The sequence below is a fragment of the Companilactobacillus zhongbaensis genome (assembly GCF_003946515.1).
Classification (GTDB): domain Bacteria; phylum Bacillota; class Bacilli; order Lactobacillales; family Lactobacillaceae; genus Companilactobacillus; species Companilactobacillus zhongbaensis.
Genome location: NZ_RHOM01000019.1, coordinates 1 through 44601, shown reverse-complemented (window position 1 = coordinate 44601; position 44601 = coordinate 1). Strand labels below are relative to the sequence as shown.

Sequence of the window (44601 nt, the reverse complement as noted above, 5' to 3'; positions counted from 1 at the left end):
TGAAGATGGGTTGGGTTTCTTTAAACTCCAACACCAGATCCAGCTTCTCTTGGACTGTATATTTACTTCTAGACATAAAAAAATCCCTTCATGAATATCAGATGAATTTATATTATTTCATCTGACAACCATAAAGGGATTATCGCATTCGTTTTTTTCGGACCTGGGTTTTTTGTTTTTTATGTTTAGAAAATATCGGAGATTGATACTTTTCTGGTATGAAATAGTATTACCCATTTCTTGACCACTAAACTTGCTGAAATAAAATAGCACTATCCAATTTTGCTGACTTAAATTGCAGCAGATTGGATAGTGCTTTTTATGTTTATCCTCAAGGATGCTGAAACGAGCTCCGCGAGGTAGCGGCCTCCGGTTAACACATATAGTCGAGGCACGGCTGCGCCGCACCTTGTTCGACTATACGCGTTAATCCTCAGCAGCTGACCAACCTCGCTGCGCTCTCTGTGTTTCTATTTCGTAGAATAGTTAGGAGCTTCCTTAGTAATAGTAACATCATGTGGATGTGATTCTCTTAATCCGGCATTTGAGATTTGGATGAATTGGGCATCTTGTAGTTCTTTCAAGTTCGCTGCTCCAACGTAACCCATTCCTGAACGTAGTCCCCCTAATAGTTGATAAATTACGTCGCCTACTGCGCCTTTGGCAGCGACACGTCCTTCAATACCTTCGGGAACTAGTTTGTTGGCTTCGTTGACTCCACTTTGGAAGTAACGATCTGATGAACCGTGTGACATGGCAGCTAAACTTCCCATTCCACGGTATGTCTTGAAACGGCGTCCTTGATAAATTTCAAATTCACCTGGGGCTTCATCGGTACCAGCTAGCATTGAACCTAGCATAACGGCATTTCCACCGCCTGCAAGAGCTTTTACGATGTCACCTGAGTATTTGATACCACCATCGGCAATGATCGTCTTGTGGTATTCATGAGCCACACAGGCTGCATCATATACGGCTGTCAATTGTGGAACACCGACACCAGCAACGATTCTAGTTGTACAAATTGAACCAGGTCCGATACCAACTTTGACTACGTCAACACCAGCATCGTAAAGTGCTTTAGTTCCTTCAGATGTAGCAACGTTTCCGGCAATCAAAGTTGCGTCTGGGAATTCGTCACGGATCTGTGAGATCTTACGGAGCACACCAGCTGAATGACCGTGGGCTGTATCGATCACGATAGCATCGGCACCGGCATCAAGCAAGGCTGTAGCTCTTTCAAAAGTATCGCTAGTAACACCGACCGCAGCGGCTACTAACAAACGACCATATTGGTCTTTAGCGGCATTAGGAAATTCTTGGACTTTTTCAATATCTTTGATTGTTACTAAACCTCCGAGACGACCTTGGCCATCAACTAGTGGAAGTTTTTCGATCTTGTGTTCTTGGAGAATCCTTTCAGCTTCTTCAAGCGAAGTACCAACTGGAGCTGTGATCAAGTTTTCGCGAGTCATCACGGAATCGATCTTAACTGAGTAATCAGTGATGAAACGAAGATCACGGTTAGTAATGATACCGACTAGCTTAAGTTCATCAGTATTAGAAACGATCGGAACGCCACTAATACGATAAGTACGCATCAAATCTTCAGCAGCGCTGACTGGTGCATCAACTGTTAAGTAAATTGGGTCAATGATAACGCCATTTTCTGAACGTTTAACTTTTAATACTTCGTCTGCTTGTTGTTCAACACTCATGTTCTTGTGGATAACGCCTAGCCCACCTTGACGTGCCATGGCAATTGCCATTGGTGCTTCAGTAACTGTATCCATACTTGCACTCAAAATAGGTGTGTTTAATTTAATGTTCTTTGCCAATTGAACCGAAAGGTCCACATCATTAGGAAGTACACTACTTGCTGCAGGTACCAATAAAACATCATCAAACGTAAAGCCTTTTTTATCAAATTTTGTATCCCATGCCGACATGAAAAGAAATCCTCCTTGAATTTTTATAATTACGAATATACTCACAAATTTCCGCAAATATATCCGTTTCTTTCTATAAAATACTCTTTTTGAGTATAAAATTTATAGTTATGTTAGCTGATTTCCCGAAGGTAGTCAATTGATTATCAAAAAGAAAGCGCTAAACACCCGAATTTATTTTTTAGTAAGAAAATATTGTATTTTTTTGGGTCGATTCAATTCGATTGCCGAGTGAAAAAAAATCAAGTAAAATATAATGTAGACTATAGCAACGTTTGAGACGATCGATTCGTCTTTGAAACATGTGACAGAACTCAAATTCTCCGCATAACGCCAAGAAGTCAGGTGGTCCAAAATGGGCCCCTGGCTTTTCAGTTATGTCAGAAACTATTAGAGTCTTGTCTTCGACTATATTTCGAGGTGATTGTATGAGAAGAAGTTGGCTTGAAATTTTATTGGGAGCTCTATTAGAAGTGGTTTGGGTTTCAGCGATGAAACACGTACACTCAGTCATTGGCACATTGATCGTCGTGGCGATCATCATTTTAAGTTTCTACTTAATGATCGACGCCAGCAAAAACATCCCTGCCGGAACGACCTACGCCGTTTATGTTGGATTAGGCTCGTTATTTGTCGTTCTCGCCGGTGTATTACTTTTCCACGAAGCCTTCAGTTGGACCAAGTTAATATTCGTCATCTTACTGACCATCGGTGTGATCGGTCTGAAGATGGTAACTGATTACGAAGAAAAGAGGGCCCACTAATGGATTGGATGTTTTTAATTTTAGCCGGATTAGGCGAAATGGGTGGCGTGACCTTCCTAGGTTTTTACACCGATAAAAAGAATAAAATGGCTGTCGTCGCCATGGTCCTATCGTTTGCCATCAGCTTGGTATTTTTGTCCTTAGCCTTGCAGACAATCCCGATGTCGATCGGTTATTCTATCTGGACGGGGATCGGTGCCGCCGGTGGCGCGATCATGAACATGTGGCTCTTCGACGAACCAAGAAGTTGGATCAGAGGATTCTTCATCTTTTTGATAATCTTTGCGGTAGTTGGATTAAAATTTGCTAAATAAATAATATAAAGAATTATTTTATTAAAAAATAAATACCGGCGGTAATTTAGCAAAAAGCCATCATTTGTAATTGATTATGAATAATTATCTGAAATGTTTTATTTTTGAACTTCAAATTATTTATATATGAATACTAAATATTTTGGGTGATTAGATCTCAAAAACTAATATAGCAATATCTAATAGTGTTAGGTTTCTAACACTATTTTTTTATATCCTAAATAATCCGTCTAAGAATTTTTAACTAATAAACATTTTATAAACGTCTTATAATCACTGATTTAATACCGTTTTACCTAAGTTAGTTATTATAAATAAAATCGATTGAAATGCTTATTTTTTTGGCTTAAATTGCAACTATGTCATATTACGCATTGGCAAAATTTGGGGTTTAGGGGAATCTTTATGAAGAAAACACATCTAGTCTTACTTACAGCGATTTTATTTTCTAGTGCAACACTAGGAAACGTCGTCACTACCACTTCTGCGGCAACTACACAAACTGCCAGCAACAAGATCGTCGTCAACACTATCAACTACGTCAACGGCACTGCCAGTGTGGGAACCGAACGGGTCACGGGTCCTGTCGGCTATTTGCAAGCTGTCAATGTGCCGAAGGGTTATAAGATCGTCGACCCTTCGCAAAATTTCATTCGTTTAGCTGATGGCTACGCTCGGGTCAACGTGAAGGTCACTAAGCTACTGATCTCAGACCCAGTCTACACGACCATCAATTACGTCAACGTAAAGACTAATCAAAAAGTCGGCAAGCAAGAACTCAGTGGGGTCGAAGATGAAACTTTCGAACTAGACATCCCTGATTTGTACCAAGTAGTCAATCCTTACGATTCGCACTTCACTTTGATCAAAAACGTAACTACACGAACGGTTTACGTCAAACCAAACAAATTAGCCAAAGACGAGATCACCAACACGGTCCAATATCGTCTTCAACGTTCCGGAATCTACATTTCCACAAAAACAGTCAAAGGTAAAATCGGTGATCGAAAATCTTATCAAGTACCAGCCGGGTATCGCCTAGCTTTCCATCAAAGTTCAGTCTACTTCATCAGCGCTACGGATCGTGTCCATGTAGTCGAGATCATCAAAGACAAAAGTGCTGTCACAACTAAGATGAACTTCATCGAAAAAGGTACTAACAAGACCATTGACCAAGGTTCGATCTCAGGATTGCTCGGACAAACTTTGCCTGTCGACTTTCCTGACGGTTACAAACCCGTCAACGATTACGATCAAACCATCACAATGCGTCCCAATCAACCGCAAAAAGCTATCCTTGTGGAAAAAGAACCAATGAGTGAGAAAACATATAGTTTACTAGTAAAAACAACCAAGCCTGCTCCACTCTATGATGCCAAGGGAAAACGGATCAACAATCGTAATCTAGGATCCAATAGTGAATGGTCTTCGGATCGATCAAAAACTATCCATGATGAAACTTACTTTAGAGTCTCAACTTCGGAGTGGGTCAAAGCTTCAGACGTGTTAACTTATCAAGCTTATTCTGGCACGGTCAAAACTAGTAACGGCGGTAACAAAACGCTGTATTCAGTAGCCGGAAAATCTTCGACTAGATCACTTGCTCCTAATTCTTCTTGGTACAGCGATAAGACAGCAACGATCAATGGTGTCAAAATGTATCGAGTTTCCACTAACGAATGGATCGCAGCAACTGATCTCGCTTAATTATCCAGCCGTTAATTAATCCAATCCAACAAAAAAATGCGATCAGAGCAAACTCTGAATCGCATTTTTATTTTTTAACAATATTTACTTCTCAGTCTTTGAGAAGCTTCAACCATAGCGTTCATCTTCTGGTCGATCACGTCATAATCATTTAGTGAACGACTTGAGAATGTGGCGAATCCACAGTCAGGATTTAGCCATACTCTTTCAGGAGGCAAGAACTTCAAGGCTTCTTCGGCTGATTTAACGATCGTATCGGGATTTTCAACTTCGTCACTTCTTGGGTTGATAACACCTAATCCTAAAGTGATCTTGTCGGCTAGATCATTGTTTTCAAACAACGATGAAATTTCGCCAGCTCTAGGAGTTGAGAATTCTAGCGTCAACATTTCAACGTCGATCCCATCAAAGAATTTACCTAATTTATCATATGAACCGGAAAGCAATGTTTCTTCTTTCTTAGTCCAGTTTCCACGACATACGTGGATCGAACCAATAGAATCACTAGCTTTGATCTGCTTAAAGAGTGGTTCCAATAGTTTGTGTGCAAAATTCAATTCTCGGTCAATCTTGACCTTCTCGGATAAAGCACCTCAGTAAAATGAGTTTTTCGAATTTTTGTTGTTAAAAACAACATCTGACAAAATTGGATCATCGATTTGAATAACATCGACACCAATATCGATCAAACGTTGGATCTCATTAGAAAGCAATTTAACAACGTCTTCACCTAATTCAGTTCTGTCTTCATAGATCTCACCAGTGACTTCCTTGAGCCACATCGATCTAGTTAACAAATAAGGACTAGGAATAGTTGCCTTGATCGGATGGTCTGTCAAAGTCTTCATACGTTTGATTTCTTCATAATCAAGCATACTTTCAGTGTTGATCCGATCAACCGCGATAGGATTATTGATATACCCATCGTCAGCGTCCATTTGCTTAACACTTTCCTCAAATTTTTCCTCATTATCAGCTTTTTCAGCGATTTCCTTAAGCGACATCAACTTAAGACCATCAACCTTTTCAGCCACAAATGACATGTAGTTATCACGGGATAATTCCCCACTAACAACAACATCAATACCAGCATCTTCCTGGCGTTTCAAAACATCTTTAGTATCTCTTAACAAAACTTCGTCAAATTCATCCTGATCACCACGACTACGAGCATCAAGCAATTCAGGACTTCTCGGCATACTACCCATCAACGAAGTCGAGAACGGTTTAAAATCCATATTAGAACCTCCTTCAAAATAGAGCGCGGAGGGAGACGATCAGCTGCTGAGGATTTAGGGACTGTCAGCACTAGAGTGCTGCGAAGCAGTGCTCGCTGATAGTTTCTAAACCGGAGGCCGCTGTCTCCCGGAGCGCGTTTCCACTATAAATATAGAAGCGACCAGCCAAGCAAAAAACACAACCCAACCTAGCCATCTCCAAAAAACTAAAAATTTTCCCAAATCAAAAGCAATCAAGGATAAATCCAAACACCCCGCGATGCAAAAAACATCCTCAACCACCCTATATACAAGCAAAACACCATAAAGTCAGACTTTATGGTGTCATTGTGGACATTGTTCCAAAAAATATTTTATGGATAAACAACATTATCACTAGATGATAAGATATCAACAACTTCACCCATAGTTGTGTTTCCACCTACAGCTAGTTTTTCTGTTAATTCGTAGTAGTCTACGCAAATTCCACATGAAAGGATGTTAACTCCTGCTTTTTCCAAAGCTTTAATATCATCAAGAGCTTCTGATCCTTTAGCTGTCAACTTAACACCTTCAGCATAAAAAATAATGTTCTTAGGTTTGTTGTCAGCTTCTGTAAGAGAATGGATAAATGCATTCATTAAGTTTTGTGTTAATGCTTCATCCCCCGTACCCATCTCTGTAGTTTTGATTACAACATCGTAAGCCATAAAAATAAATCCCCCTTTATTTATTTAACAAATTAATTGTATCACAATGATTATCAATTTAAACCATTTATCAAAAATCCATTTTTGAAAAACACCTACTGTGCCAATGATTGTAAACGGTTGCTCGCAAAACGTGAACATGCTCAATTGTTCAAGAAAAGGTTTCCATTTTTTGCAAACTTTGACCGTCATTGACACATCAAAAGCAAATATTAAATCTATTTTTAAACAAATAAGGCTAATTTTTTTATAATTTATTAATTAAAGTTAAATTTAAGTCATAAAATAATAATTTCTTTTGTATCCAAAATTTAATATTGGTGTCATGGTTAAGTAACCGACAAAATATTATTATAGAAGGGAAATGTCGATATAACGTTTGGGGTTATATTGGATTTAAGAGGAGGAATTACTATTATGAAGAAAACAAAGAGATTTGTTTTAACTACCGCACTCGTAGCCAGCTTGTCTCTGGGAGCTGCTACAACTGCTGTTTCAGCACAAACATCACAAGCTGCTGGACTTACTGATATTGTAAGCATGTTGACAGGTTTAACATCTGGCGACACTACTGGAAGTTCACTATCTGGTCTACTTTCAGGTACTACAAACTCGCTTGATGGATCAACAACTACTGGTGTTAACGTTTCTAACTTAGGAGACACCATCACTCTAGTTGGTGGTACTGACCCAACCGAAGAAAACATTAAAGCTGCTATCGGTGGAAATCCTACTTTCTTAGGCTTTGTTCCTGCTAAAATGGACATTAAAGACGATACAGTAACATTTACACCTGACCTAAGTGACTTAGGTGGTTTTGGAAATATTATTAGTAGCCTAATTGGTCAATCTAAAACTGTTAAAATTGTTTACTCATCAGCCATCACATTCCAAGGTGGACAAACATCTACTAACGTAAAAAAAGGTGATACTGGCTTTAAACTAGACTCAGTTGATACATATAAAACAACTCCAAAAGCTGACGATGTTGATGTTATAGATAACGGTCAATTCAACTATGCCTACCCTGGTTCTTATACAGTAGTAGTTCAACCTAAGTACTCAGACGACACAAAGAGTGAAAAAACATCTCTAACTGTAAACGTCTTGGATGCTCAATGGTCAAACACTGATCAAACAATCCTTAAAGGTCAACAAGTAAACACAAGTGCTATCAGTGCAACTGATACTATCGGTAATACACTTGATATTACTGCTGACACTTCAAACGTTAATACTTCTAAAGTCGGCGACTACAAAGTTACATACACAGGTACTGACCAAGCATTAGGTTGGAATGGAGAACCTATGACTTGGACTAAGACTGGTACTGTTCATGTTGTAAATTCTGACAGTACACACACAATCAGTTTCCAAGATGCTAACTCAGGTGAAGTTGTTGATACAACAACACTTACAGGTGCAGACGGACAAAGTAAGACAGTAACAGCACCAGCTGGTTACGAATTAGTCAACGATGCTGACAGTTCAATCACATTGCAAAAAGGAGCTCACTCTTCAACTGTTCAAGTAGTTAAAGAAGGCTCTTCAGTAGCAACACCATTTACAGGAACAATCGCAACATACGCAAATGGCGGAATCGTTCCACTTTACAGTAGTGACGGAACACAAACAACACGTTCCCTATCACCAAATTCAGATTGGGCAACAGACCAAACAAAGACAATCAATGGTGAAAAATACTACCGTGTATCAACAAGCGAATGGGTAAAAGCCTCACAAGTTTACGGATACAACGGAACAAGTGCAACAATCACAACAAACGCAGGCTCAATCAAAGCCTTGTACACAACAGACGGAAGCAAATCATCCCGTTCATTAGCAGCAAACACATCATGGTACACAGACAGAACAGCCACAATCAACGGCGCATCAATGTACCGAGTATCAACAAACGAATGGATCAACTCAACAGACGTGCATTAAAACACAGAGAGTGGAGGCACACGGGTAGCTGCTGAGGATTAACGCAGGTGGTCGAACAAGGTGCGACGCAGTCGTGCCTCGACCACCTGCGTTAACCGGAGGCCGCTGTGTGCCGGAACTCGTTTTCACATCCTTGAGAATTAAAATAAAGAGCACTATCCAATCCGCTGCAATTCAAACCAGTAAAATTGGATAGTGCTATTTTATTTCAGATAAGTTTAGCAAAAAAGAATGGAACGCACTATTTTGTCCAAAGCCGTGCCTGCTGACAGTTGCTAAACCGGAGGCCGCTACCTCGCGGAGCTCGTTTCAACATCCTTGAGGATAAAACATAAAAAGCACTATCCACTTTGCTGCAATTTCAGCTGGCAAAGTTGGATAGTGCTATTTTGTTTCAGCAAGTTTTGCAAAAAAGGAATGGAATGCACTATTTTATCCGAAGTCGTGCCTGCCACGGTTTCTAAACCAGAGGCCACTGCCTCCCGTAACGCATTTCCACAATAAATCGAGCAACGCTTGGCAACAAAGAAGCCAAAATTTGATAACACACAAATAAAGTTTGGAGCCAAAACATTCAATATTTGATACAAAACAACCCCAAACAACCCAATCCCCCAAAAACCAAAAGAGCACCTCCAAACCAAAGACCACCCTTTTTAATCAACGATCCAAAAATTGTCCAATCCCCAACCATATGATAATATTGGTATCAACCAATTTAGGGGGGATTTGCTTTGGAAAAATTAGTACGCAACAAAATTCCAGACATCGTTGGCGACAAAGCCAAATTCAAAACTTTATCCAATGCTCAATATCGCATCGCTCTACGTCACAAGTTAATCGAAGAAGCTCAAGAAGTTGAAAAAGCCGACACGAGAGCAAGTTTGGTGGAAGAATTAGGGGATCTAGAAGAGCTCATTCATGCGATTTTAGAAGATTCATCCATCACATATGAAGAAATGGATAGCATCCGTCACGCAAAGTCTATGCAAAAAGGCGATTTTTCCGAAATGTTCGCGATGGTGACCGCCGAATAATTTTTTTGTGATAGATCCAAATTGTGTTATTTAAACGACAAGTTTATCATTGAAGTACACATCAAAAGGAGGCATCACGAATGGAAATTTTTACATTGATCATCGTTGCTTTGCTCGGGATCGAGCACATTGGTATCGGACTTTTCGAGATTTTCGGAACTCCAGACAAACAAGCTGGGGCTTTCGATATGCCCTTGGAATTCGTCAAAAATAAAAATGCCAAAGTCGCCATGGCCAACCAAGGAATTTACAATGCCATGCTGGGAGTCTTGATCTTATTGATGATCCTGCTCTTCACCGGCGCAACATTAAAATACATTTTGATCTTATTAACATCATTCATCTTCATCGTTGCCGCTTTTGGTGCCTTGACAGCAACTAAAAAGATTATTTTTCTACAAGGATTACCAGCACTCATCAGCTTATTATTAGTAATCTTTTTCTACGCTTAAAAAAATAACCACACGGTTTAATTTCTTCAATTATAATGAAATACATATTTATTTAGAATGGATACAATTTTATGAAAAAAGATTCACTACTAAAAAGCTCTGTTTGGATCTCACTAAGTGGGATCGTCTCAAGAGTCCTAGGCGTCGTTTACATCATCCCTTGGAACATTTGGATCGGTGTAGCTGCCGTGGGTGTGGCTAATGCACTTTATGCCCGTGTTTATAACATTTACAACTTATTCTTGATCATCGCAACTGCTGGTATCCCTTCAGCTATCTCTAAAGAAGTTGCAGCCTCAAACTCACTGGGACATTATGATCAAAGTGAGAAAATCCTGAAAAAATACAGTCTTTACATGACTTTGATTGGTGTCGTGTTAGCTGCCATCATGTTCTTCGGTGCTAAATACGTAGCCATTATTTTTGCGGCGGGAGACATGCGTGTCGTTACTCCGATAAAATACCTAAGTATCGCGATGCTAGTCATCCCTGCCCTCGGTATTTTAAGAGGATACATCCAAGGATATGCCTTCATTTCCTTATCGGCTTTTTCACAGGTGATCGAGCAAATCGCTCGTGTAGCCTACATGCTTTACGCAACTTACATGATCATGATTGTTCAAAACGGAAACTACATGCAAGCCGTTAACCAATCGACCTTAGCATCTTTCATTGGTGCCACTTTGGCATATGCGTACTTGCTGTGGATGAGACACCGTGTTAGAAAAACGATCGACCCAGCCGATGAGATCAAGACTACTGACAAAGATCAACTAGCAAAAATCAGCTTTGGTGCCATGTTAAAATCTGCCATTCCATTTTTACTAGTAGATACGATCATGGTAGTCTTACAATTATTCGACCAAACGACTTTTTCATGGATCTACCAAGAGATCATTCACGCCAGCACCAAAACCATCGACAATTTGTATGCCATGTTTGGATTCCAAGCTAACAAATTGATCATGGTTTTAGTATCGCTAGCAATTTCTGTTTCAGCATCAGTCATCCCTGCCCTATCAGCCTTGATCAGCCGTAAAGCAGAGAAAGCAAGCATCCAGAAATTGATGAGAAACATCGTAGAATTCACCATCTTCTTGATCTTACCAGCAACAGTAGGAATGATTGCCATCGGTTCACCACTATGGACCTTATTCTACGGTCAAAACACCCAAGGATCCTTCGTCCTAGCAGTATCATGCATCGAAGCCATCTTCTACTGCGTCTTCATGATCCTAGAAAACATCCTACAAGTAACGCACCACGTAAAAACATCAATGTGGTTCTTACTATTAGCCTACATAATAAAAGTAGCCCTACAGCTACCAGCAACCTTATACCTAGGAGTATACGGCCCACTACTATCATCAACATTAGCCTTCGCAATAATGGGCCACTTCGCCTTCAGACTAATCAATAAAGAATTCGGAATAGTAGACAAAGACCTAGCAAAACGCCTACTAAAAATCACCGTAAACAGCATAGTAATGTTAGCCCTAGTAGGAGCAGCAGTATACCTATTATCCCTAGCAATAGACGTCCGCTACAAAGTAGGAGCAACCATAGTACTATCAATCGGAGCAGTAATAGGAATAGCAATTTACGGCTTCCTAGGATACAGAGATGGATCATTGAACATCTTAAGAAGAATCAAAAACACCGAAATTTATTAAAAAAGAAAATGAAAAGAACCCAAAGTTTCCAGATTTTTCAAATAAAAAATGAAAATAACCTCATCAGTAACCTTGAATCAACACAGTTCAAGATAAAAGATGGGGTTATTTTTTTGTTCGCCTTATTTTTTTGTTATCAAAAATACACGCAGTATAAAAATAAAGAGACCAAAAACACTAACAAAAATAGATTAGAGCAATCCAAGAACAGAACTGTGTGGTTTAGAGTTTAGAATTTAGATTTTGAGTACCTATTTAAAATAAGCTCCACAAAACCAACAAAAAAAACAGCACTCCAAATAGTTTAAATCAATCTACCACTATAAAAATAAGCACCGTAATCCCACCAGAAGGAAAGTGTTCCACTACCCTAGGTTCTGCGGGAGGGTGGAGGGAATTCGCCGTCAGCCGCGAAATTTTCGTTTGCACGGCATGGGCCGTGCTTACGAAAAGACCCAGCTTTGAGATGTCCAAGGGCGGGTTTACCCTTGGATAGCTCAAAGTGGGTCCGCAGCGTTCCACGGCGCAATTCCCGGAACCCTCCCGCAGAACCGGCAGTGAACCACCTCCCAAAATATTTTCAGAAAATTTGACGATAACATCATCACAATGATAATATTCTAATATCATTTCACAAATATCAGGAGGCAACAAAGTGCTAGTAGGAAGTATAGAAGCCGGCGGAACAAAATTCGTTTGCGCAGTAGGAAACGAAGACTATAGCATCAAAGACAGTGTGCATTTCCCCACAACAACACCCGAGGAAACACTACGCAAAACCATCGACTACTTCAAACAATTCGAAGTAGAAGCAATCGGTATAGCATCATTCGGACCAATCGAACAAAGAAAAAATCATCCTAAATATGGATACATCACCAAAACACCCAAGAAACACTGGGCAAACGTTGATTTCGTAGGAACATTGAAAAAGGAATTAGACGTACCAATGTTTTGGACAACTGACGTAAATGGTTCAGCCTATGGTGAATACATCATGTCAACATTATCCAATGAAAAAATTGACTCACTAGTCTACTACACGATCGGAACTGGTGTTGGTGGTGGAGCTATTGAAAATGGTAACTTCATCGGAAACATCGGACATCCTGAAATGGGACACACTTTCGTCAAGCGTCACCCTGAAGACTTAAACTTCAAAGGAATTTGTCCCTTCCACGGCGACTGTCTCGAAGGATTAGTGGCCGGACCAACTTTTGACGCACGTTTGAACAAACCTGGAAAAGACGTGCCATTAACTGACCACACATGGGATATCATGGCTTACTACGTAGCACAAGCAGCCATTCAAGTAACATTGATCCTACGCCCAGACAAAATCGTCTTCGGTGGTGGCGTAGTCAGCGAAGCCTTGTTAGACAAGGTACGCGCTCAATTCTCAGAACTACTCAACGGATACGTTGACGTTCCAGACTTAGACAAATACATCATGATGCCACTAGTTAAAAACAACGATTCCGCAACTGTTGGTGACTTTGCTTTGGCCATCCGTGAATTACAAGAATAATACCGAAAAAGCTAGCAAACAAATTGCTAGCTTTTTTTATGTACTTATTTAAATGCCCTTCAACAAATTAGCTAAAGCCGGATTATCATTATCCTCACGATACATCATGACGATCTCATGCCACTGAATGGGACTGACAAACTGACAGAAGCCAAGTACGACCATCTTTGATTAAATAGTTGCTTACTCGACAATTCTTCCTTATTTGGCACCCAAAGCTAAATAAACGATACTGAAAAAAATTAGGTGCACACCAAATAAGGTAACAAAGTGATCATCCTTGTTACCTTTTTTCTTACTCTTGAGAAGACTGGTTACTTTCTTGATTACGATGTTGGAACTTATTAATGATCAACGAACCGATGACAATCACAATCACACCGGAATAAATGGCATTTCGACCCTGACCGATCGAAAGCAAAATAAACGGCACGATGGTGCTACTCAAAAATCCATACTTGCCTAATTTATCGGTCATTTTCAGACCAAACTTGGTAAACCAAATGAACAAAAGCCAAATTATCATCAAAGAAAGACTGATCAGATCCTTATACATCACGATTCCACCTTTGTTGGTCACATTTTGTACTTCAAGTAATTGACTGACAACATCATTAATAAAATTACGATAGTTAACGGTAATAGCAATGGAGTATCTTGATAAACTAGATAGATTGAAAATATTGAAAGTGGCACGGATAATGCAAATCTCCACAAACCGACAAAATTACGCAAATTCTTGCCAAATTTGCCGTTTAATCTAATGATCGAAAAACATATTAGTAAAGTCAATAAATGACCTATACTCATCCAATTCCCCCAACTAACTAAATTTAAAAATTAAAAATAATGTTATATACAAAATATCCAAAAACGGTGAACAATATTATCATCGAAAAAAGGCTGATCCGGATGTGATGCTTATTTTTGAGCTCTACCGCCCGCACCAAAACGGCCAAAGCAAGCGCAAATAAGACCACCAAATCGATCACCGCTGACATAGCAATAAATGCGACGACCATCAGTGCAAAAAATAGTAATCCAATAGTTAAACGGTCACGATAATATTTCTTATTGAATAAGTAAAATAACCCCAGTTGCAAAAACATGACAATAGAATGTGGTGCCGATAATAACCCCTCATATAACGATGACAATATTGATCCCTCCACCAATAAATGTACCAATCCAATGTAAAGTTACTGTAAATTCTATGAAAAAAATCAAATGAATACGTTATCTTAATTTTATTTATGATGAATCCAGAATCTAATTATTTAGTCTTATTCGCAAATGAACTATAATAAGTCACAATAACTATCATATTTGAAAGGAGGCAATCAGATGGTTGGCTCAAAGTACTTCAAATTAGAAAAATACGACCCAAGAGACATCAACCGAATGCCTTTTTTCACAGCCCTAGGTTTTGGTCTGACCCATGCCGTCATCTTGCGTAAAGACGATTACGCAAAAATGCACAATTATATCAATAACGATGCTAGCCACGTCTTCGATGGCATCCTAGAACCAGATGAGATCACACCTGAATTGATCGACATGGGACGACAACTGACTGGACAAATCAGAACAGTTCCCTTCACTGCCATCTCAGACGACCTACCAGCAGAATCCCGTGACTTCGTAGTAAGTTTCAACAGTGATGCTTCATTTTTTAACTTCACAACGGCGTTACAAACTCACATCAAGGAGCAACAACACTGCCCCCACTACGGAATAAACACAAATTGGCTACTGGAACAAGCCCAAGGAATCCCTCATCAATACAGCGGTCCCGCCAAAGCCACGATCTTCGACATCAACACCAACTCCAGCTTAGGCTGCTACAAATTCAACGGCATCGGCACCAACAGCTTTTACATGGAAGATCCCAAGGTTGCGCTCAAAGTAATTGATGACCTCTATGAAATCCAATGCAGAGAATTCCGTGAACGTGCTGTGGTTTTGAACATTGACCCCGAAAAGCTATTGAAATTCACACCTACTATCCAAAAAATCAAGGTAACTACTAGCCCCGTTCAATCAGAAATCATTTTTGAAAATGAGAGCTATTTATTACGCCCACAAACTATTCATGCAGACGAACCCGTTTCATCGTTTTTTATTTAGCAGAGTTGTTTATTATCCATTGATATTCCAGTTCTAATGCTGATATCAATGGTTTTTTTATGGGTTGAGATGGTGGTGGTAGTTTGGTATGTAGTTCACTGCCGACTCTGGGATCCGGGGAAACAGTGCAACAATCCCTCTTTTTTTGGATTGGGACCGAGTTATTTTGATCAAATTGGCACTTTTTGCGCATCCTAAATTTTTCGATCTATCTCATTTTTTTCTTTTCTGGTAAATTCAAGATCAAATGCATTGAGTGTTTTCTTTGATAAACGAAAATTCTCCAGTAATAGTTCAAATTTTTCTTTGGAATAGTATACTGAAAATATAAATATATTTATATTTTTGGGAGGAAACAAAATGGCTACTTCAAAATACTTCAATGCAGTGAGAGGGATTCCTGATGATGCTTCATTCTTGTCACCTTATTTAGGGTTGAAATTAGGATTATCGGACCTTGTTTTTATGCCGGAAGACATATTCAACGAGGAATCTGCTTTACTTAACAAGATGCAAAACCCACTTTATAATCACGTGGTGGAAAATCAATATAATCGCAAATTGTCCAGTGTTATCAACAACTTACCTGTTAACATGCAAGATTTTATTGTTTCCGTACGAAGTGAATCCGAATATGAAGCTTTTTTGCTCAATTTGTCCAATAACCTCAAAAATTCGCCCCTGCACGGAATGAATAAAATTCTCGCTTCTATTGATGTATTAAAAAATCCATCTGATTTTGAAACTCTAGAGTTTTATTACTATTTAGAAAATAGCGAAGATGATGTTGTTGAATTCTTCAAATATGAGGCAATCGGAGCAACCCAAAGTTATGCTACTACCCTAGAAAAAGCAGTTGGGGCACTTGATAATATTTACGAAAAACAATGTCATGAGTTTAAACGCAGTGGCGCTGCTTACGGCGTTGATCCAAGACAGATAACTAATTTCAACGCTATAATCGAAAGAGTTGTTGCTAATCAAAAGACAGGCGAACGTACTGTCGACAAAGAAAATACCTTTACACTTAAACCCAATCAATTCATCGATGATGAATTGTAAAAATTAACCATTAGACTAACAATCCAGTTAGCCCAATGGTTTTTTCATTTTCACAAAGATTATCTAACCAACTCCGGTAAAATTTTTTAAATAAAGAATCTATACTACGAAAACAAACACACTAATACCGGCAAGGAGTGATAATCATGCTTAAAACAAAAATTTTTAAAACGACCAGAGGAATCGATGAAAATGCCATTTTCATGTCCCCATACTTAGGTCTAAAACTAGGACTATGTGACTCCGTCTGCCTTTCCGCCGGTGAATTCCAAATGGAAGAAAGCTACTTAAAAGAACAAACTGCCCCAATTTATCAAAACTTAGTCGAAGAACTAGAAAACACCGACCTAGCAAAGCTTCTAAAAGATTTACCGATCAGCATGGTAAATCACATCGTATCCGTCAGAAACCCTGAAGAAGAAAAAATCTTCGAGCAAAACTTAGACCGACTACTACAAGACTTACCCTTCCACCTAATAAACAACATTCGCCTAGCACTAGACGTCTTATCAGGTCAAGATAAGGAAATAGCCACAAACTTCTACGCCTACATAGAAACAACAACAGAACCGATAGCAGAATTCTACAGATACACCAGCATAGGCCGAACCTCCTACTACGCCCTAAACCTACAAGACGCAGTAAAAGACATCAAAAAAACCTACCAAAGCCAATGCAGAAAAATAAAACAGACCAGCAATCAAAACAACTTCCCCCCACAAGAACTAACCAACTTCAGCATCCTAATAGAAAAAATCCTAGTAAACACCAGAACCCAAACCTCAAAAGTAGACGAAAAGCATTCCTACACAATAACCCCAACAATTCTCTTGTAACAGAAGAGCAGAAAAGAGAACAAAACAAAAAGCCCGAGAAATCAACGTTGATTTCTCAGGCTTTTTTACCGTTATAACGGTCATTATTATTCAAATAATTATCTAGGACAACATCGAATAGCAACCGATGATGTCCAAAAAATAGGTCAACAAGATAGATAAGCAAGTCAAAATCCTAGGAATGAATAAGGGAAAATACCAACCAATCAGTCAAAAGATTCTTAACCAACAAAAATAAGTACCGTACCCCCACCCAAAAATGAGTGGAGGGAATTCGCCGTCAGCCGCGAAATTTTCGTTTGCACGGCATGGGCCGTGCTTACGAAAAGGTCAAGCTTTGAGATGTCCAAGGCGGTCTTCCTTGGATAGCTCAAAGTTGGCCCGCAGCGTTCCACGGCGCAATTCCCGGAACCTCCCGCAGAACCGGCAGTGAACCTCCACCCAAACTACTTATCCTCAGCTAAACTATTCCTCTTAGAAGCCTTATCCAGCTTATCCGTCTTCCGAAAGATAATAAACTTACTAAACACATAATTAAGCACCACAACCACAACATTGGCAACAATCTTAACCCAAAACTTACTCTGCCCAAGCAAAGTAACACCAATAGTCATAGTACCCTGGTCGATCACCCAGGAAGCAGCTCTAAACAAGAAAAACGAACCCATCTCGAGCCAGAAATCCTTCCAAGTGTTGGTATGGGAATTAAAAACCCATAATTTATTAGTAACGTATGCAAATGCAACAGATAAGAAATATGCCACCACATTAGCAATTTGGTAATTCCAATGTAGCGGGTATGCAAACCAAGTAAAGCAAGCGATATTTACTATCGTCGTTAAGACACCAAAAAACAAATAAGGAATGGTGTCCTTATATTTATTCCATAACTCTTTCATTTATCCGTTTGATTCTCCCTAGTGGCTCAATTTCCAGTTTTTGTAGGATAGACCGATGAAGTAGGCAATTACTTCAAAGGCTGAAATAAAGAATGTTACTGGCCAATTTGTTACGAATGCTAAGTACAATCCGAGCCAAACTCCGGCCAATGACAGTCCAACTGAAACCATAAGCAACTTCGGCACTGAGTGTACCAAATATCTGGCGGTTGCGCCAGGTAAAGTTAAAAGAACGAAAACTAGCAATGATCCGACGATCTGTGCACCGATACTAACACTCAAGGCTAAAGTGATCAAAAAGACCACCGATAACATGCGGGTATTCAAGCCTGAAGCTTGGGCTCCGATGTGGTCGAAAGAATCAAAAGCTAGCGGTTTATAGCAAATAAACAAAACTACAATAACAAATATTGCCAAAATCATCAATTGATGAACTTCAGTTGAACTTATCCCTACAATACTACCAAATAAGATATTTGTCGCATAAGAACTCGATTCTGAAGATAATGATAAAAACAAGATCCCTAAACCAATGAAAAGCGATGAGATGGCACTGATCGAAGCCTCTCGTCTTGATGATTCGGTACTCAAGCTACCAACGGCGATCGAACTGATCAAGGTAAATAAAATCATTCCCGCAAGTGGTGAAATACCGATCAAAATACCAAATGAAGCTCCGGCAAAACCAATTTCCGATAAGGTATGCGAAAGGAACGACATATTTCTTGAAACAACAAAAACGCCGACGATACCAGCGGTTATTGCGATAAAAGTACTGGCGATAAAAGCTTCGCGCATAAATTCATATCCAAACATGCTTTTCCTCCCTTATTCAAACATATCTTCCGAAATTTCGTCCACTCCGATGCTCTCAACTGAATGATCTTCAAACAAAAGAGCTCGTTTAGTGTAACGTTTAGTCAAATCAGAATCATGAGTGATGAATAAGACCGTCAAACCATGTTCTTGATTTAATTTTTGGACTAAGTCCATCAATTGCACTTTAACATCGACGTCCAAACTAGCTGTCGATTCATCGAGGATCAACACTTGGGGACGACCAACTAAAGCTTGCGCTAAGTAGGCTTTTTGCTTCTCGCCACCGGAAGCTAAACCTAATGGACGATCTTTCAGATCAAGTAAATTAGTTTGCTTCAAAATAGCTTGAACATTTTCGTTATTTTTCCGTCTTTTTTGCGGATTTAAAGTAAATTTTAAGTTAAGTCGCATAAACTGTTCAATATTGAGTGGGTAATCGAGATCAATATTACGAAACTGAGGGACGTATCCGATCCGACCTTGATGGTCCATCTCGATCTCGCCACTAGTTTTCTTCTCTAATCCCATCAAGATCTTGACTAAAGTCGACTTCCCAGCACCATTGCGGCCAACGATGCTGACGAATTCGCCGTCATCGATCTTGAAATTGACGTCTTTAAAAACTACTTGCTTACCAAATTTTTTAGTAAGATTCTTTGCCTCGATCACAAGCTTACTCCTTAACTACCTTTTCGATTTGGTCCAAATTATCTGACATCCAGTCATAATATCCAACATCGCTCGGTAATGTTTCGGTGAAATAAACGATCGGAATATTGTATTTCTTGGCAGTATTCATCATTTTAGTAATAATACTGCTGGAAACTTGCTTGTTGACGACGATGAAATCAACTTGGTGATTCTTCATCCCTTGTTCCATGTCGTTAACATCTTTGATCGATGGATCGGTGTCTTCTTCGATGGCTTTAGCAAAATGATTGTCAGCAACCTTAACACCAATATCTTTCAACAAGTAATCAGGCAACGGTTCCGTCACGTAGGCGACTTTACCATTGGCTAGTTTCTTAATGGATTTTTCACGGTCTGATAAATGGTCCAGTTTGTGTGCATATTTTTTATAATTACCATAATAGTAATTTTTACTATTTGAGTCAACCCTCGACATTTGTTGGTAAACCGCTTTCGAGAGCTTTTTCATGTTGTTGACCCCGAACCAAAGGTGCTCGTTGTCACCATTTTTCTTCCCCAGAATGTTACCAAAATCGATGAAATTATTTTGTTGGCTATTGGCCGTGACCATCTTATTGACCCAGTCGTCATAGCCGAGTCCATTGGCAACGATCAGCTTAGAATCAGCGATTTGCTTAGAATTATTTGTTGAGGGCGAGAAACTGTGAGGGTCAACATTGACCGACTTAATGATCGGATCGACCTGATATTTATCGCCGACAATACTTTTGACTGGTTCGTAATAAGTATTGACCGTCGTTGTGATGACATTTTTTTGAGAATTATTTTTCGTACAGCCGGTCACTACTAAAATCATTAGTAAAATTACGGCAAAAAAATATTTTTTACGTTTCATCAACGATCTCCATGTTTTATTTCAAAATTTAAGAGGTCAAGACTGATGTCTCGACCTCTTAATAATTGTCTTTAACTTATTTTACCAAATTTGGAAATATTGACCATTAGCTGGTACTAAATAACTTCCAACTGGTGAATTTGAATTCTTAGTATAAACGTTTACTTGGTAACCCTCAACGTTATTCCAAGTAATTTTACCGTTTGAAACATATTGTGTTGTAGCTTTGTCATATGTCTTTGCCAACTTGTCCCCTAAGAAAGTTGTGGCATCACTAGCTGAGTTGATGACATCTGCATTAGCTTCAGTTGAGTTTGCTTGAGTTGATGACTTGTTGCTGTCACTAGTCTTTGAGCTAGTACTGTTGCTATCTGACGTAGTTGAACTAGCTTGTGAGCCGGTTGTCTTCGAAGCAGTTGCTGTTGAATTACTTTCGTCGTCTGCTGTGCCTTCGGTGTTAGTGCTAGCTTTAGTATCATCACTCGATTTAGTATCTGAAGCACTCGATTTGGTACTCTTCGTTTGTTCAGTATTATCGTTTGATTGTGTTGAGCTTGATGTCTGTGTGTTCGAGCATCCTGCCAACACTAAGCCCGCCAAAACAGCCGTGGTTATTGATAATTTTTTTAACATAGTAATAAGTACCTCCTGTTAACTTAAATATAAAGGGGGTTACGATTTTATTCAATATAATGTTCGATAACATTAATAAATCTTAGAAAAATCGATTTCCTCGCCTCTGCGAACTTTCATTCCTAATTCGATCGATTTGTCAGCAATGATGCTTTGAGCATCGATAACGTTAAAATCATGATCTGACGCCTTTTCTTGGGCTAAGGATAATTCCGTACAGCCTAAGACGATGACGTCGCAGTCAAATTTGTCGTGCATAGTTTGTAGAATATGATGGTATTTTTCTTTATTGACCGAACCAGCTACCTTGATGTCGTCGTAGATCAAGCTTTCAACTTCATCTTGGACTGCTTGGTCACCTAAAGAAACGTTAAATCCAGCATCCTTGATCTCATCTTCGTAAATATGATCATAAAGCGTACCTTTGGTAGCAATCAAACCGACTTTTTTAGCATTAGGATATTGCTTCTTCATCGTGGAAATTGCCAAATGTGGCATGTGAATGATCGGAATATCAGTTGCCGCTTGGATCTCATCATATAAATAATGAGCCGTATTGCAGATCATGATCATAAATGCTGGCTTTAACAAACTTTGTTGCTCAACATCTTCCTTTAGAGCTGGTAAAAAACTAGGCTGACTGTGGTCAACGATGTACGCCGTCCGATCAGGAACTGTCGCGTGGTTGACGACGATGTAATCTAAGTAATCTTGATCTTTGTTAGTCTTAGTCTTTGCATCTAGTATTCTAACGAAACTTTCAGTAGCTAAAGTCCCCATTCCTCCAAGGACTGTAAAGAAGTTTTTCATAGCTATTCTCCTTCGATATCCCTCAAGACCGATTTGGCAACGACTGGATCCGTTGGATATGGAACGTCGATCCCTTTAGTTTTTTGGTAAGGATCATCACCTTTGGCTGCCAACACGATAATGTCGCCCGGTTGTCCATTAGTGATCATCTCTTTAATGGCCTCTTGACGGTCAAGAACGATCTTCGTCGATACTTTATCATGATCGATCTTTTCATCGATCTGACGGCAAATATCGGCTGGATCTTCAAAACCAGGATCATCAGTAGTTAAGATAGCGGAATCAGCCAATTCCGTCAACACCTGTGAAAATCCGGCACGTCTGGAAATACCTTTATCGCCAGGACTACCTACCACTACTTTGATCTTAGATTCAGGATATTCTTTCCGCAAAAAGCCGAGTAGAGCTTTCATACTAGCATAGTTATGAGCATAGTCAATGAAGATAGTCCCGTGATCTTTGGAAACGATGTGTTCCATCCGACCAGGAACGTGAGCTCCTTTTAGCCCGTCATAAATATTTTTGACTGGCATCTTGATCAAACCAGTTGCCAAAACGGCCGCTGTTGCGTTGACCTCATTGAAATCACCAACTAGACCAAGTTTGTAATCACCAGCAACCTTGAGCTGTTCGGCTTTTTCAGACACAGCACTGATCGTAAATAAACTGTCCTTTAAAGTAGCTTCTTTAGAAGTCAATAAAAAGTCGAGATGGTCTTTACTTTGATCACGGCCAAATAAATAAATATCGTCAGCTGAACTAGTTTGCAAAGCTGCGTCATAAACTGTTTCAAAGTCGTTAGTATCGCGATTTATGATATTAACTTTGGAGTTTACTAACAATTGCTTCTTGCAGTACAAATAATCGGCATAAGTTGGATGTTCATTTTTACCGATATGATCAGGTGTGATGTTCAAAAAGCCGCCAATATCAAAGGTCAAGTTGTAGACACGATTTTTCTTGTAAGCTTGTGACGAGACTTCCATCACCAAGTGCGTCATCCCATTATCGACTGAACGGCGCATGTCCCGGAACAAGTCGAGTGATTCAGGCGTCGTCAAGTCAGACTTGAATTCATCTGCTGGTTTAGGTCCAACGATCCGATCGATAGTTGAAAACAAGGCGACTTTTTTAGGATAAACTTCTTTTAAAATGTCATAAATAAAGTAGGCAGTCGTAGTCTTTCCTTTTGTACCGGTGAAAGCAATGATGAACAAGTCTTTTTCAGGATGATCAAAGTACTCAGCACTCAAAACTGCCAAGGCTTTTGATGCATCGGTAACAATCAAATGATCGGCTTGGTCGTCAAACTGTTGTTCTGCCACATAAATAGCCGCACCGGAAGTTAAGGCTTGCTTTAAATAATCAGGTTTAAAATTGATCCCTTTGCAAAAAAAGATCCCATTAGTTTGATCTTCTTGAGAGTTATAACTAATATTAGTTAACACTTTATCAGGATCTGTTACCTTACTGGAAACTAGCAAATCATGTTGTTTTAGGATCTTTATGGCTTGATTGATTTTTAAACTCATGATTTCCTCCTAAAAGAGATTTTTGAAGAAGTTGGCGATATTGTCCCAAACTGAAGTCTGAGTTTTTTTCGGAGTGGTTTTTTTGATCGGTCGTTTGACGTTTGGATAGTTGATATATCCATATGGAACGTTTTTAATGATCAAATTAGCTTGTTTTTTACCGTCAGCTACATTGAATCCTAATTCATTGGCGGATTTTTTGTAAATAAAAGCGTCTGGATTGGTACCACTAAATACCCAAGCTTTGACATCACGATAAGTCTTGTATTTTTGCTTCTTGCTGACGAGGATGTCGTGGTTTTTCTTGACGACCGTCTGATATTTGTAAGAATCATTGATCAAGTGTGCCAAATTTTGAGTGACTCGGAAACGTTTGTCCTGATCATCAGTTGCACCGTGTGCATCCATGACGATCGTGACGATGCGCGTACCATTGATCGGATAAGTTCCGACAAATGAGTCCCCGGCTTGCTTCGTTGTTCCGGTCTTTAGGCCATCGAATTCGTAGCCTTCTTGATAATCGCGATTGCCCTTGAGCAACAAGTTGAGTGAGTTATAAACTTCATCACCTTGGCTAGTTGGGAAAGTCAAACTAGGTTGAGAGGTGACTTTTAAAACTTCGGGATATTCGTCCAAAATGTGTTTGACGATAATGGCAATATCGTTGGCCGATAGCTTGTTTTCACCATCTGACTTACCTAGATACATCCCTTTTTCGAGGTCGGAGTTGTTCAATCCAGAAACATTATAAATTTCTGCATCCTTAATGCCCCAGTCTTTAATCGTCTTGCGCATTAACTTGATGAAGTCAGTTTCTTTACCACTGACCTTTTGAGCTAGCATCATCGCCGCTGAATTGGAAGAAACGATCCAAGCAGCATCGTACAATTGCTTAACCGTATACTCGCGATTAGTTTCTAAAGTAACATTGGCCAACTCATCGATATTCGTCATATCTGCTTGTTCTTGGGTAGGTTTAATAGTATCAGTAAATTTCAAATCGTTTTGGTGGATGGCTTTAGTTACTAAATAAAGTGTCAAGATCTTCGTGATCGACCCGATGGCAACTTTCTTGTCAGCATTTTCGGCATACAAGATCTGTCCGGAGTTTTCATCAAAGGCTAATGACGCAGCCGAATCGACATTAGTAACGAACGATTCAGCCTTAGCTGTCTGCAGATCAAACACTGGTAGCATTAATAAAATAGCCAGTGCAATTACGACTTTTTTAAAAAAATTCTTCATTAGTTAGTCCTCATTGTTGTTTGACTTGGTCATTGGGAAATGAATAATAAATGACGTACGGTCAGCATTAGATTGGACGTCGATCTGACCACCATGCATTTTGACCATGCTTTGGGCGATCGCTAAACCGAGACCAGTTCCACCAGTTTCTTTCGAGCGTGAATCTTCCACTCGATAAAAACGGTCGAATAGTGAGTCTAGTGACTCTTTAGGGATCGGTTTACCATTGTTAGAAACCGTCACAACGATCTCTTGTGGAGTTTGCTTAGCATCCAACCACAAGTGGGTTGCTCCCTTACCATATTTGAAGGCATTCATGATCAAATTGTTGAAGACACGGCCTAATTTATCGGTATCTCCCGACATCAAGATCTTCTCAGGATCTGCCGTGACCACAATTTCCATGCCTCGCTTGTTTGCTTCAAGCTCAAAATCTGCAGAAAGCTGATCCAGCATTTGAGCCATATCGAATTTCGTCATCGATAAGGTACTGTTGGTATGCTCAACATTAGCATACTCGAATAAATCTTTGACTAAAGTCTGCATTTCAAGCGACTTTTTGTAAGCAACGTGGGTATATTTCAAAATTTGATCTAAGTCTTGATAATTCTTGCTTTCGATCAAGCCTAAATAACCAATGATCGAAGTCAAGGGTGTTCGAATATCATGGCTGACATTAGTTATCAGCTCATCCTTACTTTGCTCAGAACGACGCTGCTCCAAAATGTGCTCATTCGTATTAGCGACCAAAGAATTAATATTGTCGACCAATCCTTGTAAACGACTATTAACTTGCAAATTGATCCGTTGATTCAAGTCACCTTTAGCAATCTTGCCAAGTTCTTTTTCGATATATTCCATTTGGAACTGGCGATATGACTTCATCACGACGTGAACCGAAATGAAAACTTCCAAAATAATCACTAATGCCAGCAACAGCAGCACCCGGAAAAAACTATCGTGTGACATATCCATGCGGATCAATTCCGCGAAACTCTTACGATCAGTACTTCTAAAAAATAAATTAGATGCCATGACCAAAATGACATTTATGACCTGAAATAAAAGAAAGGTGCCTATTCCTTCAATTAGGAGGACACCCTTTTCCTTATCATTCAGTTTAATTCGCTTTTTCAAAAACTAAACCTCCACTTTATAACCTACGCCCCAAACAGTTTCGATGACCTTCTCGCCATCAGTAGCTTCTTCAAGTTTGTCACGTAAATGTGAAACATGGACCATAACTGTCTTAGCAGAAACCACACTCTCTTGTTTCCAGACACGCTCAAAAATCTCATCAGCTGAGAACACACGATTAGGGTGACTAGCCAATAAGTAAAGCACACCAAATTCAAGTGCCGTTAACTGGACTTTATTGCCAGAATCGGTTACAACTTCATGTGAATCCTTATAAATAGTAATAGGTCCAACTTCAAGCTTATCAGGAACATTCTTGGAAGTTTGTTGTGCACTACGACGAAGCAAAGATCTGATCCGAGCCATGACCTCCAACGGATTGAATGGCTTAGTAACATAGTCATCAGCTCCAGTGATCAAGCCCTGAATCTTATCCATATCGGTAGTCTTTGCGGAAACAATGATGATAGGAATTTGCGAATCCTTACGAACACGCTTAGTAACCTCAATACCATCCATATTGGGCATCATAATATCCAAAACCATCAAAGCAATATCGCTATGTTGAGCAAGAGCATCTAATGCCTCTTGTCCCGAGTTGGCAGTAATTGGCTCATAGCCTTCATTCTTAATATAAATGCTGAGCAATTCCACAATTTCTTTGTCGTCATCAACCACTAAAATCTTCATAGAAAACCCACCTAAACAACATTTTTAATACTTATGATACTATTATACAATAACAAGCAGTTTAATTCCTAACTCACAAAAAGAAAGCGAAAACCAATGAATTTCCTAAAAAAAAGACTAAGATTCATAATCATAATAATCTTCTCCCTATCAGTCCTAGCCTTCGTCCAATACAAATTCCAAACCGACCCAAAATTAACCAGCGGCCGAATCCAACTTTACGGGCAATTACTAAAAATTGCTTGTGGAGGATTTGGGCTTTACGGGTTAGTCATGTGCTTTAGAGTCAAATAGAGAGAGAGCGGAAGGCGACGGTCAGCTGCTGAGGATTAAAACACAGAGAGCGCAGGCACACGGGTAGCTGCTGAGGATTAACGCGGGTGGTCGAACAAGGTGCGGCGAAGCCGTGCCTCGACCACCTGTGTTAACCGGAGGCCGCTGTCGCCTGGAGCTCGTTTCCACTATAAAACGGGCAACGTTTGGCAAGAAAAATAGAAACGTTTGGTAACCAACCAACAGAAATTTGGCAACAAAACAATCAAAACTAGGATCTCATCAACCAAACACAAAACCAAAAAAAGACAGTAACAAAAGTAGAATCAATACAATATAAAAATGGACGAAAACCGATTTTGGTTTTCGTCTTTTATTTTTCCAACAATCAAAAACCGAAAAGATAGATCACGAAACAAGAATCGTAGGAACGAACCAAAGCTAAGTCCAACAATCCAAATCAAAACAGTACAAGCAAGAAAAAATAAGTACCGTACCCCCACAAAAAAATTGAGTTTACTTCCAACTTAGGTCCTGTGGGGGTGGAGGGAATTCGCCGTCAGCCGCGAAATTTTCGTTTGCACGGCATGGGCCGTGCTTACGAAAAGGTCAAGCTTTGAGATGTCCAAGGCGGTCTACCTTGGATAGCTCAAAGTTGGCCCGCAGCGTTCCACGGCGCAATTCCCGGAACCCCCACAGGGCCGGGAATCAACCTCAAGCAAAGCTACCAGCACCAAATAAAGTTCAAAATCTAAACAAATAAAAAAGCAAACACATAACCCGTGTTTGCTTTTCTCTACTCTTTATTACCCTTCTCAACCATCTTCCGATGGTCTTCAATGCTACAACCCTCAGGACCACAAACACCACTGTCATCAGTCCCACCAAGTTGTTCAAACACAGGCAAATCTTTTTTCTTCTCGTCGTCAGTCATAATTAAGCCTCCTCAGCTAAAACTTTCTTCAATGCACCAATCATAACATCATAAGGTTGTGCTCCAGAAATACCATACTTATTATCAAGCACAAAGAACGGTGCACCCTTAATACCAAGTTGTTGCGCTTCAACTTCGTCACTAACAACATCATTCTCAAATTCCTTACCATTCAAAACTTCTTCAACGCGGTCTTTATCAAGTCCAGCACCAGTAGCGGCCTTCAACAAAACATCGTGATCAGCAATAGATTCACCATCACTAAAGTACACCTTGTAAAAAGCATCAATAATACGTTCCATCAAAGCGTGATCATTCAACGAATCAGCCAACTTGATCAAGCGATGGGCATCCATCGTATTAGTAGGAACAGCATTCATCAAGTCGATCTTCAAGCCATCTGACTCACCCATCTGAGAAATTTGTGACATCTGTTGCTTAGCTTGCTCTTCAGACATACCATGTCCACCAGCAAAATTATCGAGCATAGATCTATCCGTAGTCTTAGGCAAAGTTGGGTCTAGTTGAAAAGACTTAAATTCCAAAGGAGTCTCATCATAAATTTGTAATTCCTTCAAAGCTTTCTTCATTCGAGTTGACCCAATATAACAAAATGGGCAGGCAATATCCGACCAGTATTTAATTTCCATGACAAACCTCCAGGTTTAAAAAATCTATTCAACTAAATGATTGAATAGTTAAATAATATCATCAAATTAATAAAAAGCAAACAAATCAGCTTTTTAAATCCCTTGTCCAACAAACTGACGCCAATCAAAATAACTCTCATTCAAGCTATAAGCATTATGACCACGCTCATTCAACAACTTAGTAGCCTGATTAGTCAAAGCACACAAATGACCACGGCAATAAACAATAACATCCTTATCAGCATCCAAAGAATCAACCTCATCAACCAACGAATCCATCGGAATATTGACAGCTCCAGGAATATGCCCAGCAGAAAACTCCTCAACCGGCCGAACATCCAAAAGCACAACATCATCCCGCTCGATCAACTTAGAAGCAGTAGAAAGATCCAAAGATCGAACAGCCTCCGAAGAATCCAGATCACGCTGAATCACCCGCATATTCGACAACTGTTGCTCACCAACATCACGAAGCAAATAAAACAAACGCTCAACCTCATCAGAAGCCAAAGAATAAACCACAAAATTTCCATCCTTAGAACAAGAAACCAAATGAGCCTCCCGCAAAACCTTCAAATGCCGAGAAGTATTAGCCACACTCATCCCAGACTCACGAGCCAAAACATCCACCGACTTAGAACACTGAGCCAACAAATCCAAAATCTCCAGCCGCTTATCAGAAGAAACCCCCTTACCAATCTTAGAAAGTTCCAAATAAAGACTATTCTTATAATCACGAGCAACATCATTAGAAGACATAAAATCACCTCAAGGGAAAAGTAAGTGCAAAAAGGATTAAATAGAAATGGGAAACAGAAATAAACTATTCAATCAAGTAATTAAATTGTACTAAATATAAAAAAAATAGCAACAAAACAGAATTATCAAAAAGAAGAAGTTCACCGCGACTTCAAGAGCGACAAAGGAGCGAGTGAAGAGCAAGGAAAAAACAAGAAGCGGAAACAGCCTAAAATACCAACCGATGAAGACAAAAACCAAGATAAAACAGATAAGGAGCAAAAACCAAAATTCTAGAAACGAAAAAAAGCAAGGGAACACAACCCAAACCAAAACAGTCTAAGCAAAAAAGAATAAGTACCGTCCCCAAACAAAAAAAAGTTTGATTGGAATTCGCCGTCAGCCGCGAAATTTTCGTTTGCACGGCATGGGCCGTGCTTACGAAAAGGTCAAGCTTTGAGATGTCCAAGGGCGGGTTTCCCTTGGATAGCTCAAAGTTGGCCCGCAGCGTTCCACGGCGCAATTCCCGGAACCCTCCACAGGACCGGCAGTGAACCACCACCCAAAATCCTACCTCCACAAAAAACAGCACAAAAAAAATCGGCAGCAAAAGCTACCGATCAAATCAAAATCAAAACCAAAATCAAACCCTAAACAAAACTACGTGTCTTAATCCCCATATATCGACGATAAAAGAATCGGCCACCATAAGCAACAACAGCCAAAATCAAGTACACAACCCCGTCCAACGGAGGATTAATCGTAGTAGGAACAAACTGCATCAAACCAAGGAACACAAACATAATAACCAAACCGGCACCCATGTACCCGATCGTAATCAAAAGACCAGGACGTTCAGACTTAGGCTTTCTCATTTGTAAGTTGAACCATGTCAATAGCACGCCCCACATAGCAGCAAGTAAAATCAAAGTAATGATACCTGTTTGATTTTGTGCCGTCTTATCTTTGCTAGTCAAACCAACGATACCGTACAACACGCCGAACAAGGCGAAGAATAGTAATGAAGTGTCGATAGCTAAAGCCCAAAATGGTGTCTTCTTCTTAGGCTTAACTGGATGAGCAATATCGCCAGCTTTTTTAGAAACTGGGCCGTACAATTGGTTAGCAGGAATACCTTTGATCTGGTTTTCGATGATCTCAGGCAACATCGCATCGATCGACTCTTTGGCTTCTGCTTCAGTAAAGTCGTCTTCAGTCAAAAACTTATTAAGTTTAAAAACGTATTCTTCGTTTTTATTACTTAATTGTTTTCTCAACTCATCAGCATCAGCACTGTTGATCTTCTCAGCAATTTGTTCTTGCCTTTCTTTCTTGGCAGAATTGCGCTTTTGCTTTTCTGCCGCCTTCTTATTTCTCTCTCTTAAATCGTCAGCCATTAATATCCTCCAGGTTAAACGTTAAATCTAAATTCGATGATGTCGCCATCTTGAACTTCGTAGTCTTTTCCTTCAAGTCCAAGTTTTCCGGCCTCTTTAACAGCTTGCTCGCTACCATATTTGTCTAAGTTATCAAATGACATAACTTCGGCACGAATAAATCCACGTTCAAAGTCAGAGTGAATAATTCCGGCAACTTGTGGTGCCTTCATACCTTCGTGGAAAGTCCAAGCACGAGTTTCTTTGCCACCGGCAGTGAAAAATGTTCTCAAGCCTAATAGCTTGTAACTAGCTTTGATCAACTTATCAAGACCAGATTCCGTAACACCTTCAGCTTCTAAAAATTCGGCTCTTTCGTCGTCATCTAATTCGGCAATTTCTTCTTCAGTTTTGGCAGAAACACCGATCACTTGAGCGTTTTCTTTTTTCGCATAGTCTTCAACAATCTTGTAGTACTTCGATGCTTCTGGGTCACCCATGTCATCTTCAGCAATGTTTGCGACGTACAAAACTGGTTTAGAAGTCAATAAGAACAAGCCTTTAACGATCTTTTGTTCATCTTCATTGAATTCGATCGAACGAACAGCGCCACCTTCTTCAAGAACTGGCTTGATCTTTTTCAAAACGGCAAGTTCAGCGATGGCTTCTTTATCTTTTGCAGAAGTAGCTTGCTTTTCAACTTTTGAATAACGTTTGTTAATACTATCAAGGTCAGCGATACCTAATTCTAAATTGATAGTTTCAATGTCATCTAGTGGATCAACTTTACCTGTAACACTAGTAATGTTGTCATCATCAAAAGCACGAACAACGTGAACGATAGCGTCAACTTGGCGAATATTTTCCAAGAATTTATTTCCTAATCCTTCACCCTTGCTGGCACCTTTAACGATTCCGGCAATATCGGTAAATTCAAAAGTCGTATGAATGATCTTCTTTGCAGGGATCAATTCGTCGATCCGTGCCAATCTCTTGTCTGGGACTTCAACCATCCCCACGTTAGGGTCAATGGTAGCGAATGGGTAGTTAGCCATCTCCGCACCAGCTTTAGTAATAGCGTTAAATAGTGTTGATTTACCAACGTTTGGTAAACCTACGATTCCGGCAGTAAGGGCCATTATAAATCCTCCTCATTATTGATAGTGTTGGGTTTCATGATCTGATTTTGCTTGAGGTAAAATTTCTCATTTGAAAAATCTACATCTGCAGCTTGTGTTGCTACTTTTTTGAATTTCTTCTTAAATTCGGCACGGGGGATCATCACAATATGTCCGCAGCCCATGCATTTTATTTTAATGTCTGCGCCGAGACGAATGATCTCCCAGCGATTGACCCCACAAGCGTGAGGCTTTTTCATCGTAATAAGATCTCCTAAATTAAACATAATATCCTCTAATCTATTTTGATTCCTAATATGTCTAAAATACGATTTAAGTCATCCGTATTGGTAAAATCGATTTCCAATTTACCGTGACCGTTACGACCTGTCTTAACAGCGACTTGTGTATCGAATTTTTCGACTAGTCGGTCTTCAGTTGCTTTAACAAAAGGCGATTTAGTCTTTGGTGCTTTTTTCTTTTTATTATCTTTCTTGCTATCAGTAGCTAATTGTTCCAATTGACGAACCGTTAAGTCTTCATCGACTGCTTTTTGCGCCAATTTTTCGATTTGATCTTGGTCCTTTAAGCTCAACAATGTTCTGGCTTGTCCCATCGACAAGGTACCACTTTGAACTAATTGCTTAGTTGAATCTGGCAAGTTCAATAGACGCAAGTAGTTAGCAATGTATGGACGACTCTTGCCTAGTCGTTGAGAAACTTGTTCTTGAGTCAAATTTAGTTTTGAGATCAACGTTTGATAAGCATCAGCTTCTTCAAGTGGCGTTAAGTCTTCACGTTGCAAGTTTTCAAGGACGGCGATTTCCATCATCCCTGATTCGCTAAGTGGACGAACGATTGCAGGGATCGTAGTCTTCTTGGCTATTTTGCTAGCACGGAATCTTCTTTCACCAGCGATGATCTCGTAACCATTGACGCTTTCACGAACAATGATCGGTTGGAAAACGCCGTTTTGATCGATCGATTTTGCTAGCTCATTTAAAGCATGTTCATCGAAGGTCTTTCTAGGTTGATAAGGGTTGGGACGGATTTGGTCTAAATCAAGGTCAACAACAGTTTCACTGTTTTCGTCGATCGCTTCGAATTCGGAAAAAATCGCATCGATCCCTTTGCCTAATCCTTTTTTATTTTTGCTTGATGCCATTACGCTTTAGTACCTCCTTGGCTAATGAAGTATAAGCCTCCGCACCACGTGAACGGTCGTCAAAATCGACGATCGGTAGTCCATAACTAGGAGCTTCTGCCAATGTTGTATTTCTAGGCACGATCGATTTGTATACACGATCGCCAAAGTATGATTTGACCTCATCAACAACTTGTTTTCCGAGGTTAGTTCTTGAATCTAGCATAGTTAATAAAACGCCTTCGATTTCTAAGTCAGAATTGAAGTGTTTTTGTACTAGTCTAATTGTATTTAATAGTTGGCTTAAACCTTCCAAAGCATAGTATTCACTTTGAACAGGAATAAGGATGGAATCACTTGCTGTGAAAGCATTCGTTGAAAGCTGACCTAATGAAGGTGGACAATCGATCAAGATGAAGTCATATTGATCGTCCACGCGATCGATCCCAGCTTTAAGGCGCGTTTCACGTGCCATCATTGAAGTTAATTCCATTTCAGCACCAGCTAATTGGATGGTAGCTGGAACGATATCGAGATTATCGTGTTTTGAGTGAATGATCGTTTGTTCTAATGGATGCTCATTGACCAAAACGTCATAGACATCTTTGACTACGTTAGCTTTTTTGATGCCTAGTCCACTAGTGGCGTTACCTTGTGGGTCAACGTCGACAATCAAGACTCTTTGGCCCATGTTAGTTAAGCATGCGCCCAAATTAATGGTCGTTGTGGTCTTACCAACGCCACCTTTTTGATTTGCAATGGATATTTTCCGTGCCATCTTATTCCCCTTAATCTTCAAGGTCGTCATCATGGATCCTGATGTCAATCTCGTAAAATCCTTTTTTCTTATCTTCAACGAAACTTACGGAAGTTCCGTTTTTCTTCATCTTAGCAATGCTTGCTTTGACGTCTTCAATGGAAGTATTGATGTTGTATTCATTGCTAGACTTCTTAGGTTGAGCCTTTTCAGCTGATTCGCCTGACTCTGTGGCCGTTTCTGCTTTATTTTCGGCTTTTTTAGCTTCGTCTTTTGCGGTGAATTTATCAACTAAAGCCTTAGTATCCTTTACGTTCATGCCTTTATCGAGGATCTTGCTCAAGACTTTGTTTTGTTGATCTTGATCTAGACGCAACAATTCCCGTCCGTGACGAGTACTGATCTTTTCGTTAGCTAAAGCTTCCAAAACGTCATCACTCAATGAAAGTAGACGCAACTTATTAGCGACATATGATTGACTCTTGCTTAAACGGTTAGCTAATTCAACTTGAGTAATATTCTCTGAATCTAGAACCTTGCGGTAGGCACGAGCTTCTTCAACTGGATTCAAGTTTTCCCGTTGAACGTTTTCGATCAACGCCATTGAAGCTGTTTCTTCGTCGTCCAGTTCCTTAACGATGACTGGGACCTTGTGCCAGTTTAATTTCTTTAGAGCACGGAATCTTCTTTCACCAGCGATGATCTCATATTGACCATCTCCATATGAACGTACGACCATTGGTTGCAATAAACCGTGTTCGCTGATGGTTTGTGATAGTTCAGTAATACTCTTTTCGTCGAAATCAGTACGTGGTTGATAGCGATTTGGAATGATCTTATCCAAACTAACTCTAATTACACGACCTCTAGTAGCATCCCCATTACTTGTTGTCTTTGGATTATCTTCTGATTTTAATGCCACGATCTTTCCTCCCTGCTATTTGATTAATGGTTTTCTAGAAGGCGTCCCGGGCTTTCTAGGATATTTCTTCGGTGTGTCTTTCGTTTTGCTTACAAAAATTAAATTACGCAAACCTGCGGAATTTGGCAGCTCGAATTCTTCTTGTTTATCGATCTTTCCACCTAAAGTGGCAATAGCGAATTTAGCTTCCATCAATTCTTCGTTAGCCTTGTCAGCCTTCATAGCGATGAATTGACCACCTTTTTTAACGAACGGCAGACACAACTCCGTCAACACAGTCATTGATGCCACAGCACGCGCTGTAACTAAATCAAAACTTTCACGGTATTGTTTGTTTTGTCCTAATTCTTCAGCCCGACCATGGACTAAGTTTACATCCTCAAGGCCTAACTTATTGACCAATTGGCTTAAAAAATTGATTCGCTTATTGAGTGAATCAATGATAGTAACTTTTAAATTAGGATTAACGATCTTGAGCGGGATCGAAGGGAAACCTGCACCGGATCCAACGTCGCAGATCGAAAGGTCATCTTTGATCAAAGCATCATCAAAAAAGTCTAAGATCAGCGAATCATAAAAATGCTTCAAATAAACTTGTTCTTTCTCATTAATCGACGTCAAATTCATGACTTTGTTAGTTTCCACTAGTTCATGAAAATACGTTTCAAACTGCGACTTTTGCGTATCGTTTAATTCGATACCTTTTTGAGCTAATGCTTCAAAAAATTGTTCAGGTGTCATTCAATTCCTCCAGCCGTGAAACACTATGTTTCACACCTATTTATCGTATATTAAATAAAACGTTAATTCAATGGTATGTTAAATTTCTATCTCTTTCATTATATAGAAGAAATTGGAAAAAATTACGGTTTTGCGAAAAAATCCTTAACTAAATAATGGTAATATTTTTCGTTCGTTTATTCAAACGACTCAGGTAACATTCTTGGAGATATAAATTTTTATGTAGTAATAATAATATCTTCAATATGCATTTTTTGAACTAGTTTCAATTATTGGCATTATAGTGGAGTTGATGTTTGAGAATTATATTTCTCGATCAATATATATATGAACAAGGACTGGCATTATGAAAATGAAAGAATTGGAAATCACTCATAATAATAAAGTAACCTTGATCAGCAAAGTTGTCTTGGCTGGGATCATCGCCTCATCGATCGGACTAGCTAGTGTTCACGCTGATACCGTTAATGCTGATACCACGCAAACTTCCACTACTTCGATTCAAGCAGCACCAACTGGCAATATCCCATCAGACTATGATTACTCATACGTTGGCATCCCTTCTTGGCAAGAAATAGATGAAGAAGGCGCAGTTGCTCAACAATACAACGATGCCCTCGCTGCTGAAAATGCCCACTTAGCTGAAGTTGAAGCTGGCGAAGCTCCAACTCATTACTCACCTATCACTTTAAGCGAGCCAACTACTCCTACACCTGAAACCACTAATGGTAACACCTTACAACCTGGTGATGAGATGGAAGTAATCGATGGAGTTTCATACATAATTACCGCATCTGGTCAAAAATACAAACAAGCAAGTTCACTACCAACTTGGGGATATTTTGATTATTACAAGGATGAGATTCAAGCAGATCAAGCAGCCATAGCAAATGATAAGGCTGAAGAGGCTGCATATGAACAAGGCAGTACCGCCCCAACTAACGTTTCTTACAGTGGCGCCAACCAACAAGCCAATTATTCACCCACTAGCCAAGCTACAGCTCCTAGTTCATCTGCAAGTCCAACAAGCGCAGCAAGTTCAACAAGTCCAGTAGCAAATGGAGCTAGCAACACCTTTGGAACTGCAGCAACTAGTCCTAAACAATCAAGTGCTTTACCTGATTCATCATCTAGCGCTTCTCCAATGACCAGATTTCCACAAACTGGCAATAAAACAAACTACGGTCTAACTATTATAGGTGTAATTTTAGCTGCAGTAGCTTCAGGATTAACTTATGTCAAAGTAACCGGCAAAAAACTTTTTAACAATATATTTGGAAATCTTCACAATTTATTCACATTTTCCAAATAATTTATTCACGTCTGACCGTTACTATATTACTTGTAGATAAGAGTTACGAATTCTTATCTCTCCCCCCTATAACATAATATTTAATCCCTAAATATAAATATTTACTTAAATAACACTCCTCCCCAGAGTGTTATTTTTTTGCCCTAATTTACGGCAAATTAAAAGTGCCCTGTTCTGTATTCTGAATAGGGCACTTTTTTCTGTATCCGTTATAACGGTCAATATTTTTATGTAACTTTCTAGCAATTGCTTCATCTGCTAATTTAATTTCTGAACTACAAATGAAACAATCACTACTAGGATCACTGCTCCAATCAAAGAAGGGATTATAGCCATCCCTGCAAGCTGTGGGCCCCAAGAACCAAGTAGTGCTTCACCTAAAGCTGAACCTACGATACCAGCAATAATATTGCTGACGCACCCCATGGCTTCACCTTTCTTAGTAATTGATCCCGCAAGAGCACCAATAATTGCTCCGACAATGATAACCCATATCCAATGCATACGATCACTTCCTTCTTATTTGATGTATCAATTATATCTTATGTATAATTTTTCAGCAAGAAGAAGTATAAATATTTTTGTTTTATGGCAACTATTTTCCAAAATAAAAGCCGCCCACCTATTTTGAAATGAGCGGCTTGCTTTTTAAAATTTACCGGATATTTGATCGATGCCAAAGAACTTGGCGACCCACATATTCATCCATGCTCCACTGTTAGTGTCGAGCAAAAGCGTCCCTTTAAAGGCATTGTAGTCGCTCTTAGGTGTCAATACCATAGGCACGGTGACGGATTTCTTGTGTTCGTCTTTAGCCTTTTCTATGACTTGATATTGTCTTTCAGCTTGGATGTAAGTCGTATTGATATCAATGTAAGCCGTTCGATAGCTGACCATGAACATGACCAAGATCACTAATGATATGGCAGCTTCGGCGAAGAAATTCAAATTTCCTAGTAGCGAATACACTAGGATGAAAAAGGTAATAGCGAGGAAAACTGTGGCACCAAATAAAGTTCTTAGCGGATATTCTGGCGACATCACCAAAACAACGATTGACAAGATGTGGCCGACTAAGAAAACCACGGCTGACAGCAAAAGATCCTTGTTCAGCTTTTTCATTAATAGGCCAGCAACTAACAAGATCAAAATGATCAAGTAGAACCACTTATATTGATGGACAACTAATTGCTTCAAACCAATCATTGCTTGGTAGTAGCTATGTGGCTTGTCACCTCTAGCTTGTGAACCGGGTGAAAAATACATTACTAAAAAGCCGATCAGTCCAAAAATTGAAGTTATTAGTGAATACCAGTCGATTTTTTTCGATTGGATGTATTTAACTACCGCAAACAAGAAAATGATCACGATAGCCGCCGGTCCAGAGTTTTCGTTCGTAGCTCCGGTCAAAAATCCGAGTATAACTGCAACAATCCCCAGCCAAATCGTTTCTTTTTGATGCTTCAAGGCTATCAAGATCGTTCCTAAATAAATCAAACTTGTCCACAAATAATTGCCTGATCCTGAGACCCACAAGACCGTTTGGCCAAATGAAGGAATCGCAAACCATAAGTAAACAAAAATTGCGACTAGTAACCACCAATTAGTTTTCACCTTCGTCAAAGTAGAGGAAGTTTTCGCAATCAAGAACATCAAAGCGATGAAAGCTAAACTGTTACAAATGTTGAAGACCACTTTCGTATCGAATTGCATGAAAAATTGCACGATCGAGTGGGCCACAAAACGACCATTCCACAGCATGTAATGATTGTACATCGAATGTGGAATACTCAAAGTACTAATGACCGGACCAGCGTCAGGTGCATAAGTACTTTGGTAAAAAAAGCGATAAACATAGTCGTCCGCCACGTATAGCGTCTTCGAGTTCAACAATAACATTGCTGAAAAAACTGCAATCAAAAATATTCCTGATAACAGCCAATTGAACCAACGACTATTAATAGTATTTGAAATCCTTTTATTCATAATTACCCCACTACTACCTATAACAATATTTACTATCCAATTTAACCATAAAAAAGCTTAGTCTCCAAACTGGACTAAGCCTACTTAATTCATTATTGCGACGACTCTTTTATCGAACGCCTGCCAAAATTTATTTTTTGACGAAAAATTTTTGTTTTGGAGCTGTTCAAAGATCTTTGACCATTCAGAATACTCCACGACGGCCACAGAACGGCTGCGATCCTTAACGTAATACGTCGTTAAATTCCCATCGATATCCGGTTCGGCCCAGATCCGTTTCTTATCGGCATACTGTAAGAAATATTGGACGGTTCTTGGTTGGGTGTTTTGATACTTAAAATAAGCAACCTGCATTTGATAAGTATCGCCGTATCCCTTAGCGACAGTATCCATCTTCCAACCAGCTGCTAAAAAGACTAGCAGCAAAACTGGAACAACGAACTTGTTGGCTTTGACAAGCCAAGGATCGACCGTAACCGTAATGATAGTTGCTGCAAAAACATAAGAAGCAAAAAGACAGCGAGCACCAAACGGAGAAACCACCACAAACGGCAAGATCACGGCGAAACCTGAAATCAACAGTGCCAGATCAACAATCTTTCGTCTTTTATCTTGAGTTTTCCAGCTGTAGAAGATTACTGCGATCGTAAAAATTGCGACTATGATCAACAAAGTGGTCAATTTAGGTCCCGTCACATGTTTGGCAAAGTATGTAAATAAGGTCGACTTATTTTCACCACCGCTGATCGAGCGGTAACCATCTTTTCCGAAAAGAACGTTCAAATATGCTCCATTGACGAACATCAAAATAGCTCCTAAAAAATTCCCGATCATTCCGGTATAAAACATTTTTTTGAAACTGTCACCGAATTGCTTGCGTAAGAAGAAATAGATCAACACATCATTAAAGATATTTAAGATCGTAATATGTTCGGCAAAAAATTGACTAGCCAATGCGAAGATAAAAAACAAGACCATCGTCGACTTTTTATACACAATTTCAGGTGTTTGATAATTTTTTACCACTAAATATAAGAGAGTCAGTGGAAAGATCAAGGATGGCGCATAATTGGCAAATCCTGCATGCCACCCGAGGATCTGCTGGAACAAAATAGTCGGCATTAATAATAGGAAAATTCCCATCAGACTGGCGGCAAACAAATCATCTTTTTTGCCATTTTTCAACTGGGTCGAGATTTTTTGCACTAAATACATGATCAAAGTCATCACGAGCCCATAAGCGATGAATGCGACGATTGGATATCTAGTTATGATGATCACCAAAACGTCACCAAGGTAGCGTCCGTCATAATACGTGAAGAGATTAGTAGAAAAATAGCTGACTCCAAAATAATTGCCCCAATTAATATCGTCACCTAGCAAAGGCATGGAATAACCAATGAATCCAAATAAAAGAAATGATATCAAATAAAAAATGGTTTTAACCGTCTTTGACATGAAAACTCTCCCGTTTTTTGTTGTTTACAATGATACACCATGGCAAAACTCTTTATAACTACTTTAATCGTTAACTATAAGAATATAATTGGAGTTTGCGCTAAATTTAACATTACAAAAAAACATTATACCGTTATATTTGATGCATTTCAGCCAATGTAAATTATTCATTCATTTTCATTTACGCATTCATTATATAACGTTACAATTGACATGAGATCTAGTGGTCTCTTTTTCATTCAAATCTTACAGACAGGTCGTGATCACATGTTACGAAGATTGCACGATTTCATCAAAGAAAAGTATGAGAACGGAGAATACCAACAGGCCGCTGACAGTTATTACAGCTGGAAAAGCAGCATCAAGGCTGACATTACTGACGATTATCAATTAGGATACGATCAAGCGAGATCCGATTTTGAAAATCATCGAAGCTTTCATCACTACCCCGACAAAATCGTCAGCCTCACTAACAACGCTTTTGATCATAAGTCAGAAGAAGTTATCCAATTCATCCGCGGATATAATGCAGGTGTCGAATCCACTAAGATTAAATAAATTAAGCCATATTCACTAGTCAAATTGTGAATATGGCTTTTTAATTTTCTTAAATTTTAAATGTGCATGAAAAAAATTACAATATTGTTTTTTTCATATATCTCCATCTTTTAAGAAATAGTTAATTACCAAATACTATTTGCTTATGTATAAAACCACACAATCACATTTTCTGTACATAACATTTAAATATAAATACGCATTACAGTTATCATTTTTAGTTATTGGGATTACGATAAGTAGTGGATATATAGATTATGAAATAGACCAATATAGGATTTATTTACAAAGAAGGTCTATTTATGAGAGCAAACAAACTTAGCAAATTCAACAAAATCAAATACAAGGACCTTGCTATCGCCGTAGCGCTTAGCGGAGCTTCATTGCTACTTGTCCCGACAACTGCTCAAGCTGATGCTACTAATACACCTTCGAGTGATCAAGAGTCTTCTGTTACTCAAACGCAAAAGAAAGTTAGCGCCCCTAACATGTCTAACACAACCATCGGGTCGATAACTCCGAATTTATCTGATAATTTAACTAAAACAGCCTCAATTAGCACTGATGAAACAGAAACAACAAATACATCCCTTGAAAAATCAAATACTACGCCATCAACTGCCGAAACGACTCCAGTGTACAACGAGCCACAAAACACTGCGACGGCAACTGCGACAGCCACACAAACGAAAAATACTGCACCCATATCTGAAAGCAACGACACGAGTAGCCAACCTGCAAACGAGACTAGCACGTTGACTGAACCTACGCCAACCGTCGAATCAACCACGCTGACTAGTTCAGCTACTGATTTAAAACCAGCTTCCTACGCAGTAGTAAACGGTCAAACTCAGGCACCTTATTCGATTCCTGCAAATGGTGTTTCCGTTGCTAACATTCCTAATTCAAGTCCTGTCAACGGAAAATGCAACATTTACATCCAAGCGGTTGATTTATCGGGCAAGCCCTACGGAACAAAACAGCTCGCTAGTTCCGTTCCAACAAATGTTTCTACTGCAATATTTTGGAACTGGAGATCTGAGGAATATTTAAGTAACTCATTTAAAAATGTTCATTATTCTTTAAATCCATGGTCACCTACTTATAACTCAGCTCCTTTTAATTTTGACATCACTGACAAGGACGTTATCGTCTCGGTATACATGGTCAGACCATCAATGTCCGCTCACTTTGTTTATTACGATGAAACAGCCGAGAAAGTTATAGCTGGTGGGAGTTTTCCTTATTCATACAACGATCATCCCGAATTTCAAACTTCCGGAGTTCGGCCACCAATGGCGGTCTTGTCTGACGGCAAGTTAACGGTCGATGATTCTTCCGATTTTGACATGACTAATATCGATGCTGTTAACTACTTCGGTCCGACTGGAATGATTTTTAACAACAGTTCCTATGTTTTGGACCTAGCAAAAAGCGGCAATGTCACTCCACTCGACTATGCACAATGGCCACTGGAAGATTTCACAAAAGTCTTTTATTACAAGGAAGCTACCGCACCAGCAATTACCGTCGATGCCGTTGATCAATACGGAGATCTACTAAAAACTTTTAGTAATACACAACTAAGCTCCACAAATACAATGATCAACGCCGACGATTTATTGCCCGATAGTGACGATATTTCGATAGCTAACAATACATTTGCTGGCATCAACATTATCAAAAGTGGAAGTGTCTCAGGTCAACCTGACGAAACTGATACTTACCAAATGACTCCTACCCAATATGCCGACTTTTTAAATGGTCAGCATTCTTACGATTCTCGTTTGCTGGGTGACTATCAAAAAGTCGAAATCCAATTAGCCTACAAAGTTGACACGGTAAAGCTTTACATTCAACCAGTCGACCCAGTTGGCAATAAAGTTGGCGATCCAATTCCTGTGGGAGTAGGATCAATTGGCAAAAATGCGACAATTTTTGCGCCACCAGTTACTGGATATAGTCCACAAGTAGCTTCCGTAAGTGTAATCGTCCAACCTGACCAAGGTCCTATCAACTTTCCTTACATTTCTGCAACCGATATTGATCCTAGTCACGGTGGCACTTACTTGTACGAAGGTGGTTTCGACAAATTACCTGACAGTGGTGTAATCATCACTAACACCGGTGCGGTTTCCACTGATCCAACAGCAGAACACACGATCAGTGTCCAAGCTGTCGACACCGACGGTAACCCACTAGGAGCAGCCATTCCAGTAACTTCCGCAACCGCCAATACGACCGCAGAGTTAGACTGGTCAAATAGCCTGATCTCGTTATTGAATAAGTCGGTTCCAAACGTCAGCCAATATCAACTTTGGAACGCCGATGCACTAGTTGGGTCATTAAGTGTCCCTGTAAAAACTCAAGATGTCGTAGTTGACGTTATTTACGCTTTACCAAAAGTCACGACAACCTTCAATTTCGTTGATATGACCACTGGAAAAACATTATTAACGGAAACAAACACTTGGGATCTCAACGATCCTACTAACGGTTACACTTATAAGACTCAAGGAATTAGACCACCAATGACAGTTATTGACTCAACGACTGGTCAATTAGTAGCTGATGACCCTTCATCTGATCCAGTCACAGATCCAGCTGATTTACCATTCTTTGGACCAGCTGGAAACATCTACAACACAGGTGCTTACCAACTAAATTCCTTAATGAGTGGCTTAACGACCCCAACACGTTACATCAAATGGCCTTCAGCTAATTTAACCAAGACCTTTAACTACATGGAAAGTCCTGACCCAACGTTCACAGTTGATTCGGTCAACCAAAATGGTACTGTCATTAAGACTTTTTCTGCACCAACTGTAGTCAGCACCTTGCCAGCACCACAACTCAAAATGACTGACCTTTATCCAGCAGACGCTGACACTCAGATCAATGGATACACCTTAACTGGATTCCACGTACATGCAACAGGCAGTTACTTCAACGGCACAGATTACGACAACACCGTAGCAATGACCCCTGACCAATACGCACAATTCATCAACAGTCCAGGAGCTCAATCAACCATCGACGAACGTGCCCTAGCAGCCCATCAAAATTACCACATTCAAATGACCTACGTCGGAAACAACTTCAACTTAACTGTCCAACCAGTAGACGAAACCGGCGCAAAAATCGGCGACCCAATCACCGTAGGAACAGGCCAAGTTGGCTCAACATCAACAATAACAGCACCTCAAGTCTCCGGTTACCAAGCAGTAACACCAACATCAGAATTAGTAGTAGCCCCTTATCAGAGTTCTGTCTCAGTAACTTACAAGAAAGCTGCAACGGTAGACCCTGGCACCACAGGAACCGGAACTACAACTGGTGGCTCTGATTCTGGTAACACTGGTTCTGGAACTACTACTGGTAGCTCTGATTCTGGTAACACTGGTTCTGGAACTACTACTGGCGGATCTGACTCTGGAAGCACTGGCACAGGTTCTACTACTGGTGGTTCTGATTCTGGTAGCACTGGTTCTGGCTCTACTACCGGTGGATCTGACTCTGGTAGTACTGGCACAGGTTCTACTACAGGCGGTTCTGATTCTGGTAACACTAGTTCCGGAACTACTACTGGTGGCTCCGATTCTGGCAACACTGGTTCTGGAACTACTACTGGCGGATCTGACTCTGGAAGCACTGGCACAGGTTCTACTACTGGTGGTTCTGATTCTGGTAGCACTAGTTCCGGAACTACTACTGGTGGCTCCGATTCTGGCAACACTGGTTCTGGAACTACTACCGGTGGTTCCGATTCTGGTAACACTGGTTCCGGCACTACTTCCGGTGGCTCTGATTCTGGTAACACTGGTTCTGGCTCTACTACCGGTGGATCTGACTCTGGTAACACTGGTACAGGAACTACTACTGGTGGCTCCGATTCTGGTAGTACTGGCACTGGTTCTAATACTGGTGGCTCCGATTCTGGTAACACTAGTTCCGGAACTACTACTGGTGGCTCCGATTCTGGCAACACTGGTACTGGAAC

General features: G+C 39.8%; 44 protein-coding genes. 14 read left to right on the top strand and 30 right to left on the bottom strand.

What is annotated here, in order from left to right; all coding sequences use genetic code 11:
* Positions 1-470: 470 nt before the first annotated feature.
* On the bottom strand, positions 471-1949 hold the full coding sequence (guaB, locus tag EKM69_RS08670) for an IMP dehydrogenase (RefSeq protein WP_125710207.1): 1479 nt from the start codon (positions 1947-1949) through the stop codon (positions 471-473).
* Between the two features lie 428 nt (positions 1950-2377).
* Here guaB and EKM69_RS08665 point away from each other — a divergent pair, with 428 nt between their 5' ends.
* The 3 genes from EKM69_RS08665 (at position 2378) to EKM69_RS08655 (ending at position 4734) form a co-directional block, all read left to right on the top strand.
* Complete coding sequence (locus EKM69_RS08665; protein WP_125710205.1) at positions 2378-2713, top strand: DMT family transporter; 336 nt, start codon at positions 2378-2380, stop codon at positions 2711-2713.
* Entirely contained in the window at positions 2713-3027 is a 315-nt protein-coding gene (locus EKM69_RS08660) for a DMT family transporter (RefSeq protein ID WP_125710203.1), read from the top strand. Before EKM69_RS08665 ends, EKM69_RS08660 begins: the two co-directional genes overlap by 1 nt.
* A gap of 405 nt (positions 3028-3432) precedes the next feature.
* On the top strand, positions 3433-4734 hold the full coding sequence (locus EKM69_RS08655; RefSeq protein ID WP_125710201.1) for an SLAP domain-containing protein: 1302 nt from the start codon (positions 3433-3435) through the stop codon (positions 4732-4734).
* A gap of 74 nt (positions 4735-4808) precedes the next feature.
* Here EKM69_RS08655 and EKM69_RS12640 read toward each other — a convergent pair whose 3' ends face one another.
* A complete protein-coding gene (locus EKM69_RS12640; RefSeq protein WP_318530663.1) occupies positions 4809-5972 on the bottom strand; it encodes a cobalamin-independent methionine synthase II family protein in 1164 nt (387 codons plus the stop codon).
* A 353-nt stretch (positions 5973-6325) separates the two neighbouring features.
* Positions 6326-6661, bottom strand: a complete 336-nt coding sequence (yedF, locus tag EKM69_RS08640) for a sulfurtransferase-like selenium metabolism protein YedF (RefSeq protein ID WP_125710197.1) — start codon at positions 6659-6661, stop codon at positions 6326-6328.
* 417 nt (positions 6662-7078) lie between these two features.
* Here yedF and EKM69_RS12515 point away from each other — a divergent pair, with 417 nt between their 5' ends.
* Entirely contained in the window at positions 7079-8608 is a 1530-nt protein-coding gene (locus tag EKM69_RS12515; protein WP_125710195.1) for an SLAP domain-containing protein, read from the top strand.
* Positions 8609-8949: 341 nt separating this feature from the next.
* Here EKM69_RS12515 and EKM69_RS08630 read toward each other — a convergent pair whose 3' ends face one another.
* Positions 8950-9213, bottom strand: coding sequence for a hypothetical protein (locus EKM69_RS08630; RefSeq protein ID WP_125710193.1), 264 nt, complete (start codon positions 9211-9213; stop codon positions 8950-8952).
* A 129-nt stretch (positions 9214-9342) separates the two neighbouring features.
* On the opposite strand from EKM69_RS08630, the gene EKM69_RS08625 reads away from it, so the two are divergent.
* The 4 genes from EKM69_RS08625 to scrK all read left to right on the top strand — a co-directional run bounded on the left by EKM69_RS08625 (position 9343) and on the right by scrK (position 13298).
* Complete coding sequence (locus tag EKM69_RS08625) at positions 9343-9645, top strand: nucleoside triphosphate pyrophosphohydrolase (protein ID WP_125710191.1); 303 nt, start codon at positions 9343-9345, stop codon at positions 9643-9645.
* Positions 9646-9725: 80 nt separating this feature from the next.
* On the top strand, positions 9726-10097 hold the full coding sequence (locus EKM69_RS08620) for a DUF1304 domain-containing protein (RefSeq protein ID WP_125710189.1): 372 nt from the start codon (positions 9726-9728) through the stop codon (positions 10095-10097).
* 71 nt (positions 10098-10168) lie between these two features.
* Entirely contained in the window at positions 10169-11770 is a 1602-nt protein-coding gene (locus EKM69_RS08615; protein WP_125710187.1) for a putative polysaccharide biosynthesis protein, read from the top strand.
* A 655-nt stretch (positions 11771-12425) separates the two neighbouring features.
* Positions 12426-13298: a fructokinase ScrK gene (scrK, locus tag EKM69_RS08610; protein ID WP_125710185.1), complete on the top strand. Its 873-nt coding sequence runs from the start codon at positions 12426-12428 to the stop codon at positions 13296-13298.
* 295 nt (positions 13299-13593) lie between these two features.
* Here scrK and EKM69_RS08605 read toward each other — a convergent pair whose 3' ends face one another.
* The 3 genes from EKM69_RS08605 to EKM69_RS08595 are packed head-to-tail and all read right to left on the bottom strand — an operon-like array spanning position 13594 to position 14455.
* On the bottom strand, positions 13594-13878 hold the full coding sequence (locus tag EKM69_RS08605; protein ID WP_125710183.1) for a hypothetical protein: 285 nt from the start codon (positions 13876-13878) through the stop codon (positions 13594-13596).
* A complete protein-coding gene (locus tag EKM69_RS08600; protein WP_125710181.1) occupies positions 13875-14108 on the bottom strand; it encodes a hypothetical protein in 234 nt (77 codons plus the stop codon). The genes EKM69_RS08605 and EKM69_RS08600 overlap by 4 nt, the downstream gene beginning before the upstream one ends.
* A 23-nt stretch (positions 14109-14131) precedes the next feature.
* Positions 14132-14455, bottom strand: a complete 324-nt coding sequence (locus tag EKM69_RS08595) for a hypothetical protein (RefSeq protein ID WP_125710179.1) — start codon at positions 14453-14455, stop codon at positions 14132-14134.
* A gap of 187 nt (positions 14456-14642) precedes the next feature.
* Here EKM69_RS08595 and EKM69_RS08590 point away from each other — a divergent pair, with 187 nt between their 5' ends.
* From EKM69_RS08590 to EKM69_RS08580, 3 genes are all read left to right on the top strand, one after another.
* On the top strand, positions 14643-15425 hold the full coding sequence (locus EKM69_RS08590) for a hypothetical protein (protein WP_125710177.1): 783 nt from the start codon (positions 14643-14645) through the stop codon (positions 15423-15425).
* Between the two features lie 360 nt (positions 15426-15785).
* Positions 15786-16487 carry a hypothetical protein gene (locus tag EKM69_RS08585; RefSeq protein WP_125710175.1) on the top strand — a complete coding sequence of 234 codons (702 nt, stop codon included), beginning with the start codon at positions 15786-15788 and terminating at the stop codon, positions 16485-16487.
* Positions 16488-16633: 146 nt separating this feature from the next.
* Positions 16634-17323 (top strand): hypothetical protein, encoded by a 690-nt coding sequence (locus tag EKM69_RS08580; RefSeq protein WP_125710173.1) that lies wholly within the window; start codon positions 16634-16636, stop codon positions 17321-17323.
* A gap of 446 nt (positions 17324-17769) precedes the next feature.
* Here EKM69_RS08580 and EKM69_RS08575 read toward each other — a convergent pair whose 3' ends face one another.
* The 20 genes from EKM69_RS08575 to rsmG form a co-directional block, all read right to left on the bottom strand.
* The gene (locus EKM69_RS08575) at positions 17770-18222 is read right to left on the bottom strand and encodes a GtrA family protein (protein ID WP_125710171.1); all 453 of its coding nucleotides are present in this window, start codon (positions 18220-18222) and stop codon (positions 17770-17772) included.
* 18 nt (positions 18223-18240) lie between these two features.
* Positions 18241-19038, bottom strand: a complete 798-nt coding sequence (locus EKM69_RS08570; RefSeq protein WP_125710169.1) for a metal ABC transporter permease — start codon at positions 19036-19038, stop codon at positions 18241-18243.
* A gap of 12 nt (positions 19039-19050) precedes the next feature.
* Positions 19051-19710 (bottom strand): metal ABC transporter ATP-binding protein, encoded by a 660-nt coding sequence (locus EKM69_RS08565; protein WP_125710167.1) that lies wholly within the window; start codon positions 19708-19710, stop codon positions 19051-19053.
* A gap of 4 nt (positions 19711-19714) precedes the next feature.
* The gene (locus EKM69_RS08560; RefSeq protein WP_125710165.1) at positions 19715-20587 is read right to left on the bottom strand and encodes a metal ABC transporter solute-binding protein, Zn/Mn family; all 873 of its coding nucleotides are present in this window, start codon (positions 20585-20587) and stop codon (positions 19715-19717) included.
* An 81-nt stretch (positions 20588-20668) separates the two neighbouring features.
* On the bottom strand, positions 20669-21220 hold the full coding sequence (locus EKM69_RS08555; RefSeq protein WP_125710163.1) for a hypothetical protein: 552 nt from the start codon (positions 21218-21220) through the stop codon (positions 20669-20671).
* Positions 21221-21292: 72 nt separating this feature from the next.
* Positions 21293-22030 carry an amino acid racemase gene (locus EKM69_RS08550; protein ID WP_125710161.1) on the bottom strand — a complete coding sequence of 246 codons (738 nt, stop codon included), beginning with the start codon at positions 22028-22030 and terminating at the stop codon, positions 21293-21295.
* A gap of 2 nt (positions 22031-22032) precedes the next feature.
* Complete coding sequence (locus EKM69_RS08545; RefSeq protein ID WP_125710159.1) at positions 22033-23562, bottom strand: UDP-N-acetylmuramoyl-L-alanyl-D-glutamate--2,6-diaminopimelate ligase; 1530 nt, start codon at positions 23560-23562, stop codon at positions 22033-22035.
* A gap of 9 nt (positions 23563-23571) precedes the next feature.
* The gene (locus EKM69_RS08540; protein ID WP_125710157.1) at positions 23572-24807 is read right to left on the bottom strand and encodes a D-alanyl-D-alanine carboxypeptidase family protein; all 1236 of its coding nucleotides are present in this window, start codon (positions 24805-24807) and stop codon (positions 23572-23574) included.
* Between the two features lie 3 nt (positions 24808-24810).
* Complete coding sequence (locus EKM69_RS08535; protein WP_125710155.1) at positions 24811-25944, bottom strand: sensor histidine kinase; 1134 nt, start codon at positions 25942-25944, stop codon at positions 24811-24813.
* Positions 25945-25947: 3 nt separating this feature from the next.
* Positions 25948-26634, bottom strand: coding sequence for a response regulator transcription factor (locus EKM69_RS08530; RefSeq protein ID WP_125710153.1), 687 nt, complete (start codon positions 26632-26634; stop codon positions 25948-25950).
* Between the two features lie 1069 nt (positions 26635-27703).
* Positions 27704-27841 carry a hypothetical protein gene (locus EKM69_RS12340; RefSeq protein ID WP_164505905.1) on the bottom strand — a complete coding sequence of 46 codons (138 nt, stop codon included), beginning with the start codon at positions 27839-27841 and terminating at the stop codon, positions 27704-27706.
* A gap of 2 nt (positions 27842-27843) precedes the next feature.
* Entirely contained in the window at positions 27844-28491 is a 648-nt protein-coding gene (locus EKM69_RS08525; protein ID WP_125710151.1) for a DsbA family oxidoreductase, read from the bottom strand.
* 93 nt (positions 28492-28584) lie between these two features.
* Positions 28585-29250 (bottom strand): ArsR/SmtB family transcription factor, encoded by a 666-nt coding sequence (locus EKM69_RS08520; RefSeq protein ID WP_125710149.1) that lies wholly within the window; start codon positions 29248-29250, stop codon positions 28585-28587.
* Between the two features lie 629 nt (positions 29251-29879).
* Entirely contained in the window at positions 29880-30626 is a 747-nt protein-coding gene (locus tag EKM69_RS08515; protein ID WP_125710147.1) for a DUF1129 domain-containing protein, read from the bottom strand.
* Between the two features lie 14 nt (positions 30627-30640).
* The gene (gene ychF / locus EKM69_RS08510; RefSeq protein ID WP_125710145.1) at positions 30641-31744 is read right to left on the bottom strand and encodes a redox-regulated ATPase YchF; all 1104 of its coding nucleotides are present in this window, start codon (positions 31742-31744) and stop codon (positions 30641-30643) included.
* Positions 31744-32010, bottom strand: a complete 267-nt coding sequence (locus EKM69_RS08505) for a DUF951 domain-containing protein (RefSeq protein WP_125710142.1) — start codon at positions 32008-32010, stop codon at positions 31744-31746. The genes ychF and EKM69_RS08505 overlap by 1 nt, the downstream gene beginning before the upstream one ends.
* Before the next feature lie 8 nt (positions 32011-32018).
* Positions 32019-32888, bottom strand: a complete 870-nt coding sequence (locus EKM69_RS08500; protein ID WP_125710140.1) for a ParB/RepB/Spo0J family partition protein — start codon at positions 32886-32888, stop codon at positions 32019-32021.
* Positions 32869-33645, bottom strand: a complete 777-nt coding sequence (locus tag EKM69_RS08495) for a ParA family protein (protein WP_125710138.1) — start codon at positions 33643-33645, stop codon at positions 32869-32871. Before EKM69_RS08495 ends, EKM69_RS08500 begins: the two co-directional genes overlap by 20 nt.
* 10 nt (positions 33646-33655) lie before the next feature.
* A complete protein-coding gene (locus EKM69_RS08490; RefSeq protein WP_164505904.1) occupies positions 33656-34546 on the bottom strand; it encodes a ParB/RepB/Spo0J family partition protein in 891 nt (296 codons plus the stop codon).
* Positions 34547-34561: 15 nt separating this feature from the next.
* A complete protein-coding gene (rsmG, locus tag EKM69_RS08485; protein WP_125710125.1) occupies positions 34562-35287 on the bottom strand; it encodes a 16S rRNA (guanine(527)-N(7))-methyltransferase RsmG in 726 nt (241 codons plus the stop codon).
* A 346-nt stretch (positions 35288-35633) separates the two neighbouring features.
* Here rsmG and EKM69_RS08480 point away from each other — a divergent pair, with 346 nt between their 5' ends.
* Complete coding sequence (locus EKM69_RS08480) at positions 35634-36599, top strand: LPXTG cell wall anchor domain-containing protein (RefSeq protein WP_125710123.1); 966 nt, start codon at positions 35634-35636, stop codon at positions 36597-36599.
* Between the two features lie 258 nt (positions 36600-36857).
* On the opposite strand, the gene EKM69_RS08475 is transcribed toward EKM69_RS08480, so the two are convergent.
* The 3 genes from EKM69_RS08475 to EKM69_RS08465 all read right to left on the bottom strand — a co-directional run bounded on the left by EKM69_RS08475 (position 36858) and on the right by EKM69_RS08465 (position 40043).
* Entirely contained in the window at positions 36858-37103 is a 246-nt protein-coding gene (locus EKM69_RS08475) for a GlsB/YeaQ/YmgE family stress response membrane protein (RefSeq protein ID WP_125710121.1), read from the bottom strand.
* Between the two features lie 144 nt (positions 37104-37247).
* Positions 37248-38585: a DUF3329 domain-containing protein gene (locus EKM69_RS08470; RefSeq protein WP_125710119.1), complete on the bottom strand. Its 1338-nt coding sequence runs from the start codon at positions 38583-38585 to the stop codon at positions 37248-37250.
* Positions 38586-38669: 84 nt separating this feature from the next.
* Entirely contained in the window at positions 38670-40043 is a 1374-nt protein-coding gene (locus tag EKM69_RS08465; protein WP_125710117.1) for a DUF6056 family protein, read from the bottom strand.
* Positions 40044-40256: 213 nt separating this feature from the next.
* Here EKM69_RS08465 and EKM69_RS08460 point away from each other — a divergent pair, with 213 nt between their 5' ends.
* The gene (locus EKM69_RS08460) at positions 40257-40601 is read left to right on the top strand and encodes a hypothetical protein (protein ID WP_164505903.1); all 345 of its coding nucleotides are present in this window, start codon (positions 40257-40259) and stop codon (positions 40599-40601) included.
* A gap of 302 nt (positions 40602-40903) precedes the next feature.
* Positions 40904-44601: hypothetical protein (locus tag EKM69_RS08455; protein WP_125710113.1), on the top strand; the 3698-nt coding region annotated here is incomplete at its 3' end.

What these genes read in the sequence shown, in the direction of transcription:
- guaB (WP_125710207.1), bottom strand. Translation starts at nt 1,949, where the DNA reads ATGTCGGCATGGGATACAAAATTTGATAAAAAAGGCTTTACGTTTGAT.
- EKM69_RS08665 (WP_125710205.1), top strand. Translation starts at nt 2,378, where the DNA reads ATGAGAAGAAGTTGGCTTGAAATTTTATTGGGAGCTCTATTAGAAGTG.
- EKM69_RS08660 (WP_125710203.1), top strand. Translation starts at nt 2,713, where the DNA reads ATGGATTGGATGTTTTTAATTTTAGCCGGATTAGGCGAAATGGGTGGC.
- EKM69_RS08655 (WP_125710201.1), top strand. Translation starts at nt 3,433, where the DNA reads ATGAAGAAAACACATCTAGTCTTACTTACAGCGATTTTATTTTCTAGT.
- yedF (WP_125710197.1), bottom strand. Translation starts at nt 6,661, where the DNA reads ATGGCTTACGATGTTGTAATCAAAACTACAGAGATGGGTACGGGGGAT.
- EKM69_RS12515 (WP_125710195.1), top strand. Translation starts at nt 7,079, where the DNA reads ATGAAGAAAACAAAGAGATTTGTTTTAACTACCGCACTCGTAGCCAGC.
- EKM69_RS08620 (WP_125710189.1), top strand. Translation starts at nt 9,726, where the DNA reads ATGGAAATTTTTACATTGATCATCGTTGCTTTGCTCGGGATCGAGCAC.
- EKM69_RS08615 (WP_125710187.1), top strand. Translation starts at nt 10,169, where the DNA reads ATGAAAAAAGATTCACTACTAAAAAGCTCTGTTTGGATCTCACTAAGT.
- EKM69_RS08600 (WP_125710181.1), bottom strand. Translation starts at nt 14,108, where the DNA reads ATGAGTATAGGTCATTTATTGACTTTACTAATATGTTTTTCGATCATT.
- EKM69_RS08590 (WP_125710177.1), top strand. Translation starts at nt 14,643, where the DNA reads ATGGTTGGCTCAAAGTACTTCAAATTAGAAAAATACGACCCAAGAGAC.
- EKM69_RS08585 (WP_125710175.1), top strand. Translation starts at nt 15,786, where the DNA reads ATGGCTACTTCAAAATACTTCAATGCAGTGAGAGGGATTCCTGATGAT.
- EKM69_RS08580 (WP_125710173.1), top strand. Translation starts at nt 16,634, where the DNA reads ATGCTTAAAACAAAAATTTTTAAAACGACCAGAGGAATCGATGAAAAT.
- EKM69_RS08575 (WP_125710171.1), bottom strand. Translation starts at nt 18,222, where the DNA reads ATGAAAGAGTTATGGAATAAATATAAGGACACCATTCCTTATTTGTTT.
- EKM69_RS08570 (WP_125710169.1), bottom strand. Translation starts at nt 19,038, where the DNA reads ATGTTTGGATATGAATTTATGCGCGAAGCTTTTATCGCCAGTACTTTT.
- EKM69_RS08560 (WP_125710165.1), bottom strand. Translation starts at nt 20,587, where the DNA reads ATGAAACGTAAAAAATATTTTTTTGCCGTAATTTTACTAATGATTTTA.
- EKM69_RS08555 (WP_125710163.1), bottom strand. Translation starts at nt 21,220, where the DNA reads ATGTTAAAAAAATTATCAATAACCACGGCTGTTTTGGCGGGCTTAGTG.
- EKM69_RS08550 (WP_125710161.1), bottom strand. Translation starts at nt 22,030, where the DNA reads ATGAAAAACTTCTTTACAGTCCTTGGAGGAATGGGGACTTTAGCTACT.
- EKM69_RS08545 (WP_125710159.1), bottom strand. Translation starts at nt 23,562, where the DNA reads ATGAGTTTAAAAATCAATCAAGCCATAAAGATCCTAAAACAACATGAT.
- EKM69_RS08540 (WP_125710157.1), bottom strand. Translation starts at nt 24,807, where the DNA reads ATGAAGAATTTTTTTAAAAAAGTCGTAATTGCACTGGCTATTTTATTA.
- EKM69_RS08530 (WP_125710153.1), bottom strand. Translation starts at nt 26,634, where the DNA reads ATGAAGATTTTAGTGGTTGATGACGACAAAGAAATTGTGGAATTGCTC.
- EKM69_RS12340 (WP_164505905.1), bottom strand. Translation starts at nt 27,841, where the DNA reads ATGACTGACGACGAGAAGAAAAAAGATTTGCCTGTGTTTGAACAACTT.
- EKM69_RS08525 (WP_125710151.1), bottom strand. Translation starts at nt 28,491, where the DNA reads ATGGAAATTAAATACTGGTCGGATATTGCCTGCCCATTTTGTTATATT.
- EKM69_RS08520 (WP_125710149.1), bottom strand. Translation starts at nt 29,250, where the DNA reads ATGTCTTCTAATGATGTTGCTCGTGATTATAAGAATAGTCTTTATTTG.
- EKM69_RS08515 (WP_125710147.1), bottom strand. Translation starts at nt 30,626, where the DNA reads ATGGCTGACGATTTAAGAGAGAGAAATAAGAAGGCGGCAGAAAAGCAA.
- ychF (WP_125710145.1), bottom strand. Translation starts at nt 31,744, where the DNA reads ATGGCCCTTACTGCCGGAATCGTAGGTTTACCAAACGTTGGTAAATCA.
- EKM69_RS08505 (WP_125710142.1), bottom strand. Translation starts at nt 32,010, where the DNA reads ATGTTTAATTTAGGAGATCTTATTACGATGAAAAAGCCTCACGCTTGT.
- EKM69_RS08500 (WP_125710140.1), bottom strand. Translation starts at nt 32,888, where the DNA reads ATGGCATCAAGCAAAAATAAAAAAGGATTAGGCAAAGGGATCGATGCG.
- EKM69_RS08495 (WP_125710138.1), bottom strand. Translation starts at nt 33,645, where the DNA reads ATGGCACGGAAAATATCCATTGCAAATCAAAAAGGTGGCGTTGGTAAG.
- rsmG (WP_125710125.1), bottom strand. Translation starts at nt 35,287, where the DNA reads ATGACACCTGAACAATTTTTTGAAGCATTAGCTCAAAAAGGTATCGAA.
- EKM69_RS08480 (WP_125710123.1), top strand. Translation starts at nt 35,634, where the DNA reads ATGAAAATGAAAGAATTGGAAATCACTCATAATAATAAAGTAACCTTG.
- EKM69_RS08475 (WP_125710121.1), bottom strand. Translation starts at nt 37,103, where the DNA reads ATGCATTGGATATGGGTTATCATTGTCGGAGCAATTATTGGTGCTCTT.
- EKM69_RS08470 (WP_125710119.1), bottom strand. Translation starts at nt 38,585, where the DNA reads ATGAATAAAAGGATTTCAAATACTATTAATAGTCGTTGGTTCAATTGG.
- EKM69_RS08465 (WP_125710117.1), bottom strand. Translation starts at nt 40,043, where the DNA reads ATGTCAAAGACGGTTAAAACCATTTTTTATTTGATATCATTTCTTTTA.
- EKM69_RS08460 (WP_164505903.1), top strand. Translation starts at nt 40,257, where the DNA reads ATGAGATCTAGTGGTCTCTTTTTCATTCAAATCTTACAGACAGGTCGT.